The organism is Dysgonomonas sp. ZJ709 (genome assembly GCF_011039195.1).
Lineage (GTDB): Bacteria > Bacteroidota > Bacteroidia > Bacteroidales > Dysgonomonadaceae > Dysgonomonas.
The window spans coordinates 115344-173014 of the sequence record NZ_JAAKEM010000002.1 but is presented as its reverse complement, the minus strand read 5'-3'; the positions used below and the strand labels follow the sequence as shown (position 1 = coordinate 173014).

General features: G+C 38.5%; 40 protein-coding genes (2 of these 40 cut by a window edge). 23 read left to right on the top strand and 17 right to left on the bottom strand.

Annotated elements, in window-relative coordinates; translation table 11 throughout:
- The 5 genes from hflX to G7Y56_RS02935 all read left to right on the top strand — a co-directional run.
- A protein-coding gene (hflX, locus tag G7Y56_RS02955; RefSeq protein ID WP_165040962.1) for a GTPase HflX crosses the window boundary here: on the top strand, positions 1-176 show its 3' portion. The gene continues 1048 nt to the left of window position 1, outside the view; the window shows 176 of its 1224 coding nt (coding positions 1049-1224); its start codon lies off the left edge, out of view; it ends in the stop codon at positions 174-176.
- A 6-nt stretch (positions 177-182) separates the two neighbouring features.
- Positions 183-1031: a peptide chain release factor N(5)-glutamine methyltransferase gene (gene prmC, locus G7Y56_RS02950; protein WP_165040960.1), complete on the top strand. Its 849-nt coding sequence runs from the start codon at positions 183-185 to the stop codon at positions 1029-1031.
- Positions 1032-1103: 72 nt separating this feature from the next.
- A complete protein-coding gene (locus G7Y56_RS02945) occupies positions 1104-1661 on the top strand; it encodes a hypothetical protein (protein WP_165040958.1) in 558 nt (185 codons plus the stop codon).
- A 69-nt stretch (positions 1662-1730) separates the two neighbouring features.
- Positions 1731-2216, top strand: coding sequence for a regulatory protein RecX (locus G7Y56_RS02940; RefSeq protein WP_165040956.1), 486 nt, complete (start codon positions 1731-1733; stop codon positions 2214-2216).
- A complete protein-coding gene (locus G7Y56_RS02935; RefSeq protein ID WP_165040954.1) occupies positions 2197-2886 on the top strand; it encodes a ComF family protein in 690 nt (229 codons plus the stop codon). Before G7Y56_RS02940 ends, G7Y56_RS02935 begins: the two co-directional genes overlap by 20 nt.
- A 3-nt stretch (positions 2887-2889) precedes the next feature.
- Here G7Y56_RS02935 and G7Y56_RS02930 read toward each other — a convergent pair whose 3' ends face one another.
- Entirely contained in the window at positions 2890-3315 is a 426-nt protein-coding gene (locus G7Y56_RS02930) for a GNAT family N-acetyltransferase (RefSeq protein ID WP_165040952.1), read from the bottom strand.
- Between the two features lie 171 nt (positions 3316-3486).
- Here G7Y56_RS02930 and hisS point away from each other — a divergent pair, with 171 nt between their 5' ends.
- From hisS to G7Y56_RS02850, 16 genes are all read left to right on the top strand, one after another.
- Positions 3487-4848, top strand: a complete 1362-nt coding sequence (gene hisS, locus G7Y56_RS02925; RefSeq protein ID WP_165040950.1) for a histidine--tRNA ligase — start codon at positions 3487-3489, stop codon at positions 4846-4848.
- Between the two features lie 219 nt (positions 4849-5067).
- On the top strand, positions 5068-5526 hold the full coding sequence (locus tag G7Y56_RS02920) for a division/cell wall cluster transcriptional repressor MraZ (RefSeq protein ID WP_165040947.1): 459 nt from the start codon (positions 5068-5070) through the stop codon (positions 5524-5526).
- On the top strand, positions 5510-6430 hold the full coding sequence (gene rsmH, locus G7Y56_RS02915) for a 16S rRNA (cytosine(1402)-N(4))-methyltransferase RsmH (RefSeq protein WP_370457669.1): 921 nt from the start codon (positions 5510-5512) through the stop codon (positions 6428-6430). The genes G7Y56_RS02920 and rsmH overlap by 17 nt, the downstream gene beginning before the upstream one ends.
- Positions 6431-6433: 3 nt before the next feature.
- A complete protein-coding gene (locus G7Y56_RS02910) occupies positions 6434-6766 on the top strand; it encodes an FtsL-like putative cell division protein (RefSeq protein WP_255491467.1) in 333 nt (110 codons plus the stop codon).
- Positions 6767-6768: 2 nt separating this feature from the next.
- Entirely contained in the window at positions 6769-8979 is a 2211-nt protein-coding gene (locus tag G7Y56_RS02905; protein WP_165040943.1) for a penicillin-binding protein, read from the top strand.
- A 12-nt stretch (positions 8980-8991) separates the two neighbouring features.
- Positions 8992-10443, top strand: a complete 1452-nt coding sequence (locus G7Y56_RS02900; protein ID WP_165040941.1) for a UDP-N-acetylmuramoyl-L-alanyl-D-glutamate--2,6-diaminopimelate ligase — start codon at positions 8992-8994, stop codon at positions 10441-10443.
- Positions 10444-10458: 15 nt separating this feature from the next.
- A complete protein-coding gene (gene mraY / locus G7Y56_RS02895; RefSeq protein WP_165025501.1) occupies positions 10459-11721 on the top strand; it encodes a phospho-N-acetylmuramoyl-pentapeptide-transferase in 1263 nt (420 codons plus the stop codon).
- 11 nt (positions 11722-11732) lie between these two features.
- Positions 11733-13067: a UDP-N-acetylmuramoyl-L-alanine--D-glutamate ligase gene (gene murD, locus G7Y56_RS02890; protein WP_165040939.1), complete on the top strand. Its 1335-nt coding sequence runs from the start codon at positions 11733-11735 to the stop codon at positions 13065-13067.
- Positions 13068-13075: 8 nt separating this feature from the next.
- A complete protein-coding gene (locus tag G7Y56_RS02885; protein WP_165040937.1) occupies positions 13076-14338 on the top strand; it encodes an FtsW/RodA/SpoVE family cell cycle protein in 1263 nt (420 codons plus the stop codon).
- Positions 14339-14351: 13 nt separating this feature from the next.
- On the top strand, positions 14352-15461 hold the full coding sequence (gene murG / locus G7Y56_RS02880; protein WP_165040935.1) for an undecaprenyldiphospho-muramoylpentapeptide beta-N-acetylglucosaminyltransferase: 1110 nt from the start codon (positions 14352-14354) through the stop codon (positions 15459-15461).
- 3 nt (positions 15462-15464) lie between these two features.
- Complete coding sequence (gene murC / locus G7Y56_RS02875; RefSeq protein WP_165040933.1) at positions 15465-16835, top strand: UDP-N-acetylmuramate--L-alanine ligase; 1371 nt, start codon at positions 15465-15467, stop codon at positions 16833-16835.
- The gene (locus G7Y56_RS02870) at positions 16832-17566 is read left to right on the top strand and encodes a cell division protein FtsQ/DivIB (protein ID WP_165040931.1); all 735 of its coding nucleotides are present in this window, start codon (positions 16832-16834) and stop codon (positions 17564-17566) included. Before murC ends, G7Y56_RS02870 begins: the two co-directional genes overlap by 4 nt.
- 56 nt (positions 17567-17622) lie before the next feature.
- Positions 17623-18960: a cell division protein FtsA gene (ftsA, locus tag G7Y56_RS02865; protein WP_165040929.1), complete on the top strand. Its 1338-nt coding sequence runs from the start codon at positions 17623-17625 to the stop codon at positions 18958-18960.
- A gap of 55 nt (positions 18961-19015) precedes the next feature.
- Positions 19016-20314 carry a cell division protein FtsZ gene (ftsZ, locus tag G7Y56_RS02860; RefSeq protein ID WP_165040927.1) on the top strand — a complete coding sequence of 433 codons (1299 nt, stop codon included), beginning with the start codon at positions 19016-19018 and terminating at the stop codon, positions 20312-20314.
- Positions 20315-20352: 38 nt separating this feature from the next.
- Entirely contained in the window at positions 20353-20805 is a 453-nt protein-coding gene (locus G7Y56_RS02855) for a GatB/YqeY domain-containing protein (RefSeq protein WP_165040924.1), read from the top strand.
- A 126-nt stretch (positions 20806-20931) separates the two neighbouring features.
- Complete coding sequence (locus tag G7Y56_RS02850; protein WP_165040922.1) at positions 20932-22890, top strand: TlpA disulfide reductase family protein; 1959 nt, start codon at positions 20932-20934, stop codon at positions 22888-22890.
- 18 nt (positions 22891-22908) lie between these two features.
- Here G7Y56_RS02850 and mutL read toward each other — a convergent pair whose 3' ends face one another.
- From mutL to guaB, 6 genes are all read right to left on the bottom strand, one after another.
- Positions 22909-24747 carry a DNA mismatch repair endonuclease MutL gene (gene mutL, locus G7Y56_RS02845; protein ID WP_165040920.1) on the bottom strand — a complete coding sequence of 613 codons (1839 nt, stop codon included), beginning with the start codon at positions 24745-24747 and terminating at the stop codon, positions 22909-22911.
- Between the two features lie 39 nt (positions 24748-24786).
- Positions 24787-26691, bottom strand: a complete 1905-nt coding sequence (locus G7Y56_RS02840; protein WP_255498622.1) for an OstA-like protein — start codon at positions 26689-26691, stop codon at positions 24787-24789.
- Between the two features lie 26 nt (positions 26692-26717).
- Positions 26718-28088, bottom strand: a complete 1371-nt coding sequence (locus G7Y56_RS02835; RefSeq protein ID WP_165040918.1) for a peptidylprolyl isomerase — start codon at positions 28086-28088, stop codon at positions 26718-26720.
- Between the two features lie 78 nt (positions 28089-28166).
- The gene (locus tag G7Y56_RS02830; RefSeq protein ID WP_165040916.1) at positions 28167-29033 is read right to left on the bottom strand and encodes a peptidyl-prolyl cis-trans isomerase; all 867 of its coding nucleotides are present in this window, start codon (positions 29031-29033) and stop codon (positions 28167-28169) included.
- Positions 29030-31039 (bottom strand): peptidylprolyl isomerase, encoded by a 2010-nt coding sequence (locus tag G7Y56_RS02825; protein WP_165040914.1) that lies wholly within the window; start codon positions 31037-31039, stop codon positions 29030-29032. The genes G7Y56_RS02830 and G7Y56_RS02825 overlap by 4 nt, the downstream gene beginning before the upstream one ends.
- Before the next feature lie 186 nt (positions 31040-31225).
- Positions 31226-32701 carry an IMP dehydrogenase gene (gene guaB / locus G7Y56_RS02820; protein WP_165025562.1) on the bottom strand — a complete coding sequence of 492 codons (1476 nt, stop codon included), beginning with the start codon at positions 32699-32701 and terminating at the stop codon, positions 31226-31228.
- A gap of 322 nt (positions 32702-33023) precedes the next feature.
- Here guaB and G7Y56_RS02815 point away from each other — a divergent pair, with 322 nt between their 5' ends.
- A complete protein-coding gene (locus G7Y56_RS02815) occupies positions 33024-34805 on the top strand; it encodes a glycoside hydrolase domain-containing protein (protein WP_255498621.1) in 1782 nt (593 codons plus the stop codon).
- A gap of 54 nt (positions 34806-34859) precedes the next feature.
- On the opposite strand, the gene G7Y56_RS02810 is transcribed toward G7Y56_RS02815, so the two are convergent.
- The 10 genes from G7Y56_RS02810 to G7Y56_RS02765 form a co-directional block, all read right to left on the bottom strand.
- Positions 34860-37778: a cation-translocating P-type ATPase gene (locus tag G7Y56_RS02810; protein ID WP_165040912.1), complete on the bottom strand. Its 2919-nt coding sequence runs from the start codon at positions 37776-37778 to the stop codon at positions 34860-34862.
- A gap of 216 nt (positions 37779-37994) precedes the next feature.
- Positions 37995-38720: a GntR family transcriptional regulator gene (locus tag G7Y56_RS02805; protein ID WP_370457668.1), complete on the bottom strand. Its 726-nt coding sequence runs from the start codon at positions 38718-38720 to the stop codon at positions 37995-37997.
- Between the two features lie 102 nt (positions 38721-38822).
- Positions 38823-41177, bottom strand: coding sequence for a GH92 family glycosyl hydrolase (locus tag G7Y56_RS02800; protein WP_165040910.1), 2355 nt, complete (start codon positions 41175-41177; stop codon positions 38823-38825).
- Positions 41178-41302: 125 nt separating this feature from the next.
- Positions 41303-42475: a sugar MFS transporter gene (locus tag G7Y56_RS02795; RefSeq protein WP_165040908.1), complete on the bottom strand. Its 1173-nt coding sequence runs from the start codon at positions 42473-42475 to the stop codon at positions 41303-41305.
- Between the two features lie 28 nt (positions 42476-42503).
- Positions 42504-45632, bottom strand: coding sequence for a GH92 family glycosyl hydrolase (locus tag G7Y56_RS02790; RefSeq protein ID WP_165040906.1), 3129 nt, complete (start codon positions 45630-45632; stop codon positions 42504-42506).
- A gap of 38 nt (positions 45633-45670) precedes the next feature.
- A complete protein-coding gene (locus G7Y56_RS02785; protein ID WP_255498620.1) occupies positions 45671-49129 on the bottom strand; it encodes a polysaccharide lyase family protein in 3459 nt (1152 codons plus the stop codon).
- Positions 49130-49222: 93 nt separating this feature from the next.
- Positions 49223-51910 (bottom strand): ROK family protein, encoded by a 2688-nt coding sequence (locus G7Y56_RS02780; protein ID WP_165040903.1) that lies wholly within the window; start codon positions 51908-51910, stop codon positions 49223-49225.
- A 197-nt stretch (positions 51911-52107) separates the two neighbouring features.
- Positions 52108-53790 (bottom strand): PNGase F N-terminal domain-containing protein, encoded by a 1683-nt coding sequence (locus G7Y56_RS02775; protein WP_255498619.1) that lies wholly within the window; start codon positions 53788-53790, stop codon positions 52108-52110.
- Positions 53791-53794: 4 nt separating this feature from the next.
- A complete protein-coding gene (locus tag G7Y56_RS02770) occupies positions 53795-54919 on the bottom strand; it encodes a Gfo/Idh/MocA family protein (protein ID WP_165040901.1) in 1125 nt (374 codons plus the stop codon).
- Positions 54920-54936: 17 nt separating this feature from the next.
- A complete protein-coding gene (locus G7Y56_RS02765) occupies positions 54937-57108 on the bottom strand; it encodes a helix-turn-helix domain-containing protein (protein ID WP_165040898.1) in 2172 nt (723 codons plus the stop codon).
- 265 nt (positions 57109-57373) lie between these two features.
- Here G7Y56_RS02765 and G7Y56_RS02760 point away from each other — a divergent pair, with 265 nt between their 5' ends.
- Positions 57374-57671: the 5' portion of a TetR/AcrR family transcriptional regulator gene (locus G7Y56_RS02760; protein ID WP_165040896.1), read on the top strand. The gene runs 248 nt beyond the window's last position; only the first 298 of its 546 coding nucleotides appear in the window; the start codon lies at positions 57374-57376; the stop codon falls past the right edge of the window.

Here is a 57671-nt window from a genome sequence, read left to right as displayed (position 1 = left end):
AAAAATCGTGGATGCATAAAATGGCTGACGATTGCATTTTCATTTCAGCAAAAAACAAGATCAATTTTGATAATTTGAAAGAGAAAATATATGGTCGTGTAAAGGATATACATATCGCGCGCTACCCTTACAATGACTTTCTATTTCAAAAATACGATCAGGAAGAAGAGGAATGATCATCTATGCAAACCGCAATTGATTACATACATACATCACTAAAAGAGCTTTATCCCGAAACTGAAATTTCGGGATTTACTCGTATTATAATAGAGTATACAACAGGTCGTGACTATCGTCTAGCCTTAATAGACAAGACCACATTCTCGCAAGAACAAGTAGACAGCATCCACAGAATTGTAGAACGACTAATGAAGTATGAACCCATTCAGTACATTTTGGGCGAAACAGAATTTTTCGGACTGCCCTTTTCAGTAAACAGCGATACGCTTATACCCCGCCCCGAAACAGAGGAACTTGTAGAATTAATTCTCAATGAAAACAAGGAGCCAAATCTTTCCGTTCTAGATATTGGCACAGGCAGCGGATGCATCGCTATCGCATTAGCAAAACATTTAAATAGTGCATCGGTATCTGCGTGGGATTTCTCTCAAGGAGCTTTGGATATGGCAGGAAAGAACGCAAATAAAAATTCGGCCAATGTAGATTTTGCAAGAGTAGACGTTTTATCAGAATATCCCGTTGACAAAAAATTCGACATCATCGTAAGTAATCCACCTTATGTACTCGAAAGTGAAAAAACGGCTATGGATAACAATGTATTAGACTACGAGCCACACACCGCATTATTCGTACCCGACAACAAAGCATTGCTATTCTATGAACGCATTGCTGATATAGCATTAAATATTCTCAAACCAACAGGCAAACTCTATTTTGAGATCAATCAGGCTAAGGGAGAAGAAACTATCGAAATGCTTAAAGCAAAAGGATTTATTAATCTAGCTTTACATAAAGACCTTAGCAAACGTGACCGTATGATAAAAGCGGAATTGAATATCTTAGCTATTTAAGCCAGTTTTTAATCATATTTTTTTTAATTATATTTGCAATAATTACATAAATCAACAAATAAAACTTTACTAATGAAACGACTCTACTACATTTTACTCGCAATTACCCCTTTATTTTCTTTTGGCCAACAGTATGTATTAACCCCTAATGGTTTGGCAGATTCAATGGATATTACTAAAGACTATTTAGTTATTACAGAGGAAGATAAAACAGCGGATGAACTTTATGAGATTTGCAGAAAAAACCTCTATACAATCTCTCAAAATACCAATATTAAGGTAATAGGAGAAATAGCTAATGAATATATTAGATACAGCATGGAAGTCCCTACAATTGCAGTCATCAAGAAGCTGGGTGTAGGACTAATCGCCGAAGCCTATTTTGATGTCGAAATTCGCTTCAAAGATGGCCGTATCAGACACCAAGTGACCAATTTGAGAATGCCTTTTAGAGGTGACGACATGAATCAACTTTCTTTAACCGGTAGCAAATGGGGCGGCTGGGCAGTTTTCGACAAAAAAGGAAACGTCTCATTGAAAGATCAAAAACTACAAATCGAGAATTACTTCAATCAGTCAGTTGCAGATCTTCTTAAACTCACTGAGAATGACAACAACGACGATTGGTAAACTCTAAACGCCATAGTATAGTTATAAGCGTTCAAACACTCACTTGTTAAGACGCTAATTTATAGATAAATGAAACTAACCGAACCCCGAGCTCTCAACCGTGCAGCATCTTATTGTTCTAAAGCAGAAAGATGTGAATTTGATGTGCGAAAAAAACTCGTGTTGTGGGAACTTGAAGAAGATGCGATCAGTCGTGTAATAAAAAGATTGAAAGATGAGAAATTTCTATCCGACGAACGGTTTTGCAATAGCTTTATCAACGATAAAATGCGTTTTAATAAATGGGGAAAAACAAAAATAATATTTGAGCTAAAAAAGCGAAAAATAGCGGAATCTATCTATAAACCCATATTGGAAGAATTATCGAACGATGATTTTGAACAGCAATTGATTCACATTCTATCTGTAAAGATAAAATCTGTGAAAGCAAAAGATGATTATGAAAAAAAAACTAAGCTTATCCGTTTCGCTTTAGGCAGAGGGTTTTCAATGGATTTAGCGATAAAGTGTATTAATAAAATCATGGGAGGTGATTATGAGGAATATATTTCGTGATTTCCTCACCCTTTTCTTTCCCCATCTATGTGTTGTCTGCAACTGTCGATTAAACGAATCGGAAGAACACATCTGCCTGAATTGTTTATCGCTACTACCAAAAACAAACTATCATAATCAGCCCAACAACAGACTGGAAGATTTCTTTGCAGGAAGATTCCCGTTCGAGCATATTACAGCTTTTGCTTATTTTGTAAAAGGAGGAAGTATACAACGTGTCATTCATGAATTGAAATACAGGAATAACCCCAACATAGGATATTTCATCGGCGAATTGTACGGGATAGATATAAAATATAGTTCGTTTATCGCCGACATAGATTATTTAGTACCTGTACCATTACACCCGAAACGCCAAAAACAGCGAGGATATAATCAATCGCTAGAAATAGCCAAAGGTATATCGAAGCAGACCGGAATACCTATCAATTCAGCAACCTTAATCAGAGTAATCAACAATCCTTCGCAAACGAAAAACTCACGTTTTGAACGCTGGAAAAATGTAGAAGATATATTCACAATCAATAATACTGATACCTTCAAGGGTAAGCATGTACTATTAATAGATGATGTTATCACAACAGGCTCTACAATAGAAGCATGTGCCAAAGAGATTCTAAAAAGCGAAGGTGCCAAAATCAGCATACTTGCTATTGGATGTGCAACCTGAAGATTACAGCATTTTCATAAAATACTTCTTATACGACTGATACCCCTGCCTTTCGTAAAAGCGATGCGCATCTACCCTTTTTTCGTTGCTATACAGTTCCATTAAAGCACAACCTCGTTGTTTTGCCAAGTTAGTACAATATTCCTCCATAGCTTTGCCCACACCTTTACTTCGTACATTTTCATCGACAACAAAGAAACCGATGGTGGTAAATTCTCCTTCGTAAGCAATCTGCACAGAGAAATGCAATGTGATAAAAGAGACCACTATCTCATCAATTTCGTAGACAAATACACGATAGGAATTGTCGCCTAACAAACATGCCAGTTTAGTCCTTATAAATTCAACCGTATGCAGATAACCGAGTTGCTCCAACAATTCCCTTATCTTACCTGCATCATCCAAATGTGCATTTCTTATATTATCCATAACTGTAATCATATTTTTCCACAACAAAAGTAAAGAATAATACTTAATATCATATTTCTAAATTAGCACAGATTACCCTATTTATACTTAAGAAAACAACAAATAGGACTACGACCTTAAGCTAAAAGTTTTACCTTTGCAGTCATTAAAATTTACTTGAACAATAAGATTATGGCACAACCCTCTATACCAAAAGGAACAAGAGACTTTTCGCCCGAAGAAATGGCGAAACGCAACTATATTTTTGACACCATACGTGAAGTATATAAACTATATGGTTTTCGTCAAATAGAAACTCCTGCAATGGAGAACCTCTCTACCCTTATGGGCAAATACGGAGAAGAAGGTGATAAGCTATTATTCAAGATATTAAATTCGGGAGATTATCTTAAGGATATTTCAACTGATGAACTATCCGAAAAGAATTCGGTTCGTCTTACCAACAAGATCAGTGAAAAAGGTCTTCGCTACGACCTCACTGTACCTTTTGCCCGCTATGTAGTAATGCACCGTAACGAAATCACATTCCCGTTCAAACGTTATCAGATACAACCGGTTTGGCGTGCCGACAGACCACAGAAAGGGCGCTATCGTGAATTTTTCCAATGCGATGCCGATATAGTAGGTTCAGATTCACTTATCAACGAAGTGGAACTTGTACAAATTATAGATGAGGTATTCAATCGTTTTGGTATCCGTGTAGCCATTAAACTGAACAACCGTAAAATATTATCGGGTATCGCCGAAACGATTGGCGAACTGGATAAGATTGTCGATATAACGGTTGCGATCGACAAGTTAGATAAAATCGGCTTGGAAAAAGTCAATGAAGAATTAGCATCAAAAGGTCTACCTCAAAAAGCTATCGATCAACTGCAACCAATCATTCTGTTACAAGGTAGCAATCAGGAAAAACTAGCTACACTAAAAACTGTTCTGAAAGATTCTGAGACAGGAATAAAAGGAGTCGAAGAGCTCGAGTTTATCCTCAGCAGACTAAACATAGTAGGTGTCCGTTGCGAACTTGATCTTGATCTTACACTCGCTCGCGGACTTAGCTACTACACGGGTGCAATTATAGAAGTAAAAGCATTGGATGTACAAATAGGAAGCATCACGGGTGGTGGTCGCTACGATAACCTCACTGGGATATTCGGACTGCAAGGTGTATCGGGAGTGGGAATATCATTCGGTGCAGACCGTATTTTTGATGTACTTAATCAACTCGAACTTTACCCTAAAGATTCTATACAGAACACGCAAGTTCTATTTGTCAATTTCGGAGAGAAAGAAGAAACGCACATATTACCCCTCATTACAAAAATGAGACAAGCAGGAATCTCGACTGAAATCTATCCCGAAGGAGCGAAGATGAAAAAGCAAATGTCGTATGCCGATTCAAATAAAATTCCATTTGTCGCTATCATTGGTGAAAATGAGATGAATGAAAATAAAATTAATCTCAAAAATATGACGACTGGCGAACAAGAGCTGGTCGATATCAATAAATGCATTGAACTAATTAATAGATAAGCTATTAAGCTACATACTCCATATAAAAAAGCTTGTACAACATTAATGTTATACAAGCTTTTTTTATCCCAAAACACATCTTTTAACATTCTGGTTTACACTACACTTAACTATGTTGAAAACTTTTTCATTTTTTTAAGTGGGGAAAAGTGGGGAGAAGTGTATAATTTCATATCTTTACAACATATATCGGATATACTGTTAAAATTCAAGTTGTTAATGTTGCAATTTTTAGGAAATATTGAAGCTAAAATCGATGCCAAGGCTCGCGTCTTTGTACCGGCTGCATTTCGGAAGATCCTCCAATCCTCCGACCAAAGCGCATTAATACTCAGAAAAGACATTTTTCAAAACTGCCTCGTACTCTATCCGCTTCATGTATGGGAAGAAGAACTTGCAACACTTCGTTCACGCTTAAGCAGATGGGACAAAAACCAGCAACAACTTTTCCGCCAGTTTGTTGTAGACGCCGAACATCTTGAGATGGACACAAATGGACGAATACTCATCCCTAAACGTTATCTACAAATGATGAATATAACGTCGGATGTAACATTCTTAGGAGTAGATAACACAATCGAAATATGGACAAAAGAAGCTTTGGAAAAAACTTTAATTTCTGCCGATAGCTTTAGCGACCAAATACAAAACCTCATGAACAATAAAGAAAATGACTGACGCATACCACATACCAGTATTACTGAAAGAGAGCGTGGATGGAATGAATATCCAACCCGATAGCATTTGTGTAGATGTCACTTTCGGAGGAGGTGGACATTCCAGAGAAATACTATCCCGCCTTGGTAAAAAAGGACATCTTTACTCTTTCGACCAAGACGAGGATGCAATTAAGAATATAGAAAAGAGTGATAATTTTACGTTCGTTCGCAGCAACTTCCGTTTCCTTAAAAACTTTATCAGATATTACGGAGTAGAAGAAGTAGATTCTGTACTTGCCGATCTTGGTGTATCGTCTCATCATTTCGACGATTCGGAGAGAGGTTTCTCATTCCGATTTGAAGAAGGAGATTTAGATATGCGAATGAATCAGCAGGCAAGAAAAACTGCTGCTCAGATATTAAACACTTATTCAGAAGAAGAGCTTGCGGATGTATTCTATCTCTACGGAGAATTAAAACAATCGCGCCGCATAGCTTCTGTCATTGTAAAAACAAGGAAAGAAAAACCCTATAAAAAAACGAGCGATCTGCTGGCAACTCTCGATTCATTTGTGGGAAGAGGCGAAAAGGAAAAAAAGATATTAGCTCAAGCATTCCAAGCTTTGCGTATAGAAGTGAATGAGGAAATGGAGACATTGAAAGAAATGCTTCAACAAACGCTTGATATATTAAAAGTAGGAGGACGAATTTCTGTAATTACCTATCATTCGCTGGAAGATAGAATAGTTAAGAATTTCTTTAAAACAGGTAATTTCGAAGGAAGAGTGGATAAAGATTTTTACGGAAATATAAATACGCCATTCAAACTGATAAACAATAAGGTTATAATACCGTCGAAGGAAGAAGAAGCCAGAAACCCACGTTCACGAAGTGCCAAATTAAGAATCGTTGAAAAGAAATAAGATATGAAACTGAGTGCTAAAGATATCAAAAGAAGGGTCATGTACATACTCGGTGGTACTGTACTGACTGAGGATTTCTTTCTCAAAAATACACGATTCATAATAACTCTTTTCATCATTATCGTTTTATATATCAGCAACAGATACAGCTGCATAGAGAAAACCGCAAAAATAGAGAAATTGCAACGAGAACTAAAAGATGCCAAATACGAGTCGCTTACCATATCGGCAAGATTAATCAGTGTAAGCCGCGAAACAAGAGTACACGAACTGGTAGAGAAAAGTGGATTAGACTTACAGCAAACTAAAGAACCTATATACAAGATTAAAGATTAATTATGGCAAAGAAATCGGAAAGCAATATGAAAAATGTAGCAGTCAGCCGCTATGGCTGGATCGTTCTGCTTATGTCTTTCGTTTTTGTAGCCATCATTATTTGCATCATCAAGATCAAGTATGTGGAGGGCAGTATGTGGCGCGAGCTAGGCAGAATAGAAACTGTAAAAAAAGATAGAGAGATAAGACCTAACCGTGGTAATATATATTCGGACGACGGACGACTTCTAGCTACAAGTGAGCCTCTATACGGGATTTATATCGATTTCATGTCGGAAGGTATCAGACCTGATACACTTATGAAATACGTAACGCCACTATCCGAAGCTCTTGCTAAGAAATTCCCAGACAGAAGTGCAGGACAGTACAAGAAAGTTATTCTCGACGGATGGGACTTAAGCCGTAGAGAATTAGCACAAATAGAAAGAAATAGAAAAGAAGGTTCTAATAAGAAAGTAAACATCAAGAGCCGTTATGTCAGAATTATACGTCCCGATATAAATTATCTTGATTTAAAAGAATTACAGACATTCCCATTCCTCAACCAGCGTAGCAACAGGAGCGGAATGATCTCTGAAGAAAAAACCATGCGCTTAAAACCATTCGGCCGTCTTGCCGGAAGAACGGTAGGTTCTATCTACAAAGATTTCAGCATGGGTGGAACAAGCGGACTAGAGCTTAAATACGATTCTATTATAAAAGGTGTTCCCGGAGTAAGAAGCCGCCAACGTGTGCAAGGACGCTGGATAGATGTAGTAGAAGTAGAGCCACAAGATGGATGGGACATCAAGACAACACTCAATATTGAGATACAGGACATGGCTGAAAAAGCCCTGTACAACAAGCTGGTAGAAACAAGAGCCGAATCGGGTTGTGCCATCGTTATGGAAGTAGCCACGGGCGAAATAAAAGCAATAACCAATCTCGACAGGGTATCGGAAGGTGTATACGCTGAAGGCAACCCGAATGCATTTTCATACATGTCTGAACCCGGATCAACATTCAAAACGGTATCTTTGATGGTAGCCCTCGAAGATGGAGTAGCTACCCCACAAGATTCGATATATGTAGGAAACGGATTATTCCAATACAAAGGAAGGGTTGTGAAAGACCACGACTGGCGTAAAGGAAAAGACAAAGCATATCAAACTGTTGCACAAGGAATGTATTCATCTCTGAATGTTGTAATAGCCAAAATGATACTGAAAGGATATGAGGGTAATCCAACCAAATACGTGCAACACATTCATGATCTGGGTATAACTAAGAAAATAGAATGGGATGTTCCGTTGAAAGGGAAAGAAGGTACTGCAGTTATCCGTTTTCCTAATGATCCATCGAATCCTTGGTCTAAGACCACACTACCTTGGATGTCGTTCGGATATGAGACTCAAATACCTCCTATTTATATGCTTATGTTTTACAATGGGATAGCCAACAACGGCAAAATGATAAAACCATTTATCACAAAAGCATTTATGAAAGATGGTTCCATCGAAAATGAATTCGAAACAGAAGTAATCAATCCTTCATTATGCTCGGAACAAACATTGAAACAAGTGCAAGATATATTAAGAGGCGTTGTAACTGACGGAACAGGTAAGGCTGTTAACTCTGAATTTTTCCCTATAGCAGGAAAAACAGGAACAGCCATGATTGCATCGCAAGGTGGATATAGTGGATATTTCGTATCATTCTGCGGATATTTCCCGGCAGATAAACCACAATACACATGTTTTGTAGGAATACGTCGCCCTGTGGGTTCTCCTTCGGGGGGATTGATGCCCGGAGCTGTATTTAAAAATATAGCAGAAGGAATCTATACTAAGAGCCTAGTCGCACAGCCTATAAATGCACCGAAAGACACAGTTAATTCATTGATACCGGTCGTTAAAAACGGCTCATTCAAAAATACGGAAATTGTACTTGACAAGTTGAAACAAAAATATATAACTCCGACTGAAAAAGCAGAGTGGATTATGGCAAATACTATCGACTCTAGCAGCATGAAGATCAAATTACTTGGCAATATGGATATCAAGCCGGGAGTTGTACCTAATGTAAAAGGAATGGGGGCTCGTGATGCTATATATGTACTCGAAAATGCAGGATTGAGAGTTAACCTGCAAGGAGCAGGAAAAGTGAAAGATCAGTCAATTCCGGCAGGGAATAAACTCGTGAAGGGATCGACAATAACGATACAATTAAATTAAAAAATAAAGGAAATGAAATTACAGGACTTACTTAAAAACATAGATGTTACAGACATCAAAGGTGATAGTAATGCTCAGGTAACCGGTATTTCAACCGATTCGCGAAAAGCAAGTGAGAATTCTATCTTCATCGCCCTTAAAGGTGTGCAAGTAGATGGACATCAATATATAGAAAATGCTATTAGTCTTGGTGCTACCATTATCATATATGAAGAAGATATTGAAACCTTTAAACCGAATATTACTTATGTCAAAGTAAAAGATAGCGCAGACGCAACAGGTAGAATAGCAACCCTTTGGTACGGCGATCCGTCAAGTAAATTGAAACTCGTTGGTGTTACCGGAACTAATGGAAAAACAACTACCGCAACATTGCTATACGATATGTTCCGTCATTTAGGTTATAAAGTAGGTTTGTTATCTACTGTTGCCAACTATATAGACGGTACTGTATTTCATGCCACACATACCACACCCGATCCTTTATCTCTGAATGAGTTATTGGCTAAGATGGTAGATGCCGGATGCGAATACGCATTTATGGAAGTCAGTTCACACGCTATACATCAGAAACGTATCAGCGGATTGAAATATGTGGGAGGAATATTTACAAATATCACCCAAGACCACCTCGATTATCATAAAACTATGGCCGAGTATCTGAAAGCTAAAAAGATGTTCTTCGATAATCTGCCGGAAACCGCTTTTGCTCTTACCAACGTAGATGATAAAAACGGATTGGTTATGCTTCAAAATACAAAAGCAAAGAAGCAAACTTACTCGGTAAGAGGGCTAGCTGATTTCAAAGGAAGAATTATAGAAAAACATTTCGATGGCACAGCTATCGAAATAAACAATAGAGAAGTACAAGTACAGTTTGTCGGTGTATTCAATACCTACAATCTCTTGGCTGTATATGGAGCAAGTATTCTTTTAGGAGAAGATCCCGAAAAAATATTACTGATACTAAGTACCCTGAAACCTGTATCAGGACGCTTCGAAACATTACGCTCACCCGAAGGATATACTGCGATTGTAGATTATGCACATACTCCGGATGCACTGACCAATGTGTTGGAAGCTATACACGAAGTACTGGAAGGTAGTGGTCGCGTAATTACAGTTGTAGGCTGTGGAGGAAACAGAGATAAAACAAAACGACCGATCATGGCTCGCGAAGCTGTAAGATTAAGCGATCAGGTAATATTGACATCCGACAATCCACGCTACGAAGAACCGCAAGCCATCATAAACGATATGGCTGATGGACTAAATAGTCAACAAATGAAGAAGACCCTTTGCATAGTGGAGCGCGAACAAGCTATAAAAACAGCTTGTGCTTTAGCCAAAGAAAGTGATGTTATTCTCATTGCAGGGAAGGGACATGAAGACTATCAAGATGTGAAAGGTATGAAACATCACTTCGATGATCGTGAAGTAGTTCGAAATATTTTTGCAGAATAAATAAAATAAGATAAAATGATATACTACCTATTTAATTTTCTAGATGGACTTGACTTCCCGGGAGCGGGCATGTTCAAGTATGTCTCATTCCGAGCAGCCTTAGCCGTTATTTTCTCATTAGTAATTTCGACCATTATAGGTAGTCGTATTATTGATAAATTGCGAAAATTACAAATTGGCGAAGTTGTCAGAGATCTGGGTCTTGAAGGACAATTAAGCAAAAAGGGAACACCCACAATGGGGGGTATCATCATCATCATCGCCATACTTATCCCTGTACTATTATTTGCACGATTAGACAATATATATATCATTCTTATGATAATAACCACCATCTGGCTTGGAATACTTGGCTTTATGGACGACTATATCAAAGTATTCAAAAAAGATAAAGAAGGACTGCACGGCAAATTTAAAGTAATAGCACAGGTTGGATTAGGTCTGATCGTCGGACTTACTTTATACTTAAGTCCCAATGTTATTATAAAAGAGAACGTCGAATTTCGTAATTCTGAGAATGTAATAGAGCATGTCAGCTTCACCCCCGAAGGCGCAAAATCGACTCAGACATCTATTCCATTTGTCAAAAATAACAATCTCGATTACGAAGAACTTGTTGCATTTATGGGCGACTATGCCGAACCGGCAGCATGGGTATTATTTGTATGTATCGTTATATTTATTGTCACAGCAGTATCTAACGGAGCAAATCTGACAGATGGGCTCGATGGACTTGCCGCAGGAAGTTCCGCCATTATCGGGGTCACCCTCGGAATATTAGCATACGTATCCGGACATATGGAATTTGCATCCTATCTGAATATTATGTTTATTCCCGGGAGTCAGGAACTCGTGATTTTTGCCGCCGCATTTATAGGTGCAACCATCGGATTCCTTTGGTATAATTCATTCCCTGCACAGGTATTTATGGGTGATACCGGCAGTTTAACCCTCGGTGGAATCATCGGTGTATTTGCTGTTATCATTCACAAAGAATTACTTTTGCCTATACTATGTGGAGTATTTATGGTAGAAAGTCTTTCGGTAATGGTACAAGTTGCATATTTTAAATTTACAAAAAAGAAATATGGTGAAGGTCGTCGTGTGTTTAAAATGACACCATTGCATCACCATTTTCAGAAAGCGGGTAATGCAGGAATACAAGCCAGATTTCAAAAACCAATAGGACCAATACCCGAATCTAAAATTGTAGTTCGATTCTGGATTATCGGAATCATTCTTGCAGTATTGACATTGGCTACACTTAAAATGCGATAATAATTTACGACATGAGTAAGATAGTAATATTAGGAGGTGGAGAAAGCGGCGTAGGGTCGGCAATATTAGCACAGGCAAAAGGCTTCGATGTCTTTTTGTCTGATAGTGGTGTGTTGCAAGACAAATACAAAACTGAACTTGAACAGCATGGTATTGCATACGAAGAAAAGCAACACTCCACAGATATAATACTATCTGCCACAGAAATAATAAAAAGTCCGGGAATTCCGAACTATTCCCCTCTGGTAAAACAAGCTATCGAAAAAGGTATTCCCATCCTTTCAGAAATGGAGTTTGCCAAAAGATATACATCTGCCAAAATGATTTGTATAACAGGTAGTAATGGGAAAACTACTACCACCAGTTTGATCTATCACATTCTCAAATCGGCAGGATTAAATGTCGGCCTAGGAGGAAATATAGGCAGAAGTTTTGCCCGTCAGGTAGCAGAAGACGAATTCGATTATTACGTATTGGAATTAAGCAGTTTTCAACTCGAAAACATGTACACCTTCAAAGCTGATATAGCAATTTTACTCAACATTACACCTGATCATCTCGACAGGTACGATCACGATATGCAAAAATATATCGACGCTAAAATGCGTATCGTACAAAATCAAACAGAAGATGATGCTTTCATTTTTTGGGAAGAAGACCCTATTATTAGTAAAGAAATAGAAAAATTAACCTCCGCAGCTAAGCAATATAAATTTGCCGATCACAAAACCGATCATGTAGCCGCATATCTCGAGGATAATAAAATCAGTATAAAAACCCCTAAATCTGTTTTTAATATGGAACAAGATTTACTCGCTCTGACAGGCACGCACAATTTATACAATTCGCTGGCCTCAGGCATTACAGCTAAATTGTTAGATATATCTGACGAGAATCTCCGTCAATCGTTAAGCGATTTTCAAGGGGTGGAACACCGTTTGGAAAAAGTGGCTAAAGTAAGAGGCATTCAGTTTATCAACGACTCGAAAGCAACAAATGTAAATTCGTGTTGGTATGCTTTACAAAGTATGAAAGCGAAAGTAGTACTCATACTTGGCGGAACAGATAAAGGAAATGATTACAGCGAAATAGAAGAACTTGTGAAAAACAAAGTTCATGCTCTCATCTTTCTGGGTGTAGATAATAGTAGACTGCACAAATTCTTTGATGGCAAAGTAGAGAAAATCGAAGATGCCGGTTCAATGAAAGAAGCTGTTGAAAAAGGATACGCATTGGCAAACGAAGGAGATACTGTATTGTTATCACCTTGTTGCGCAAGCTTCGATTTGTTTAAGAACTACGAAGACAGAGGAAATCAGTTTAAAGAGTACGTAAGAAAATTATAATTACTGATATGGATCTAACTTTCTTTGGAAAAGTATTTAGAGGCGATAAAGTTATATGGTGCATATTCATGGCACTATGTATTGTCTCCCTATTGGAAGTGTTTAGTGCTACCAGTACAATTGCATATCGCCAGCAAAGCCATTGGGGCCCGATACTTCGTCATGCCACTTTTTTATTAATTGGTTTTGCTGGAGTAATGTTCTTACAGAGAGTGCCAAGTAGATTTTATTCGCTATTGCTATTAGGACTGCCTATTTCGGTTGTGCTGCTTATTATCACTATGTTTATGGGGGCCGATGTCAATGGAGCGCAGCGTTGGTTAGGTATCGGCGCATTTACTATACAGCCGTCTGAGTTCGCAAAAATATCGGCGATTGGATTTGTCGCATTCTTTCTGAGCAAGATGAGGCCCGAAAACGAAAGCTGGATATTTAAAACACTGATAATAGGAGCCGGGATTCTTTGTCTGCTTATAGCACCCGAAAACCTATCCACAGCCTGTCTCTTATTTGCGGTCTGCTTCCTTATGATGTTTATAGGACAAGTAAGTTTAAAAAGGCTAGGCCTAATTGTTCTGGTTGGAGCAAGCGCAGTTATATTGTTGCTCGGTAGTTTGACTTTCCTCCCCGACAGCGTTCTTCCCGATCGTTTGTCTACATGGAAAAATCGTATTGCAAGACATTCCAACGATAACCAGTTTTCGATTAATGATGTTAACGAAGATGGATCAATGGCATATAAGATAACAGACGAAAACTATCAGGTATCACATGCTAAAATAGCCATTGCAAACAATAATTCCATGAAATTACCGGGCGGCTTTGTTCTTCCGGGGGGTATTATCGGATTACCGGGAAGTAGTATCGAACGTGATTTTCTGCCCCAAGCATATTCCGACTTCATTTTCGCAATTATAGTTGAAGAAACAGGACTAATAGGAGGTATATTTGTATTATTGCTATACGTAGCACTTATGATTCGAGCGGGAGTGCTAGCCTCCAAATGCGAGAAAAAGTTTCCTCGCTATTTAATACTAGGTGCAGCTCTCATGCTCACAATACAGGCACTAGCTAATATGGCCGTAGCTGTTAATTTAATACCTGTAACAGGACAACCCTTACCACTGATAAGCAGGGGGGGGACATCGACCATCATTACCTGTGCTTACTTCGGGATCATTTTAGCCTGCTCTTCAAAGTTGAATGACGAACATGAAGATGTAGACGAAAGTATAGCAAATGTAGATTTCGGAATTGCCGACGGAGAATAAAAACCAGAAAACTATGACACAAATAAAAGTAGTAATAAGTGGAGGTGGAACAGGAGGACATATCTTCCCTGCCATAGCGATTGCCAATGCTATAAAAGCACGCTATCCACAAGCTGAGATACTTTTTGTAGGAGCTCAAGACCGTATGGAAATGAGAAAAGTGCCTGCGGCAGGTTACGAAATTGTTGGACTTGAAATATCAGGATTCAATCGCAAAAAACTACTTAAAAATATATCGGTTCTCTGGAAACTACAAAAAAGTCTTCGCAAAGCAAGAAAACTGCTTAAAGGATTCAATCCTCAGATAGCTATAGGCGTAGGAGGTTATGCAAGTGGCCCCACATTGAAAATGGCTAATTCACTTGGTATACCGACACTTATACAGGAGCAGAATTCGTATGCAGGTGTAACCAATAAACTACTGGCAAAAAAAGCCTCAAAAATATGTGTGGCGTACGAAGGTATGGACAAGTTTTTCCCAAAAGACAAGATTGTATTAACAGGTAATCCTTGCCGACAAGATTTATCTTCTCCTGATATAACAAAAGAGGAGGCATACGATTTCTTCAATCTGAACCCTGCCAAGAAAACAATCCTTGTTGTGGGTGGCAGTTTAGGTGCAAGAACGATTAACAGAAGTATCATTGATAATATAGATGATTTAGCAAAAGCGAATGTGCAAATAGTATGGCAATGCGGAGAGGGCTATTACTTCAAACTTACAGATGCCCTTTTAGACAAGCAAGACACAGAAGATATTCATCTTTACGACTTCATAAGCCGGATGGACTTAGCTTATAAAGCAGCAGATTTAGTTATATCCCGTGCCGGAGCGAGTTCTATTTCGGAACTTAGCTTACTCGGCAAGCCTGTAATATTAGTTCCATCGCCCAATGTGGCCGAAGATCATCAGACAATGAATGCCATGGCTCTCGTTGTAAAAGATGCGGCAATTATGATAACCGATAAAGATGCACAAGAAGAACTGGTCAAAACTGCAATTGCAACAGTAGAGGACGAAAGTCGATTGAAGGCATTATCTACCAATATAGCTCAATTGGCACAACATGACTCTGCAAATAGAATTGTAGACGAGGTGATAAAAATAATAGAACGAAAATAAGATATGAATAACATACAATCAATATATTTTCTCGGGATAGGTGGCATCGGCATGAGCAACCTTGCTCGTTATTTCTTATCGAAAGGCAAGAAAGTCGCAGGCTACGACCGTACCGAAACTCCGTTAACCAAAGAACTTGTAAAAGAAGGAGCAGAAGTACATTATACAGATGATATCAACCTTATTCCTGATTATTGCAAAGAAAGCAATAGCACATTGATTGTATATACACCGGCTATACCAGCCGACAGCAAAGAAAAGGAATATTTCACCAAGAATAATTTCTCCATCCAAAAGCGCGCGCAAGTACTAGGCATTATTACAAAATCGAGCAAAGCTCTATGCTGTGCTGGAACGCATGGTAAAACTACAACATCGAGTATGTTGGCTCATACATTAAAACAATCTCATCTGGATTGTAATGCTTTTCTCGGCGGTATATTGAAAAATTACAATAGCAATCTGATGCTATCCGACAAAAGTGAATTTACAGTTATCGAAGCCGACGAATACGACCGCTCTTTCCATTGGCTACACCCATATATGGCGCTTATCACATCTGTCGATCCTGACCATTTGGATATTTATGGAACAGAAGAGGAGTACCTGAAAAGTTTCGAGAAATTCACAAGCCTTATTCTGCCCGGTGGAGCATTGGTTGTTAAACACAACATCAAGCTATCTCCTAAAACTAATAAAGATGTTCGTGTTTATACTTATTCGATGGACAAAGGTGATTTTCACGCGAAGAATATAAAAATAGAGAATGGGGAGATTTTTTTCGACTTTATTACGCCTAAAGAAACAATCAAAAATATAGAACTAGGTGTCCCCATCAAGATTAATATAGAAAATGCTATCGGATCGATGGCAATAGCTTATTTAAACGGAGCAACAGCGGACGAACTCCGTCATGCAATGGCAACATTCCAAGGGGCAAAGCGCCGTTTCGATTTTCTACTAAAAACAGATAAAATAGTGATGATAGACGATTATGCTCATCATCCACAAGAACTAGCAGCTAGTATCACATCGGTGAAAGAACTATATCCTGACAAAAAATTGACAGGTATATTTCAACCACATTTATATAGTCGTACTAAAGATTTCGCACCCGAGTTCGCACAAAGTCTCTCTCTATTGGATGAACTTATCCTCTTGGATATTTATCCTGCACGAGAAAAACCGATAGAAGGTGTTACCTCTCAAATTATATTTGATAAAGTAACCTGCCCTAAAATACTTTGTAAAAAAGAAGAATTACTATCTTTATTGGAAAAGAAAAATGATATCGAAATATTGCTTACTGTCGGAGCAGGAGACATCGACCAATTGTTACTTCCGATAAAAGGTATATTAGAAGAGAAGATATGAAAAAAGTATTAGTCATCACAGGATTATGTATCCTAATAGGATATCTTGCATTCTCGGCTTTCTACTTCAAAGAGAAGCCCAAAGATGGCTTATGCACTGAATTCGACATTGTTGTAAGCAACAGCGAAAATGGGATGCAATTCATAAATACAAATGATATAGTAAAATATGTAAACGAAAAAGGACTTAATCCTAAAGGTAAGCCACTGAAAGATATCAATACCGATTCGTTGGAGCACGTAATTCTGAACAACCAGCTTATCAAAGCCGCACAAGCTTATGTAACCAATAATGGTGCAATAAGAGTAACAATACAGGAACGTAAACCAATACTCAGAATCATACCCAATACAGGTGAGAGTTACTATATAGATAACGATGGCAACAAAATGCCACTGTCTAAAAATTTCACAGCTTACCTCCCAATTGCAAGTGGAGCAATAAAAGAAGACTTTGCAAAGGGTGATTTATATAATTTTACACTATTTTTACGTAATGATAATTTCTGGAATGCACAGATTGAACAGATAGTTGTCTTACCTAATGATGAAATAAAATTAATCCCTCGTGTAGGTGACCAGCAAATACTTATGGGTCAACTAAATGACTACAAAGAAAAGCTGGATAAATTAATGACTTTTTACAAAAAAGGACTTAATGAGACCGGATGGAACAAATATTCTGTGATAAATTTGAAATACAACAAACAAGTTGTCTGTACAAAACGTTAAACGTAAGATAGAGTTATTCGGAATCATCCGAATCGACAAATAAAGGAAGAAGATATATGGAACAATCAGGTTTTATAGTAGGCATCGACTTAGGTACGTCCAAGATAGTAGGTGTATTGGGGCGCAAAAACGAACAAGGTGTTATTTCGATCCTTGCATCGGAAAGTATTCCTTCCGATTCGTGCGTCAAATACGGTGTCATTTATAATATAGACGAAGCAGCAGGAAAGATAAAAAAGCTTATCAACCTTCTCGAAAACAAAACGGGAAAGAAAATTGGTAAAGTATATGTTTCTGTTGCCGGAAAATCATTGCGTGCTATCGAACATACCGAGACTAAGCTGATGGACAACGAAACTCCTATCACATTTCTCGATATTGATAAGATGGAGCAACAAGCCAAGTTAAACAAACCTGACTTTTTCACAAATTATAGCGTACTTGCTCCCGAATATTATCTGGATGGAAAATATGAGGAAGACCCTATCGGTAAAACAGCCTCGACCATCGAAGGACGTTATCGCCTGGTAATAGGAAGACCCAATATAAAAAATAATCTGACAAAGAGTATTACAGATAAGGCTCAACTAGAAATAGCGAGCTTCATTGTAGGCCCTGTTGCCAGTGGTGCTTTAATACTTGATGAAGCCGACAGACAAGCCGGATGCGCTCTAATCGATTTTGGCGCAGGCACTACGACTCTATCTATTTACAAAAGTGGATTGCTCCGCTATATGGCTGTCGTTCCATTTGGAGGACGCACAATATCAAAAGATGTACAAGAATTAGGCTTTGTTTTCGACTCGGCCGAAACATATAAAATCAGATACGGAAAATTAGGTAAAGACAGATCTAAACCGACTCAAGGCGTTAGCCCCGATGTCGATTTGAGAGAGCTTAATAAAGTTATCCAACTTCGACAAGATGAGATTATTCTGAATGTAATTAATCAGATTAAAGAATCAGGCTACGGTGATCAGCTAGAAGCCGGAATCATCATTATCGGTGGAGCTTCGCAACTAACAGGTTTGGCCGAACACTTAGCCGAAAAATCTCAATTACCGGTAAAAAAAGGTATCGCCAAGCGTGTATATATAAACAATGCTGCCGAGCTTCTTCAAAATCCATTTTATACTCAAGCCTTGGGCTTGTTATTATTCGCCAATGAAAATTGCGAAAAGAAAGAAGTTATAGCACCTCAACCAGTTTATACAGCGCCAATAGTAGAAAAACCAGTTGTAACAGAGCCAGAAGAAGAAGAAGAGGAGGAAGAAGAAACACCTCAACCTAAGAAAAATAAGAAAAACAAAGAAGATAAGAAACAAAAAAGTTTGTTTGATTTCTTTGAGAAAATACAGAATTTCGGTGGAACCATGTTCAAAGAAGAAGATTAATCAACAGGTATTTTCTCCGTTATTCTATTTAATACAAAATAAACATCCTTAAAATATGGACGATAAAATATTAGACTTCCAGTTTCCACGTAGAACTCAAACAATTATAAAAGTAATTGGTGTGGGTGGAGGTGGCGGCAATGCCGTAAACCATATGTACAACGAAGGGATACATGATGTATCGTTTGCACTTTGTAATACCGACAATCAAGCCCTTTGCGAATCTCCTGTCGAAACACGTGTTCAATTAGGAAAACGTACCACCGAAGGTCTGGGCGCGGGTAACCGCCCCGAAGTTGCAGCAGCTGCTGCGTTGGAAAGCAAAGAAGACATTGAACGCTTGCTGAACGATGGTACGCGAATGGCTTTTATCACTGCCGGTATGGGTGGCGGAACAGGTACAGGCGCTGCACCAACTGTAGCTCGTATTGCCAAAGATATGGGCATACTAACGGTAGGCATAGTAACTATTCCGTTTGTATTCGAAGGACGTAAAAAGATTATACAAGCACTGAAAGGTGTTGAAGAAATAGCAAAGAATGTAGATGCACTTCTCGTTATTAATAATGAGCGATTGATAGACATTTATGCAGACCTGACTATCCCTAATGCTTTTGCTAAGGCCGATGACACATTGACTATTGCAGCAAAGGGTATTGCAGAGATCATTACCGTTCACGGACATATCAATCTCGACTTTGCAGATGTGAAAACTATCCTCAAAGACGGAGGTGTAGCCATCATGAGTAGCGGATTCGGTGAAGGTGAAAACAGAGTAGAAGATGCCATACGCAACGCTCTGCATTCTCCATTATTGAATAACAATGACGTATTTGCAGCAAAGAAAATATTATTCAATATTTATTCGGGCGAACAAAATCCGCTTATTGTGGAAGAAATGGAAGCTGTTGCAAATTTCATGAAGCAGTTTGGTCCGGAGATAGAAGTAATCTGGGGTACTGCCACCGAAAAAAATCTTGGAGAAGGAGTAAAGATTACCCTACTTGCCACAGGATTTGGAATGTCGAGCATTCCCGGCATTGACGATCATTTGCGAGAACTTACCGAAGAGGAAGAGCGTGAGGAAGAAGAACGTTTTATGCAGGAAGAAGACGAGAAGCGCCGTATCAATGCTATGATAGAACAACATTATGGTAAAGATGGCGTGAAAACAATGGATGTAAAGACTTCATTCTTTACACCAAAACCGATTGTTCTTTCGAGTGAAGAGCTTGATGACGATAAAATTGTCGAAGCAATAGAAAATACCCCTGTATTTAAACGCGACGATAATTTCAATCCAAGCGAATATAAAGCAGATACTAAACATTCGACAGGGTTATTCGGTGAGTGAAAATAAAGTAATATAATATAAGACTTAAAAATAGAACCATGAACTTATTCGATCAGGTAAGCGAAGACATTAAAGATGCAATGCGTGCAAAAGACAAAATCAGCTTAGAAGCATTGCGTGGTATAAAAAAAGAATTCCTCGAAGCTAAAACAGCTAAAGGAGCAAATGACGAATTGTCTGACGAAGCAGCAATCCAGATCATACAGAAGATGGCTAAGCAACGTCGTGATAGTGCTGAAATATACAATGAGCAATCCCGTCCCGAATTAGCCGAAAAAGAATTAGCCGAACTGGCTGTTCTGGAAAAATATCTTCCGAAGCAATTGTCTCAAGACGAATTAGACGCTAAGATTGCCGAAATCATTGCACAAACAGGAGCCTTATCTCCTGCCGATATGGGCAAGGTTATGGGTGTTGCTACAAAAGCGTTAGCTGGGGTAGCTGCAGGCAAGATGATTTCGGAAACAGTGAAGAAGTTATTGAGCAAATAAAATTGACTTTAAGATATACTATAGTCGAAGCAGAGATAAATATCTCTGCTTTTTTTATAAATTTCAGGGAAATATAGGTTAAGTTGTTAAAATTGTTACATTTGTGTAAACCTAATAACTACAAGTATGAAAAATATCCAATTGCTACTTTCTACGATGATAGCCATGTTGGTTAGCCTCGCTTTGCAGGCTCAAACCAAAGTTATAGAACGCCCTGCCTTCGATATCTGGAATTCGACGGCACTCGAAATTGACAAAATAGAAGTCAGTGACACTGCTACGGTTTTTTATATAGATGCATTTTACCCCCCGAATAGTTGGATTAGGATTGATTCGGAAACATATATAAGGGAAGATGGAAAAAATGATAAACTGAAAATTGTAAAATCAGAAGGTATAGATCTAAATACTGAATTTACCATGCCCGAATCGGGAGAAACTTCTTTCAAACTCACATTCCCACCAATAGACAAAAATACAACTAAGATTGACTTTATCGAAAGCGACTGTGATGTTTGTTTCAAAATATGGGGGATTTATTTGAATGGAGACAAACCTACTCCGATCCAACTTCCTGATTCAGAAGCAAAAACTACTCAAACAGAAGCTAATTTACCTACTCCTGTAATAAAGAAAGGTATTGCAAGATTATCAGGCAAGATATTCGGAAATATACCTGCTGAACTGCTTGCTACTCCACTAAAACTTTATTCTACGAATATAATTACCGGAGAATATCCTGAATACGAAATACCTATTGATAAAAATGGAGAATTTAAACTGGAAATCCCTGTCGCCGGATTCACGATTGCCCGCCTCTATTCGCCGCTGTATTCAGGAAACATTTATCTTCTTCCTGACGAAGAGTTTAAACTATACATCAATCCACAAGCTAAAAGCAGACAAGAGTCACGCTACCAAAAGAAATCAGAAGAATCAGCATCATCGAGCCTCACAATCAACAAATTGAGTCTATCAACAACAGATCTGGACGGTTTGGATAGAAAATACAGTATGATTGACCATACAAAGTTATTAGATGATATTTATAACCTAAGTCCCGAAGCATATAAAGAATATTTATTAAAAAAGACGAATGAAAATATTGCAGCGCTGGAAGAAGACCCAACTCTTTCTGATAACATGCGACAAATAATTATTTACGACACTAAATTATTTATGCTTCAGGAGTTGTTATCATATACGCGGAGACTAAAACTAGCATATCTAGTCAAAAATAAAATGGATTATAGCGAATATGACAAAATGGACTATAAACCGCAAGAATTGGATAAATCATATTATACATTCCTGAATGATTTCAACCTGAACGATGCTTATTATTTATATTCCGGAGCATATCCGTATACAATTTCCGAAATATATACTCTTGATATATTCAATATTCCAAAAGAAAAAACATCTATGGCTGGGTGGCTGTCGGAGGTCGGAAATGAACTGAAAGATTATATAGGAAGCGACAACGGCCTTTTTTATGAAATGGTAGCTCTAAATGAATATAGAAAGCAAATAAGCGAACTAAAACCGTTAACTGCTGATCAGAAAGCAGAGATCGGAAAAATATTCTCAAATCAAACAGTTATAGACGAACTAATTATCGAAAACGACAAAAGCGTAGAGCTTATAGCCCAAAATAGTAAAATGGTAGGTGTCAATGTACATGAAACCCCCGATGTTGCAGACGATAAAGTATTTGATACGATCTTAGAAAAATATAAAGGTAAAGTGGTTTTTGTCGATTTTTGGGCTACATGGTGCGGACCTTGCCGATCGGCTATGAAAACAGCGAAACCGGTAAAGAGCGAGTTTGAAGGAAAAGATGTAGTATTTCTATATTTAACAAACTACTCATCACCTATGAAAACGTGGCAACAAATGATTCCTGATATACATGGAGATCATTATCGAGTAAACGATAAAATATGGGATTCGTGGAGCAAGCAATATGGGATTCAGGGAATACCTGCCTATTTCATATATGACAGAGAAGGAAAGCAGACACAAAAAAGCGTCGGGTTCATGGGTATTGAGAATATGAGGAAATGGATACTGGAAAGTTTATAAAATAATATCAGGATGCTACTATCGAAACATTTTATCGATAGTAGCATCTTCTAACATAGAAATTATTGTTCGCCCATCAGGCGTATGCTTATGCGCAGGAGAGGCAAATAAATGGTCTACTATTTTACCCATTTCTTCACCCTCCATTCTATGACCATACGAAATAGCCGCGGCATTTGCCATCGAAAGAGCTAGTGTTTCGCGTATTTCGTCTTTTACATCACTGCCGCTATCCACACTCTTGGATATCATGCCATGAACAAGCTGCACAGCGTCCACATTCGTAATTTCAGATGGAACACCGTTAATTGCATAGGCGTTATTTCCTAAATGGCTTAAATCGAATCCTACAGCCTCAAGGTCATCCATCAGATAGGGAATCATTGCTGCTTCGGATGGTGACAGCTCTATTATCTCAGGAAACAGTGTCCGCTGTGATATACCTTTTTTCTGTTGAATCTGATTCAGAAATTGATCGAACAATATACGAATATGTGCCCTATGCTGATCGATAAGCATTAATCCCGATTTGACAGATGTAAGAATATATCTGTTCTTGTATTGATAATGCACTACCATTTCTTGCAGAATCTCACTTCCGTTTATCTCCTTGGATTCCGGTTGAAATAAATCGGTTGTAGTATCAGGCAGTACAGAATCAACTTCTGATTCTTTCTCAAAACCCTCATAAAACTTCTCCCAGTCCAGATTCGGACGCTTGTATCCACTACCCCCACCCGACGATGGCGATTTAAATGGATTATAAGATGGATTTACATTTACACGCGGTTGCTCTACAAACTTAGACGGGTCATGGATCGGAATATCGATAGCACCATCCGTATCGAAATCGATAGTAGGAACTTCATTGAACTTACCCAATGCTTCTTTTACGGCTGCAGAGAGTATTTGCCAGATAGGTTGTTCATTTTCGAATTTAATTTCGGTCTTGGTAGGATGTATATTTACATCGATAGTACTTGGATCTACTTCAAGATATATGAAATAATTGGGATTCTCTCCCGATGGAATTAACGGATCGAAGGCATTAGTCACAGCCTTATTAAAATATGGATGACGCATATATCGCCCATTAACAAAGAAATATTGTAAAGCACGGGTTTTTCGAGCCGATTCGGGTTTACCGATAAATCCATATATTTTAGCTAATGTGGTATCAACATCAATTGAGATCAGCTGCTGATTAAAATTCTTTCCTATTACATTAACAATCCGTTGACGTAGACCACAAGCAGGATAGCGAAGCATTTCTACATCATTATCTACAAAAGAGAATTCTATATCGGGATGAACAAGGACAATACGTTCCAATTCCGTGAGAATATTTCTTCGTTCCGTATCATTCGATTTTAAAAACTTACGGCGGGCAGGAACATTAAAAAAGATATTCTTTACAGATAAATTACTTCCCGAAGAGCAAGCCACAGTCTCCTGTAATTCTACTTTCGATCCCGATATTTGCAGCAAAGTACCAACCTCATCGTCCTTCTGCTTAGTTCTTAGTTCAACTTGGGCAATTGCGGCAATAGAAGGAAGTGCTTCTCCACGAAAACCCATGGTACGAAGAGCAAACAAATCATCAGCCACTCTAATCTTAGAAGTAGCATGGCGCTCGAAAGCCATACGGGCATCAGTTCCCGACATTCCCTTTCCGTTATCTATTACCTGAACGAGAGTACGCCCTGCATCTTTAATAATAAGTTGTATACTGTCAGCCCCTGCATCAATAGAATTCTCGACCAACTCTTTCACAACAGAAGCCGGTCGTTGAATAACCTCTCCTGCGGCAATCTGATTGGCTATAGAGTCGGGTAAAAGATGTATTATATCGCTCATGTGGGTATTTTAATTTGGATGAGAAGAGATGCTTCTCAATTATTCTTCCCTATCGAAAACAGCCGATCGCTTTGGTCGCACATCAGTTGCCTTCTTAGATACTTTTCTGAATATATCGTCTTTATCTAAAGGCCGCAGATAGTCGTACCAGTAGAAATCTTTGAGCCGCCGCTGATCTGATGCAACCATCTCTAATGGAGTCATTTTACCGACGGGCGTAGGCCAGACTTTTAGTTTCTCCATTTTTCCATCGTTCATAAAAATTTCGAGATAACTGCCTTCGAGCCAATTGAGTCCAATCATAGCACCGTCTTTTTCCTGCGGATAAAATATAGACTCTGCATTTCCCTCTACAAATATGCGTCTAAGCTTTTTCCCTTCGAAAAATGCTTTGAGGGAACGTCCTTTCAATTGATTATAATTTAAAGAATCTTTCTTTTCGATCGAAAAACTATATCTTTTCACATGAATATAGTCTATCGTACTATCATTCATATACACAACAATCGTATCGCCCGACAGTTGATTTTGCTCATTCCATAATACAGGATCCCGATAGAGGTATAATACCGAGTCTTTCGAATTGAATTGCATAGAATCACAAACACCCTGCATATCAGATCGATAGAAACGAACTCCATGATATGCCTTTATCTCCCTATAATCTACTTTTATAGAATCAGATTTGTCTGGCACGCGAGGAGGAAGAGAAGGCAAACGACGAGCTAAAGCTGTCGAATCGGGAGATATGCTATCGAAAGCCGGTTGCATATCTGTATGGATAGAATCCATTTTTATGAGATCGGTATTAACAGAATCTGTTTGTATTGAATCTGCTTTTACAGAAGGAGCAAGGGTCGAATCAATAGGTGTCTCCCTTAGCTTCATCTCGCTCACAGTGATAAGCTTCAATGTATCGGCATGTATATACAGACTATCTCCTTGAGAATAGTCGATGGCAAAGGCCGAGTCGGTAGCCATTGCATAATTGGTACGTTCGTTATAGAACCCATAATGCCCCCTAAGGATAAAATGTTTCGTAGTGTCTTGCAAAAACATATTGCCAAACACTTCGCCATAACCTTCGGCTTTATTGTAGAAAATAGAGTCACCTCGTAGATACTGATTACCCTCTTTATTCACGACCGTAGACTGATTAAGCAACATAGATTTATCAGTCACTGTGTTATACCAGCCTCTACTTGTATATATGGTTCCACTATCGGATAAGATAGTAGAAGGACTCAATATAGTAGCAATCTTAGTTCCTGTATTATATTTCAATGTATCCGAATAGAGCTTGAAATTAGGATTTAGCAATATTACACTATCGATAAAAGTAGCCATTTTCAAATCGGGTTCGTATTGCCCCCAATAAGAAGTCAATTCGTTAAGCGAATCCACAAGCATTCCACCATCAAAGTAATAACCTAAATTCTGTAAACGATCATAGTTCAGACTATCTGTAAAGAGAGTTACATTTTGAGGCACATTTTCGAGACGAACATTCTCGCGTACCATAACCAACTTTGTATTTCCGTCATAATACATATAATTACCATACAGAAATATTGTATCCCCTTGTTCCATTCGAACATTACTGAATGCCTCGAAAGAATTTAATTTCTCATCATAATGAGCACTATCGCAATACAGATATGCACCGTCATGATAGAAAACAACACTATCGATCAGCACCTGATAATCGAAACCTTGCGCCTTAGTCACAGACTCGGCAGACTCTAACTTGATAAGTTTAGGTGCTGCTTTTGTCGGCTCTTTCTTCTGAGGGGTTTGTGGTTTCTGAGGTACTTGCGTCACAGAATAATCTACCCCCGAATAAAATAGCGTTTGAGCAGAGGCATAAATAGCAAGCAGGCATAGTATACTGACCAGCGGTATTCTATGCCTTTGCTTTATGTATTGTATAAATTGATTAAACACCTAATCGTTTATAATTTAATCTCTTATTATTTAATCCACCCTTCATATTGAAAATCACAGTTCACCCAATCCTTATCAATAGATACATACGTTCCTTTGATTTTAGCCTGCATCCATTTCTTCAATATTTCTTGCTGTTTCTTATCTTCTACTATTCCTTTTAAAGATTGGTAATCGTCCGAGACATTCGCAATATGACCATCTACTTTTTCTTTCAGTTTAACAATTGCAACAACATCTTTACCATTATCCTGTGTCATTTTAAAAGGTGCCGAAATTTCACCGACTTTCATTGTATTAACTACTTTACCCACTTCGGCAGGAAGTTCTTCCATCGTAAAACGAGGTGTTCCATAGTTTGAACTTTCCTGCTTACGGTTTACCATCAGACCATTATTCTTACGAGTTTCCTTATCCGAAGAAAGTGAAGCTGCTTCGTCGAAAGAATATTTATTACTTCTGATTTCTGTAGCCAGTGTGTCCATTACAGCCATTGTTTTTTCCATATCTGCAGCCGGCACTTGAGGACGAAGCAAAATATGACGGAAGTTAGCTCTATCTCCTCTACGCTCTATCAGCTGAATAATATGAAATCCATATTCAGTTTCAACAATATTTGATATTTTCTTAGGGTCATTAAGTGAGAATGCAACATTAGAAAACTCGGTCAATAATTGTGCACGTCCCATAAAACCTAGTTCACCACCTGCCGGTGCGGAACCTTTATCATCGGAGTACATAATCGCCATAGTGGCAAAACTTGTTTCACCTGAGTTTATACGATTTGTGAATTCTCTTAACCGTTCTTTTATCTTATCCGTTTCGGTCAAAGGAATCTTCGGTTCAAATGTAATAATCTGTGCCTCCACAGTTGTTGGCACATAAGGCAAACTATCTTGCGAGAGTTGGCTATAATACCTACGAACCTCCGATGGAGTCAGTGTATTCTTTTTACCTATTATATTTTTCTGTGCTTCCTGCACCAAATAGTTATTTCTAATCTGCTCGCGCCACTCTTCCCGTAATTCGGTCATAGGTGATCCCAAATATTCTTCGGCTTTTTCTTTTGAACCTAAGTTTGCAATTACATTATTTTCATAACGTGTTACACTTCTTGCTATTTCAGATGGAGGTGCCTCTATACTATCGGCTTTCGCCTGATCTAAAAACAATTTTTGAACAGCTAACTGTTCTGGTATCAAGCAGTAAGGATCTCCTTCGATACGCTCCCCACGGGCTTGCATTTCCATACGGGCTTTCTCTACATCCGATTTCAGGATGGCTTCATCTCCTACTACCCAAATTATTTGATCGATAACATTATCCTGAGCCTTAGCTACAAAGCTCACACTCAACAATATAGTTAGAATAATTAGTTTTCCGGCACTTTTTATCATTTCATCTGTTTATTAAAATCGCGTAAATATAGTGATAATGTATTACTTTTCTCTTAACGATAAAAAAGAAGTTATAGTCTATTTGTCATAAAACTTTATTTCATTATTCGATATCGCTTTATCATACAAGTCTTTTTGTATTTCTTCCAAATAGCTGGCACGCCTTTTTTCTTTGAATATATCCGACAATTGTCCCTTTATATATTCGTAAGGAGCTTCACTTCCTGTTAACTTATATTCTTTGATATTGAGCAAGTATACAAAAGAAGAATCACTGACCTCAATACTTTTATTTGTTTTAAGAAATTGCTCCCTATCGGTAACAAGAAGAGGTATATTATCCATAACATCGTCGAAACTAACCCATCTATCGTAAAAATACTCATAATTCACAGCATTCTGCAATGTATTTTTTTCGATATTTTCGATAGCTGCATCTGTTGTTTGTTTATACCATTTCTTAAAGTTATTCAATTGAGGCGACCCCGCAGGTATTTTAAGATAGAGACCTTTTATTATACTACCTTCAAGTTTGAACATTTCTTTATTTTCCTCATAGTAAGCTTTCAGCTCGCTATCGGAACTTATTCTGGAAAAGCGCTCCTTGAACAATTGTTCCTGATAAGAATTTGTTATCAGTGATTTGCGATAGTCTTCAACCAACTCATCTATTGTTGCTTTATTCAGAATATTTTGCTTAGCCTTATCATACATCAACTGATCATTAACCCATGTCTTGATATACGCCTGTGCTGTAGCTGCACTATCCTCTGCCGATAGTTTTTTAGGTAAGGCATCGTCGAGATCGGCCTTATACAATGTATTGTTTTGAACAGTCACAATAGGTTGCTTACTGGCATCGACATCTCCTATACCCGACTGCTTACAAGAGTAGGCAATAAAGAAAATGAATATTATTGTTATATAAATTCTGTTTTTAGTCATCTTATTGTTTTTAAAACAGATTGATCAATATCTACCTTATATTTTTCACGAAGATACGTATTCCACTTCGATTCTAATAGAACTTGATAATCTGATTCGACCAGATTCCTCACATCTTCGAATGTTTCGGGCGAATTAATTTTCTTTCCCACCACAATAAAGAATGGATAACCTTTACGCAAGGTAGGTTCTACATCCCCGAATACTTTATTATCGACAAATGGATTGTCTCCCTTAGCCCACAAACCGGGTTCTAGCAGGGCAACTACCGAATCGTTATTTAATGTAGCGCTAATTTTCTGTGCCAATTCACCTGTATTTTTATATTTGCCAGCTAAAACTTTTACTTGATTCAAGACTGATTCGTCTTTACAGTAAACGACTAAACCCTTATACTTAGCGGCATCCCATTTATATTTTGCTTTATGTTCATTGAAATATTTCGCCAAGCCGATTTCGTCTGTTTCTGACTTTTCCCAAATATTGCGATTTTTCACTCCAAATAATAAAAGTCCATCTGAATAATCAGTCATTAAATTAGCAAATTCAGGAGATCGTTCGTCCAATATAGAATCAGCATACGCAGAAACAGCCAAAGATGAATACACACCGAATAGGTCTTTTAACTTATCGGTAGAGAGATTAAAGTTTACGAACTGCATTGTTTGAATCATATCCAATTCTAAATCCTTCTTAGCTTCCTCTACACCAATCTTAGACGCAAGATATTCTGCAAAATCCGTAACCATATATTTTCTATCTCCTTCTATCGTAAAAAGAAGTTCATTCTGGTTTGTTATTTCACGAATGAATAATGGGTCAAGGGGTTCAAATCTATTTGCAATATTATCCAACTCATTATATGCAGATGGGTTAACTACTAAGTTATATTTTTCTGCCTGTCGTTTTTGCCACATCTGTGTATGATATTCAGATCTTTCTCCATACATTATTTTATGTCGAAGTCCTTTTTCAACCACAGACAATGGGGGTATCGATATTTTATCTTTCAACCGTATTATATGATAGCCATAATCTGTCATTACCGGTTTGCTCATATCACCGACATTCTCCAGAGCGAATGCTGCAGTAATAAAACTGGATGGTAATTGTGCATTTAAATCGTAGGCTCCAAAATCACAACCAGATATTCCTGTTTGATTCACATCATTGTATGCCTGACATAATTTATCAAAATCTGATGATGTTTTTAATGTTTTATATACTTTATCTACAACCTTACCCACACTATCTATCTGCTGTTTTGTGGGAGGTATATGAGAGAAATTGAACGCCACCTGCTCAAGAAAAACTTTTCCTCGCGCAGGTCGCTTACCCAAAACCTGTATTATATGATATCCCCTGTTCGAACGGATAGGCATACTTATTTCGCCAACAGGTAGCGAATAGATTGCATCTTCAACAGGCATGGGCATTGTAAAAGGCGTAGTCCAACCCAAGTAACCGTTTTGCGCTACTCTATCCATTACAATACTTGTCGTCTTTGTATTATCGATGAGACCATCACCCGAAAATCCGTTCTTGAGTAATTTATTTCTAAGGTTTACAGCTTCATTATATAGAGCAAGTGTATCAGCAGGAAATATATTTTGTTTATCAAATGGCAACAGCACATGATTTATTTCAACATCTTCAAGCACCCGATCATAAATCATCCTCACAACCCTGCCTTCTGTTACAGTATCTTTTAAATAAGAGCCCGACAATTGTATTCTGTAAGAAGAATAATCGCGTTTATAACTCGCAGTTGTATCCATTTTTTGAGCCTTAGCCTCCTCAACATTAAGTCTAAAATCGATAAAGGAATCGAGATAAGACTCCAGACTCTCCTGCTCTCTTTCGAGGCTGTTATAATATGATCGCTCGACTTCGGATTTATAAATAGGTTTACCATTTATGGTAATAGCAACCGGATCATTCTGTTGTGCAGAACTATTCAAGCTAATAAATACTATAATGAGTGATAAAAACAACTTTTGTTTCATTTTATTCAAAGCCTTATACCTGTTTAGTTTGTTCGATGAGTAGCACTATTATTAATGACTGGTACCCAATGGGCAAAGATACAAGAAATATAGGTTGGTAAAGTTTTAAAATATTGTAAAATAAAAAACTCTGCACACATTTTATCCATGTATGCAGAGTTTTAAGATATATTTTATCCGAAAAGCTTACTCTCCCCTACTGTAGTTAGGAGCCTCGCTTGTTATAGATACATCATGAGGATGACTTTCGGCCACTCCGGCATTAGTTATACGTGTAAATTTGGCACTGTGCAATGCTTCGATATCTTTAGCACCACAATATCCCATACCGGCACGTAATCCACCGACCATTTGATAAACAACTTCGAACAATGTTCCTTTAAATGGAACACGAGCTGCAATACCTTCGGGAACGAGCTTCTTAATATCGGCTTCCATATCTTGGAAATAACGGTCTTTGGATCCTTTTTCCATAGCTTCCAACGAACCCATACCACGATATGATTTAAACTTACGTCCGTTGAAAATAATAGTTTCGCCCGGAGACTCTTCGACTCCTGCCAACAATGAACCCATCATCACCGATGATCCTCCTGCTGCCAATGCTTTTACAATATCTCCCGAATAACGCAATCCGCCATCGGCTATCAAAGGAACTCCTGTACCTTTCAATGCTTTTGCCACATCGTAAATAGCGGTCAATTGAGGAACACCAACACCTGCAACAACGCGTGTAGTACAAATAGAACCGGGTCCGATACCTACTTTCACACCGTCTGCACCTGCATCTGCAAGATATTTAGCAGCTTCGCCGGTAGCAACATTACCTACCACTACATCTATATCCGAATATTGTTGTTTTACTTTTTTCAGCATTTCGACTACACCATGCGAATGCCCGTGAGCCGTATCTATCACAATTGCATCAACTCCCGCTTCTACCAAAGCAGCTACTCTGATCATTGTATCGTGAGTTACACCAACACCCGCAGCCACACGTAGGCGACCTTGTGCATCTTTGCATGCAAATGGTTTATCTTTAGCTTTTGTAATATCTTTATAGGTAACTAACCCTACAAGCTTATAGTCTCCATCTACAACAGGAAGCTTTTCAATCTTGTAGTGCTGAAGCGTATCTGCTGCCGATTCGAGATCTGTAGATTGACGGGTAGTAATAAGATTTTCCTTCGTCATCACATCATCGATCAACTCATTCATATTACGACGGAAACGCAGGTCGCGGTTCGTCACAATACCAACCAGAACATTATCTTTGTCGACAACAGGTATACCTCCGATTTTATATTCGGCCATCAAGGCTAAAGCCTCACCGACTGTTTTATCACGAAGGATACTTACAGGATTTGAAATCATACCATTTTCGGCACGTTTCACAAATCGAACCTGTCTGGCCTGTTCTTCTATCGGCATATTTTTGTGGATAACACCAATACCTCCTTCACGCGCAATAGCAATAGCCAACTTAGCCTCGGTAACAGTGTCCATAGCTGCCGAAACGATTGGGATATTTAATTTGATATTGCGTGAGAAATTTGTGGATAAATCCACTTCGCGGGGAAGAACTTCTGAATAAGCGGGGATTAACAATACATCATCGAATGTCAATCCGTCCATAACGACTTTATCTGCAATAAAAGACATAAAAAGAGCTTTTAAATTTTATTGCATGCAAAAATACATATTTTTAGCGAATCCAAGCACATGAATAGGTGAAAAAATAATTAAAAGTAAGAGAAATAACAATAATAATTTGAAACGAATTAATATGGCGGTGTAATACTTTTTTAAACAACGACTATTCACTACATTTATAACCTTTTAAGGTCAAAGACCTATTTATTTGTCCATCCGGATATAACAATGAGTGGTAGTTATAACATCAAAATGTGACATTAAATATATTCTATTTGTTTATTGAGATATAGCATACAAAGACACACTATAAAACCAATATTTTATAACTATGAAAAATTACCTGACTTTGGTAAGGAGCCTTATCGCCCTGACCATCTTTTGTGGAGTACTGATAAGTTGTGAACAGAAAAGGCCATTAAAGACTTGCGAGACATTCGCCGAAATGGAAGATCCGACATCCGACACACTATCAGACTGGAGTCAATCGCTCCCCGGACTGAATGCTTCTTTTGTTAGCATAGACACAAAATATCCTAAATCGGTGATGCCGCAACCCGAAAAAAATCAATCGTGTAAACTGACAGGATGGAAAGGCGAAAAGCTCTCCGGCCAACTGTTGCTATGGAGTGCCAAAAATATACAACAGGTAGAATGCGAGTTCGGCGACTTTAAATCATCAGACGGAACAGTTCTTTCCAATATAGCACAAGCCCGGTTTGTACGTTATGTAATGACAGATATATTTGAGCCCGGCTGTGGTTATCGTAAACCTGAAGATTTTCCGGCATCACTGACTGCTGACATGCTCGATAATCTTGAATGCTTCAACATAGATGCGAAGACTGCACGCCCTGTATGGCTCACTGTAAGTATTCCTCAGTCCGCTAAAGCAGGAATATACACAGGTAAACTGAAGGTCTATGCCAGAGATCAGAAAACACAAGAATTTGAAATCAGCCTTGAAGTACAAGACCGCACGCTGCCTACACCATCCGAATGGGCTTATCATTTGGATTTGTGGCAACATCCGTCAGCGGTAGCACGTGTTCAGAATCTGAAAGTGTGGAGTGACGAACATTTCGAAGCGTTAAAACCTCTGATGAAAATGCTCGCTGATGCAGGTCAAAAAGTGATTACTGCAAATATAAATAAAGAACCTTGGAACAATCAATGTTTCGACCCTTATGCAGATATGATTACATGGACTAAAAATGCAGATGGAACATGGTCTTACGACTATACTATATTTGACAGATGGGTACAAATGATGATGGATATAGGGATCAATAAGATGATAAACTGTTATTCGATGATTCCTTGGAATAACGAGATTCACTATACTGATGCTGTCTCTGGAAAGGTAATAGATGTAAAAGCTGATCCCGGCACAAAAATATTTGTCGACATGTGGACTCCATTCTTAACCGATTTCACAAAACACCTGAAAGAAAAGAAATGGTTAGAAATAACAAATATAGCTATGGACGAGCGCTCTCCCGAATCGATGAAGGCTACAGTAGAACTTCTGCAAAAAGTATCTCCTGAATTGGGCATATCATTGGCTGATAATCATCAGAGTTATAAAAAATATCCGTTCATCAAAGATATGTGTGTAGCAGCTGGAGCGAAAGTCGATTCTGCCGATATAACTATGCGCAGAGAAAAAGGGCTTATAACCACTTACTATGTTTGCTGCTCTGACAAATTTCCGAATGTGTTTACATGCTCCGACCCTGCGGAGGCAGTCTATGCCAGCTGGTACGCTATTGCAGCCGACTACGACGGCTTTCTGCGCTGGGCATATAATTCGTGGGTGGAAAATCCATTGACAGATTCACGCTTCAGAACATGGCCCGGAGGTGATACATATATAGTATATCCTGATGCTCGTAGCTCTATTCGTTTCGAACGTCTGATAGAAGGCATACAGGATTTTGAAAAGATTCGTATGCTACGACAAGACCTTGAGAAAGCAAATACAACAGAATCGTTAAGTAAATTGGATAAACTCAACACCGAGGTTGCAAAATTCAATACAATAGAACCTAAAGAACCCTATGTTGATATGCTCAACAAAGCGAAGACAATGATCAATGAATTATCGCGATAAATAAGAAAGAGCCGCTGGAATTCCAGCGGCTCTTTCTTATTATATTCGTAGCAATCATTTCTTTTGGATCAATCTTACGATTTCGCCTATCCATAAAACAAAAGACGTTCCTCCTATTATTATCAGCCAATCCTGTATTGTTAGTGGCATTGTACGGAACACATCGCCACCGAATGTCACAATAAGAATTTGCCCTATAAGTATGATTAATGCAACCAATTCAAAGCCCAAGCTTTTATTCATTCCGGCTAAAGCCGATTTGCCTGTAGCATACGCCTTGGCATTAAACATATTCCAGAATTGAAGCAACACGAATACGGTAAAGAAATACGATAAGAAATAACGCTCTCTATCCTCCGGAGCTATATAATGAAATACTGTATTCAAATGCTCGGGTGTTGCAAAATAATACATCATACTCAATAGTAAAACGACAAACAATATACCTACTATAAATATGCGTTTTGCAATTGGCGGTGTAACAATAAAATCGCTATTCTTACGCGGCTTCACATTCATTACATTAGGATCAGGAGGTAATGAAGCTAATGCTCCTGCGGCAAAAGTATCCATTATCAAATTTACCCAAAGCATCTGTGTAACGGTTAATGGCAGATCATGACCGAATATAGAGCCAAGGAAAACAATTAACAGAGCAGCTACATTTATTGTCAACTGGAACAGGATGAAACGCTGAATATTCTGATAAAGCGAACGCCCCCACATCACAGCAGTAGCAATACTACTAAACGAGTCGTCCAACAACGTAATATCACTCGCTTCTTTTGCTACCGATGTACCCGAGCCCATAGATAGCCCAACATCGGCATAATTAAGGGCTGGTGCATCATTTGTTCCATCACCGGTAACAGCGACAACTTCTCCCCTCTTTTTCAAAAGATTCACCAATCGTTGCTTATCCGTAGGACGGGCACGGCACATTATCTTTAAATCTTTTACCCGATCATAAGCCTCGTCGTCTGATAAAGCCTCAAAATCGATACCAGCTATTATATTCAGATCAGTATCCGATTCGTCTTGCCATATACCGATCTGACGACCTATCTCTTTGGCTGTACCATACGTATCGCCTGTTACAATCTTCACTGCAATACCTGCATTCAAACAACGATCCACAGCCTCAGGCACATCCGAACGAACTGGGTCTGAGATAGCTGCAATACCTAAGAAGACAAGATTGTCTCCGATAAGCTCATCAACGGTGCTATTTCCATTATCATCTACTATTTTATAAGCAAAGCCCAAAGTACGCATTGCCTGATTCTGATATTGAAGCAACTGCTCATTTACCGCATCAACGTAGCCATCAATAGAAACTTGCCCTTCTTCCGTTAATACAGTTTCACTCTTAGCTAAAATAACTTCGGGTGCACCTTTCACATAAAGTATTTTTTTCTTTAGAAACGGAGAATTAGCATAAGTTGCCATATACTTACGTTCGGTAGAAAACGGCAATTGATCTATTACATCTACTTTATCACGTATATTCGTATACTTAATCTTATTGCTGTTCAGCCATAGTAATAAAGCACCTTCGGTAGGATTACCCAGAGCGGTTACTTTATGGGCAACAGAATAATCGAGATACGCAGTAGAATTGGCAGACATATTTTCGACAACTAATTTACTGGCAACATCATCTGTCAATATTTGATCTTTTAATCCATAAAAGTTCGTATTATAAACCTGCATCTGATTCTGTGTAAGAGTTCCCGTTTTATCGGTACAGATAACCGTTGCTGCTCCCATTGTTTCGCACGCATGCATTTTACGCACCAGATTATTCATCTTCAGCATTCTGCGCATACTAAGCGCCAGACTCAGTGTAACACTCATCGGCAGACCTTCGGGTACAGCTACTACGACCAGAGTAACGGCAATCATAAAGTATTGCAGAATCTCGCCTGCAACGTCTGTATCAACCCAAGAATTATGATCGAGAGGATCTACGCCAAAAAGATAACTGATAGCAGCGACTACGCCGAAAGACAGAAAACCTAAAGCTATCCATCTTAACCAGCCTCCTTTTTCTATACTCTTAGGTAACGCTTTCTTTTTACCTGCTAATTCGAATGCATCGTATACAATAGGTACCCATACTTTAGACAGGGCTATAACAGCACCCATAATAGCAGCACCCAATAGCGACAACTGGGTAAATGTCAGAACTTTCTCAGTGTCTAAGATTATATTTTTTATAAAAAGGACGGAAAAGGTTAGCATTGCTAATGACAGACCTATTACTCCGATAAATTGAGCCAGTTTTTCTAATTGCTTATTCAATGGTGTCTGACCTTCGACCTTCTCCGTAGATTTCTCTGCTACTTTTCCAAATTCAGTTGCATCACCTACTTTTGTTACTTGAAAGATTCCATGCCCGTTAATAGCTTTAGTACCTCTCAGCACCCAATTAGAAGGATAAGTAACACCTTCTTCGAAATGATCGGGATTTGTTGTTTTATCAATGCTCAACTCTCCGGTTAGACAAGACTCGTCTATCTGAAGTGAAACAGCCTCAAGCAGTTCACCATCGGCAGCGACTTCATTCCCTATTTCGAGCAATACAATATCGCCCACTACAACATCTTTCTTCGGAACCTGACATACATTGCCGTTACGCATCAGCATCACGAGTTCTTCGTCATTCACTTGGTTAAGAACATCAAATTTTTTGCTTGCATCGCGTTCGAACCAAAAGGCAACACCTGTAGCCAAAAGGATAGCACAGAATATCCCTACTGTTTCGGCATATTCATTATGAATAAAAGATATACCCAAAGATAGAAATGCGGCTATAAGCAGCACACGTATAATCGGGTCTTTGAATTTTTCCAAGAAAAGCTTCCATAAGGGTTCTTTCTTTGGTGGTGTAAGGAGATTCACTCCATATTTTTTCCTGCTCTCTTTTACCTGAGCATCCGTAAGTCCTGAATAATGTTTTTTCTCTTCCATTTTTGGATTTTGAGGTCACAGACCTAATTATTAGTTTAATAAGTAAATACCTACTTTAGTTGTAACAGCTAATTGTAAACACTAAAAGCGCACTTATTGTTGAATATTGTCAACAATAAGAATCGACAAAATTACAATTATTCGGGTAACTCAATAAAATAAAAGAAGAACTTAACCATTTCTTAGCAAGTTCTTCTTTATATTTTTTAGGCCTATTTATTCCTTCCTCTCAGATTCCACTGTATAAACGAAACTGTCGGCACGATAATAACCAACATTCCATTCTACTGCCCGACCTCCCGGATCGTAAACGAAACGTTTCCTTTTCAAGATAGGCTCGCCTTGTTTCAATCCTAATTTATCGGCAAGAAAGCGGTCGGCAAGCATAGCGCTCACCTGTTCTTTCGAGAGCTTGGCTATGACATTGTATTCTTTGAGTATATCATAAAGCATTCTCGAAAAATCCTCAGTTTCTTTTAATCCGATGCGAGGATTGAAATAAGAAACAAAGTAAACAAATGGATTATCCAGGCTACCTCTCAAACGTTCAAGCTTCATAACCTTAGTTTCACCAGTAATATGAAAAAAATTGCATAGATCTTCATCAGGATGAATCCAGCTGACATGCAGATCGTAATTTTTCACCTCAAGACCCATCATCTTCATCTCCTGCGAAAAACTAAGCCAATTATTAGCATTAGAAGTAATAGCCGTATTGGCAACTACTGTTCCAACCCCTTTCTTCCGAATCAACAAACCATCATAGACTAATTTGTTGATAGCCTGACGCAATGTACTTCGCGAAATGCCAAGCTGTTGAGAAAGATCGACTTCGTTAGGAAGCATTTTTCCACTCTTATACTCGGGTTTCAAAATTTCCTTTCTTATCTGATTCTCAATCTGGATATATAAAGGAACAGGACTGTTGTAATCTAATACTATTTTCATTCTTTCTCCTCCTATTTTTCTAAATCACTAAAAGAGATTCAGAAACCATAACCTTCAATAAATAAAGGCTCCGGATTAATGGTGACACTATGTCTGTTATTTGTTTTTCACATACAACTTAGTCTTACCGGGTTCGGAGATAGAAGGAGCCACAGAATCATCCGCAGTACCCCATGATTCGTTTGGCTTATTGCCCAACACGAATTTAATCTCTGCACCGTTTCTTATATCGTTATATGTGATATATGTTTTATTATATTCTTTTCCATTAAGATACATCGCTTGGATATACACGTTTTCTTTACTGTAATTCTCAGTTGTCATTAGTACTTTATTACCGTTTTCCAACGTCATTTCTACTGATTCCAAGCCCGGCGATCCGATAGCATATATATTGCTTGACGGACATGTAGGATAGAAGCCCATCGAGTTGAAAATATACCAAGCCGACATTTGTCCGCAATCGTCATTACCACTCAACGATTCGGGAGTATTTCCGTATAAGTTATCTAATACATAACGAATCTTCTCCTGACCTTTCCACGGTTGTTTCACGTAATTGTACAAATAAAGAATCTGATGACAAGGCTCATTACCATGCCAGTAAGCACCTATGCGCCCTTGAATATCGTGAGCACCCGGAATATCTTCGGGAAGCACCATCGTAAACATCGAATCTAAACGCTGTGTAAAAATCTGATTGCCACCCATTTCGTTGATGTATCCCTGAACATCTTGCGGCACATACCATGTATATTGATATGTAAATCCTTCGGTAATATCTCCCCAGCCATGTATCGATCCCGGTCCTGTGTAAGCAATCGGGTCGAATGGTGTACGCCAGTTGCCTTCAGAATCGCGACCGCGCATAAATTTAGATTCGGGATCTATAATATTCTGATATGATAACGCACGATTCAGGAAATAATTATAATCATCTTCTTTTCCCAGTTTTTTAGCTGCCATGGCGATACAATAATCGTCGTAAGCATATTCCAAGGTTTTCGATACGGATTCAGGCTCTTTATCGAAAGGTACCCATCCTATTGTTCTATATTCGGGTAAACGGTCATAATTAGGATTCATGGCTGTCGTTTTCATTGCTTCGTAAGCACGCTCGTAGTTAAAGCCTTGTATATCTTTAACAATAGCATCAGCAATAACAGATACGGCATGGTAGCCAATCATGCACCATGTCTCATTTCCATAGAACGACCAGATAGGCAACATACTTTCCACACTTTGATCGTAATGTGCCAGCATCGAATTAATCATATCGGCATTACGAGACGGATTAATCAGATTAAGTAAAGGGTGATGAGCTCTATATGTATCCCAAAGAGAAAACACAGTATAATTTGTAAAATTTTCAGAAGTATGAATATTTGAATCGTGACCTCTGTATTTTTTATCTAAATCTTCGTAAATAAACGGATGAAGCGAAGCATGGTAAACAGATGTATAGAAAGTTTCCATTTGCTCTTTAGTGCCCTTCACCTTGAACTTACTCAGCTCTTTAGCCCATGCCAGTTCTCCTTTTTCTTTTAGTGTACCGAAGTTTTCATTTTTCAGTTCTTTCATATTCCCGAAAGCCCCCGCTGTTCCAGTAGACGAAATAGCGACTTTAACTTCTATTTCTGCACCATCTTTAGCATCGAAATCCATCCATGCCATCAGTTTAGTGCCATAAGCTACACGGTCGCTACGGAAACGTTTTGTATTATAAATTACAGGTTTGCCATCTTGCATAATACCTGAATTGAGGAACGGTTTAGAAAAAGTTGCCGCAAAATAGACATAGCGCTCAGGACCCCAACCATTCACCAGTTTGAAACCGCAAATAGTCGAATCATTTTCTATTCTCACTTGCGACCATGTTGTTTTAAACATCAACACATGCTCAAGATCAATCATAACAAAAGCACTGTCTGTCTTAGGAAATGTAAATTTGAAGATACCGGAGTGTTCGCCTGATGTCATTTCGGCTTTTACACCATAATCCAATAAGTCTACTCCATAATAGTTAGGAGAAGCCCATTCTTGATCGTGACTGTAACGTGAACGATAGCCATCATCCGGTTTGTCATGTGTTCCCGGTTCAAATTTCTTAGTACCTGTTCCCGGTATGAATAAGAAGTCACCAAGATCGGGAATACCTGTTCCACTCAAATGAGTGAGACTGAATCCCAATATTGTCATGTGATTATATTTATAACCCGATGCTGCATCGTAGTAATCTCTATCTGTATCGGGACTGATCTGTATACCGCCAAAAGGTAATTGAGTACCCGGATATACGTTACCAAAGCCCGATGTTCCTACAAAGGGATTAACATAGGCATTGAGTGACAAGTCAGCCGACTTTTCTTCAAAAACTTCCTTGTTTTTACAAGAAAAAAAGAGTAGAGTAGTTAAAACTAAAAATGCAATTTGGAGTAACCTTTTGTTCATAGTTGTTTTTAAATTTGAAATAAAGACAATTATATCTTTCACAAAAAGCGGGAGTAATAGTAATCTACCACTTTCCCCGCTTATCTTGTGTAAAAATAAACAATAAAATCTAAAAATTGCAACGTTTACTCTTTAACCTTAATCTTTATTCCATATGCACAATAAAGTAAGTAGATCATACATATTGTGATAATTAGCAACGAACCTCTCTGGCTACCGAATGCATCTGCACAAATACCCATAATAGGTGGGATAATTGCGCCACCGGCCACACCGGTAATCATCAATCCCGATACCTCATTCGCTTTCTTTGGATAATGTTGCATAGCCATCGAATATATAACAGCAAATATACTGGAAGATGCAAATGCGATGAGACAGACCATAGCCAGTATGAATGGTTGTGAATCGGCGACAAACAATCCGCACATTGCAAACAAAGCAATTATCATATTTATACGAAAGTATGCTTTCTCAGGTACTTTACTTAATAAGAATGCGCCAATAAGTGTACCTATGGTACGTGCTGCAAAATACCAACTTGTGCCATAACCCGCTGCTTCTTTTTCCATACCTAAACGTTCGATCAAAAGTTTAGGTGTTGCAATATTCATCCCTACATCGAGACCAACGATCGCAAGTATTCCAAAAAACAGAAGTAAAATCTTCTTATCGCCAAGTAATGCCAACGTCTGACCAAGTGTAGATGGTTTTTCCTCCGATTTTTCTTCATCTATCTTTATAAAGAATAACCATACAGTCGAAACCAAGGTTACCCCTGCAAAAATAGGGAACATCATCTCCCAACTACCTAAATGCAAAGAGCATGCCCCGGCAATAATAGGCCCAAGAAAAGAAGAAATTGCTTTGATAAACTGACCGGCAGTTAGGCTGCTCGTTAATTTATCTCCTTTTACCACATTCGTCAATAACGGATTCAGCGATACCTGAAGTATTGTATTACCTATCCCCAACAGAGCAAATGCGAGATAGCAAGTCACTTCACTAAAATCTATTACAGGAAGAATCATTCCCATAAAAGTAAACAGCATACTGATCAGCACCGTATTCTTACGCCCTATCTTATTCGTTAACAATGCCGTAGGAACTGACAAAATAAAGAACCAGATAAATACCATCGAAGGTAAAAAGCCCGCTTGCGTTTCCGTCCATCCGAAGTGTTCCTTCGCGTAAGTTACCGAGACTCCGATCAAGTCGCAGAACCCCATGATGAAGAATCCGAAAAGAACAGGCAGTACTTTAGCGTACGATATTTTCTGTGTTTGTTGTATTTCCATAGTATTAGATTTGAATCTTATTATTAGATTATTTAGCTATTCCCCAATTCTTGTTTGGCTCTGCTCCCATTTGTAATTCGAGAATACCACCATTCAATAAATCCTTTGCAGGAAATTTGAATGAATTTAATGTCTCGCCATTCAGTTTGGCAGATTGGATATACTTATTGTTGCGTGAAGCATCTTTTGCTTTTATTACAAACTGTTTTCCACGTCCAAATCTTTCACCCAGATCAATTACTGTTTCTTCGAATAATGGGCTGGCTATCTCGTATACAGGCTCTACGTTTGTACCTCCATCAGTTTGAAACAAGCCAATGGCAGCCATTATAAACCAGGCGCTCATCTGACCTTGATCTTCGTCTCCCAAATAAGCATTTGCAAAATCGTGACCATAGTAACGATCCATAATAGAGCGACTCCAACGCTGTGTTTGCCAAGGTTGATCTACCCAGTTAAACAAGAATGCAAAGTGCATGGATTGCTGATTACCTTGCACTACCGGGAAATCCCAATATTGGTCGCCCGGTGCATTGTAACGCCAAGGCTCACTTGCTTCGAATCCCCAAGTCAAGCGGTCTATAAAGTTTTTCTTGCCAATTACATCCGCTAATGCGGGAACATCTTGCGGAATAAAGAACGTTAACTGCCACGCATTACCTTCTACATAATGATGATTGGCTCCCGATTTGAACGGATCGAAATCTTTCACCCAATTACCATCGCTATTGCGCAAACGGGCATAACCTGTCTCCGGATCAATCGCATTTCGCCACCAGCTACCTCTATCGACAAATACTTTATAATCTGCATCTTTACCCAATGCTTTAGCTAATTGAGAAACAGTCCAGTCGTCGAACGAATATTCCAATGTATTAGAAAAACGTCCTTTGTCGGCAGGCACAAATTTATATTTAAGATAGACTTCCAAATCTCTGTTTCCGGCAAATCCGCCGCCTACGCTTTGAGGTAATGTTGTCTGCATTTTTTTCACCGCTTCGAACATCTTCTCTGCATCATAATTGCGGATTCCCATTTGATATGTACTAACCAGCAATGGGATTTCATGCTCACCTACCATTACAGGAATATACTCCATACCCGCAGGACCTTTAGCCAACCAGCCATTAGCATCGTACATCGCCAATTGAGATTTAACCCAACGGGACGACCATTCGGGCGTTACCAGATTCCAAAGTTGATTCAGATTCCAGAATGTATTCCAAAATGCATCACAACCTAAAGCAACAGCATCAGGATCAGTAAACTTTTGTATTTTCTCCGTAGCATCCACCCATCTGCCATCTACATCGCTAAATGTATTACGGCAATAGGCACGATACATATTTGTATAGAAACGCATCTTTTCGCGCTGATCATTACTTTTTACCGATATTCTAGTCAGAAGATCATTCCATACATTGCGCTGATTATTGCGGACTGCTTCGAAATCCCATCCGAACGGATCGGCAACTTCTTCTTTTAGATTCTTTCTCGCTCCATCTAAATCGACATACGAAATAGCTGCGCGTGATTGAACAACAGAATTGGTACGTGTATCAAATTCTACATATGAACCTACACGCTCAGGATTTTGAGCGATTATCGGTTGATTTTCGGTTAGTTTATCGTTAATCCATCCTCCGAACTTCTTAATATCCTGATCGAATTCGATTACAAAAAATACGATGTAATCCTGATCAGCATCTTCAGACCAAACATTTTTAGATTGTTGTTTACTAAATCCTTCTACTTTACGAGGTCCAACCTGACGAATTTCCGCTTCCAGAATATTGAAATTGTATTCGCATGGTATCTGCAAATCAATCATTATACGAGAATCGGTAGCTTTAGGATACGTATAGCGTTGAAAACTACAACGGTTTGTAGCAGTGAGTTCTGCTTTTATTTTAGAATCGATCAGATCAACTTTATAATAACCTACAGGTGCTTCTTCTGTCGTTTTATCGAATGCCGAACGGTAACCATCGTTTTTCACGAGGCTCGACTGATCTCCTATCTTTGTTTTCAATGGTCCGTTAGTAGGCATTATACCTAATCCGCCCATTGTCCACTCATGAATATGGCTGAATGTACCAATACTTTCGAATGAAGGATCATACCCCGCTTGCCATCCCGCTTTTTGATTGTCAGGACTTAGCTTCACCATACTAAATGGCATCCATGGACCGGGAGCGATCATCCAACGTGAATGCGCTGTTCCCATACGTGTATCTATATAATCGGCAGGAGTTATTGCTCTTTGAGGAGCTCGCTGAACGGTACCACTTTCGATAGGGCGTTTATCTATCAAAACAACGTATTTGCTATCTGTTTTCGATTTAACAGCAGGCATAGGAGCTTCAAGAATGTAGCGCCCTTTCTCCAGTTTTTGTTCTAGAATACTTTTACCATCCAATAGCACACTTACAGTAGGGTTTCCTTCAAGATGTTCTATATCGATCAATAAGGGTTGAGCTTTCACATCCGTTAATTCATAATCAGCAGTTTTTATACTGCGAACATAAGCCGAGTTGTCCACTGCTTGCACTTTTGCGTTAGCAGGTCCTTCCAAGCGTATATCATCAAATGTCAGCCAAGAGCCTTCTAAATTTGTTAGAGTGATTTCATTTCCGCCTTTACGAATAAGATCGGCAGGAAGCGGAATTTCGATCGTATGATTCAGATGCTTATCCGATTTTCCAATCAAAGCTGCTTCACCGTTTCCTTTAGGCAATGCATATTTCCACGATTTACCATTTACCCCTACTCTAAACAATGGCGGTTTTTGGTCACTTGTATCAAGAATATCAATAACTAGTTTCCAATCTCCTTTCGTTGCATTCTCCATTCTAAATAGAATATTTAATACATGGGTACGAATACCGGCTGTACCACTTGTTCCACCCCATTTATCATCAGGTCCGGGTAAAACATAAGGCCAGTCTTTAGCCGGAGTCGATTTGCCGATAAGGAAAAAACGATCTTCCCAACCGAAATCATGAGCCAAGAAGTCTTTATAGGCGTCGGGAGATAAGGTAAATTCGTTCGAACTACCGTCTTTTACTCCCATTTGCCAAACAACATTCGATTTCTGTGCATAGCACATCTGTATGGTAAATGCGAAAAGAAGCAAACTAAGTTTTATGATTTTCATGATAAATACACATTTAGTACAATTATTCTTATCTGATATTACAGTTTCAATCTGATAAATTTATTCTCAAACGGCTTGAATTTAAACTCTTTCAATCCGCTTTGTTCAACTTCTTCTATAGCATTAACAATAGAAAATGTCAGTGGATTTCCATTGCGATCCAAGATACTAAAATTACTTTCCACTCCATCCAACTCCCTAACATTTATCAGAATATATCCATCCTCGATAGAAGGTGTAGAAGATGTCATCAAGAAGTTTTCTTTGTTGATATGGAATGCAGAATAGTCTGCCGCCTTACCATTATCTTTACCCACAGGCATCACTCGTGCATATAGTGGAACACGTGAACTCCATCCAAACTTTGTAGCTTTAGTATTCGACGTATCATCAGAAGAAGTCAAATAATAACTCCAACGGAATTCGCCTTCTTGCGATGCACGGAAATTTGTAGTCCAATAGTTATTCATCACATACGAGAATACGTGAGGTTTTTCATATTCTTTTTTATATTGAAACGGTCCGGTTAAAATAGAACCTAATTGAACCAGTGGAACAATATCGCTACCTACTATAAACTGCGCTTTATCATTTCGGGCAGTCACAAAGTTCTGAACAGTGTTCCAACTTGTAGACGTTCCAGTCAATTGATTTTCGCCAGCAGTCAAGATGCCACCCTGCACATCAAATGCCAATTTAGAATTATCCAGTTTGAATGGGAAAGCAACATAAATAGCTGTAGGATCTGTCTCGGGTAGTCTTTTCATTGCATAAGCCAACTCGATACGTTTTGTATTATGGAACAGACGAACTTCAATTTTCACTCCGAATTTTTCTTCACAGCATCCCGATTTTCCTTCAATATTAATCGTTTGATAAATTGAACCACCAGAGCCTGTATTCACACGGCAATTGGTCAATCCATTGCGTTGATAGTCGGTCACAACATAGCGCTCCATCTGCTGACGGTTATCGAGTTTCTCATATATAAACTCACCTAAACCCCATTCGGAATCAGTGTCAACCATTTCCTTATTAAGCTGCTTATCATACAGGCTTACAATAGCTCCTTTATCAGAATTGACAACCAATCTATAGAATTCATTTTCCAATACACCTATTGCAATATCTTCTATAACAGATGGTTTTTTAGCTGCAGATAACTTAGGTGCTACAGTTTTATCTTCTATAATCTCATACGTGTTATAGCCCATCGCAGGAATATTTTCAGCATAAATAGCATAATATGTTCCTTCGTTACGCGAACGGATAGGTTGCGTTTTTATCGCCTTACCGTCTTTATCTATCAATTTAAAAGGTTTATCGCGAGGAATAACTTCATGATCGATATACATAACAATCATCTCCGAACGCACCCAGCTAAGTGTATTGAAGAACGTAATAGTAGGGTTCTTACCTCTCATCAAATCACCTTGAAGTATACCTCCTGATGTTTCATAAAGCATCTGCGTATTTTTCAAAGCATCCCATACGTAAGCCGATTTTTCGGCCCATTGTATCTGACTATTTTCAGCCATCGGATCGCTAATACTTTCCGCTGCACCAAATGTATGCTCATCATAGAACAGTATATTTTCGTGAATGCGACGAATCTTCTCATGTGTTTGGGCAGGCAATAATAATCCTTTAAGACGAGCCATGGACAATAAGCCTTCTACTGCGATTAAATCAGAATGAGTTTTGCGGGAGGCACCTGTTTCTCTGGCTGCCGAACCGAAACCATCCGTCCACCAGTCGGGATATGCAACACGTTGAGTTTCTATTTTATCTTTATAATTTTCCGTTACATAATCCATAAATTCATGAGCTAAAGAACTTCTGAGTTTAGGGTATGCGTATTTTTCATTCCAATCACGGATCAATCGGCTTTCTACCATCGAAGGAGGCGAATTGTCTGTAAAGTATCCCGAATATTGAACACCGACCGCATCGAACGGATAATCACGATTATCTAAATTCTGCAAATAATAAAATACACGCGGAGCGATCTTGTCGGCATCGCCATGTTCTATACCGAAGAAGTTACCTGTATTATAATGATCGGCACGATAGGTATAAATCGGTTTTCCCGATGGTGATTCCCAACGGAATACAGTTGGTTTATCGAATGGGATCAATGCCCTGTGACCATGCTCTCCCATCCATACATATTTCACACCAAGATCGGGAAGGTAGTCAGCCAAACACCATGCAATACCGTTCACATCGTTTTGCATCGCTGTATATACAGGAATATCGCGTTTCTTAAATTCACGAATAGGTTCTAAGAATGTCTTGAAAGAGTTCTCATCAACAATCTCCGACATGTTGAAAAACATCGCGGCAACCTCAATCTGCCCGTTATCTATGTATTTCTTTAGCTTATTAATCTGTTCCTGCGGACGATTATGCAAATATTCACGCACAGCCCAAGCGGCTTCGCATGTCCAACGGAATTTAGCATCATCGGGATAATTCTCTGTAAGTTCACAATATTCGATAGCATAATCTATATAACGGAGATGCTCCGTTAATATTTCTGTTTGAGGCTTGGTATAACCTATATCGGTATGTGTATGTTGAACAAGATACATTGTCCACTTCTTAACAGGGGCCAGTTTTATTGTGGTAGCATCTACAACTTTCGATTTAGATACAATTTCTGCCAACACATTTTTATCAGCTGTTGCTTCCGGAACTGTCATTTCCAATGTATTTACACCTTTATTCAGTTTGTAGTTAGCGGTAGGAACACCTTCCATTTTGACACTTACAGTCTGAGGTTTATTATCCCAATTAACTACATAAAGTTTTAAAGGTTGACGGAGTTCTTTATTCTTACCATATATCAAAGCAGGAATAGCTGTTGTACCGAAAAGAGTAACACTCTTCGTTGGTTTTGCTAAAACTACTGATTTGTCGGCTGACAATTCAATATTATCGAAAGCAAGCCAACTACCGTATTCGTTACGGATAACGAGTGTATTATCGCCTTGCTTCAAGACATTAGCAGGGATTGCGACTTCGACAAACAGGTCTTTTGAATTGATCTTCTTATCAGACAAAAAGCCATTATTATTCCCTTTAGGGCTCTGAACCTTTACTGAATAACCATTTACATTTACCTCTAACAACGGTGATAATGTATGTGTTTCTAATATATTAATCCGAAGCTTTGCTGTAGTATTTCCCTGCACTTCTCCGAGACCAAAGCGAATAAAAACCTGATTGGTGTTTCCAGCCCACGAATCGTTAAGACCCGGAAGAAAAAACGGAAAATCCGAATCCTTATTTGTTCCCACTTCATAGATTATTGCTCCATCTTTGTAGGTGGTTGCAAAATCTCTATACTTAGCATCATACAGCGCAAATTCTTGTGCGCTCTTATCATTTTTCCCTATCTGCCAGACAGAACGATAAGCATTTTGTCCCTTAACCTCGTTTACGAAAACGAGGCTAAGGAACAGAATAATACAAAAACTCATTTTATTTCTCATAGTTTTTGATTTAAGGCCAAACAATTAAGGTTGGAAAATCCAATTAATTGCAAGCAAATAATATAATATTAAAAACACTTGTATTACGAATATTTATCGGACCAAAGACATAACCATCATGGCTTTCTCTTTTCCATTATTCTTTATTCTATAGCTTTCTGCAGCAGCAGGGATCACAAATGTTTCGGCATAATTGAAATTATGAACCATTCCATTTTTAGTCTCTATTGTTACAGAATTACCCTCCACCATCATCCATACATGACATTTATTATTATTTTCCATCGTAATTTCTTCATCAAAAGAATATCGATATATATCGTAAAAATGCTCTGCATGTGTAGGCAGCTTCTCTAGGGTATAATCTTGTGTTTGTTGTATTATGGTTGGGTGCGATATTAATTCTTCTTCTACTAATTTACCCTTACGTTCGAAATTCACATTCTTCATGCCATGATCGATATTGATAGGACGTGGACGACCATCGAGGTCTAAACGTACCCAATCATACATTTTGAAGGTGAATATATATGGTGCACTGCTTATTTCGAGCACAAAGTTATCTTTTCCCGAGGCATGGATTGTTCCGTTAGGGATAAGATATAGGTCATGCTTCTTCGCATCAAATTTCTGAACATATTTCTCGATATCAATCTCCTTAGCTGTTGCTTCACTTGTTTTAAGTGCGTTGTGAAATTCTTCGGGGTCGATATCCTCTTGGAATCCAAGATAAACATGAGGCTCATTTTTGCAATCAAGAATATAATACGTTTCATCCTGAGTGAAAGGCATACCAAATTCTTCTTTTATATACTCGGGTCTTGGATGGCATTGAACAGATAGATTTCCGCCGTCGAATGTATCGAGAAAATCGAATCTGATAGGAAAATCATATTTAAATCTCTCGGCGCAGTCACCAAGAACATCTTTATAACTATTGAACATAAGGAAGTCGAATGAAACTTCGAGACGGTAACCGTCACTATCGAAGAGTAAGCCATTTTCGAGCACCATCAGTTCGAAAGACCATGCCAGATTAGGAACATCTTTATTCAATCCTTCGATTTTCTCTTTCATCAACGATCCGCCCCATGCTCCCGGCTCGAACCAAGGACGAACGCGGAACAGATTTTGCCCCATAGATGATAATCCTTTTCGCAAATCATCTCCCGACATATATAAATAATCATCCGGACGTTGCTCATCTACAATCAAGTCGATAGATGGCAAAACACTACACTTATGATGATTAAGTACAATCCAATCTGCAAAATAGAAGCGTTTGTACATTATTCTATTGTCTTCCGTCTTATCAGCTCCGAGGTTGAACGCCTTTCCTGCTCTCATTCTGAATTGCAATTCATTCTTAGGAAGGTCTACATAAATCAAAGGCCCATTCCATCCTGCGAGTGTGGCTCCGCAACCAATAATAATGTTAATATCTGAATCCTTATCGGGTTTTATCTCTTTTAGCTTATCAGCATCAAACCAATCGATCAGACTTTTATCTGTTACCTTACCAAAGATAGAATCCTCTTCGCCCATGTAAGGTTTCAGCATTTCTGCGATATATTCCGGGCTGTGCATGGCAGCTTCGACATGAAACCATGATGCTTTTTTTCCTGCTTTACGGAGTTCTGCATCTATATTTTTCACAAAATCATTCCAAAATACACCGACATAGCCATCTATTACCACAGTTTTGTGTAGCATTATCCAAGATGCAAGGCCTTCACTACCTTGTTTTATCTTCCCGTTTCCAATCGGAAATCCCGGATATATATCATATGTACCTTGTGTTGTAGGTGTAGCCTTTTCAGGCATCAAAAATTGTGTTGTCTTTCTTTTCACGTCCGCTTTCTCTTTTATAATATTATCTGTTTGTTGTTTTATAGCCATGGCTGCACCAACAATTGGCGCTTTATCTTCAAGCTGAGCTATTTTAATTTCAATATGTTTAAATCCTTTATTCGCTAAGTTTGTTTTCAATTTATCCAGAAACAGATCTTCTGATTTAGCAATATTCCCTCCAATGATAAGTACATCAGGTTGAAAATCGAAAAACCAAGGAGTCATAAAATCGGCTAAATTATTAGCAAATTCATCGAATATGGCGAGTGCATGTTTATCGTTATTACGGGCAGATACTGCAACTTCCTTTACACCTTTCACTTCTATTCCTGACTTCTGATTATAAGCAGAAGCAAACCAACGAGTCGAAAAGCAATCGTCTGCTATTTTATCCCCAAATGGTATATTATATAAATATCCATTCTCGGGAATACCATTACCTGCAACTGTTTGAGGAATACCACCTATTAAAAATGTAGAACCAAAACCTGTACCTAAAGCTAACAATATTGTTTTCTTACTATTCTTGGCTGCACCCGAAAAATATTCACCCAAAGCAAAACCTGTGGCATCGTTGTTGAATATTATCGGTTTACTTTCATCGGGGAAGACCTTTCTGAAAGCTTGCTTTACATTAAGACCAAATATCGATTCAAATTTCTGAACCCCTTCTATTTTAGAAATACCATTTTGATAATCGAATGGACCGGGAATAGCAACTCCGATACCGAGCACTGCATCTTCGGATACTGTATTTAGCATATCCTGTATAGCTGATTGCCAACCGGAAATAATTTCATCGGCTGTGCCTTTCGAATCTATTTTACGATCATATATATTGTCGTCCGCAATCTGTCCTGTTATATTATCAACAAATGCAGCAGAAATATGTGATCCTCCAATATCAAGTCCCAGATAATATTTTTTCATTCTTATAACTAATAAAATACACAATCAATATGTACATACATATATACATTAACAAAGAAAGTAATATTATTCGGAATACCCAAAATATAATCGCATTTTTTAATTAACAAATCAGATCAAAAGAAAAATAGCCTTGGGTAGCATATCAACCCAAGGCTATTTATTATATAATAGAATACAAATTACATATCACTGAATCATTTGGCTCTATCTCCGACCAAAACACCGGAAGTGCACCAATAGCTAATGCTCGAACCTGACGGATCTCCCACAGGAATTGCAACTCGAACTTGGTGTTCACCTGCTTTCACACTTCCCAAATGAATAAAAACAGGACAACTCACAGCTCCGGGACACCAACCAGAACGGCTCAAGTCGGAAGATGATAAACCATTAGCAAAATTGCCGGATGCCGGACTTAGACCACGATAACTTGCGCAATCTTCGCGCCATGGTGTATAAGCCATAATACGTGTACCATCCATAAATATCTCGTTTAGTTTAGGATTGAACTCATCGCCACCACTCCAGCCACCATGCCCTGTCGATATATAGCGGATATAAGCATTCTCTAAATCGACATCGGTTTTGAAATTAACTGTAAGAGAATCATTCCTAAACATTCCCCCGGGATATGCCTGACCTCCCATCTCCAATATATTAACAGTCGTAAAAAGAGGATAAATCTCTTTCTCTGCCTCTCCTTTGCCTATAGGATAATATTTTATTTTTAAAGACACATTATGTCCGTTTTCCGAATAATTACCAATCCATGCACCAACCCATACTTCACCTTTCAATTGCTTAGCATAGTCTGTCACTTCTTGCTTAAAAACAATTGAATCGGGCCAATTAAAATCGGCAACCTCAATATGATTAAAACCTCTTACACCAAATGAGGTATAAAACCGCATTAATTCCAATGGAGGAAGATAATCCGATGTAGCAACCATTCCTTCATAGGTATCACCATGCTTATCTGCATACTTAGGCAATGCGTCTTTCCCTTTCAGCAAACCATCTAAAAATGATTGTTTACGATCAGTCGGAATCACAAATACTGTACCCGTACGGTCATATGCATCACCTTCGGAATGTTGTGCCAGTTCTGTAAAGATGGAGTAGGTAGAATTATCTTCGAGTAATTTTACCTTTTTCAATACAATAGACCCATTGGCAAATTGCATTACTTCTGTATCATTTAATACCTGAAGTTTAGGAATATCTCTAAAATAAATACTTTGATTACTAAACACATCAACCGATATAACCCCACTTTGCTGTATCTTATAATTGAATGCAGATGCTTTCAGGTCTTCCCCTTCTAATACAGGCAGCAAGCTCACTTCATTTTTAAGTAATTCTACCTTAGATGCTTTTTCAATACTTTGACCATTACGAACGACCTTTAGCACCACACCGTCGGGAATAGCAACCCCCGGTTGCATAGAGCCTTTAACCCCTAATTCGGTAGTATACCATACTTCCAATGTATTCGAATTGATAATGGTCTTTACTTTTTTACAATTATAGCCTGCAATCACTTCGGTTTCAGACTGGGGTGTCAACTTATCATTCAAAACAAAGGTGCGGGTTGTAAATATCTCCTCCCCATTCAGTTGGGCGACCTTAATCTCTTTATTCAAATTGAAATCGAGATAAGTCTGCTGAACAGGCGCATTTGCATTCCTGCGTCCCCCTTGAGTTAATATTTTCGCAACATTATTAGATATTTCCATCACAGTATGAAAGGAGGTATCTATCTGATTGTTGAAACTTCTCTCATAAGTAATGCGTACAGTTTTAAAATCTTTTTTAGATACTGCCTGCATATACGACACAAGGCAGAATAGTAGAGCCAAAAATATACTTCTTTTCATCAGTTTAATATGCTTTATTTGGTTTTAAATTTACTATAGTTCCTGTTTTTGCACTTTCACGTGCGGCATCCAATATTTCAACGACAATCAGGTTATTCTCCAGTGACGACAAATCATATGCACTAACCTTTATGTCTCCTCTAATTACTGCTGCAAAATATTGAAAAGGATCATTGTATGGTGCCGGCAAAGCAGATAGTTTTTCAGATGTTGTTTTTCCCTTAGGTAAACGAAATGAGATATTATCAGCATCGAGAGCCTTCACATATCCTGTCGCCCCATACACTTCCATATCTTTACGACCAAAAGGCCAATTCCACGAACCTTGTATAATTGCCTGCGATTTTGGATATGCAACAACAATAGTCGCTTCGTCATCCACCTTCGGATAAATATCCGGTTTTATCTGTTGTAGTGTAGCCGATACAGAAAGAGGACGCTCGTTTTTCATCAACCATGTCATAAGGTTAGCTCCATAGCAACCAAAGTCTACCACTGCACCTCCACCATTTAAGACAGGATCGGTCAGCCAATCGAGAAACTCTATATTACAACCAATTTCTTTAGGTCCTTCGTGCCCATCGCAAATAATTACTTTGCGAATATCACCAACCGCATGTTGCTTATTAACCATATCATAAACCTTATGATTGCTTGCATACCATGTAGTTTCATAATTTGTCAGTACTGCTGTTTTATATTTATCTGACAGTTTTGCCATTTTCTCGGCGTGTTCCATATTAACAGCCAAAGGCTTTTCGACCATAACGGGAATACCTTTTGGCAAACATGCTTCTACTGTACTTAAGTGCTCATAAATGGAGTTAAATGCCATTACACCTTCGGGCTTGGTTTTTGCAATCATTTCTTCAACAGTGCTATAAACAATACTCATATCGAAACCGTATTGTTTAGAATATCGCTGAGCTAAATCCAGATTACTTTCGGCAATACCTACTATTTGTACAGGAGCATTCACCTTATTTATATTCTGTAGAAGACCATGCACATGTGCATGAGTTAAGCCATCTATACCTATATGGACTGGCTTATTTTGAGCGGAAGTAGAAATTGAAATAACACCTATTAAGAAGACGAGAGAGAATAATTTTTGAAGTATTTTTTTCATGGCAAATATATTTTCGGTTATTTTAGCGCATTGTTATTCAAAAATTTAAGATAGTTCAACATCGCTTTTATGTCGAAATAAGAATATTCTTTAGGCAAACTTTCTTTTATCGGACCAAGTGGTGAATTTAAAGAAAACTCTTTTAATCGAGGCTCTAAATATTGTTTTTTTTCTTCCGAAATCAATTGAGTAATTTCGACCTCTCCTGTCAGGATAAAACTAACCAAATGATTTTCTATAGTCACAACTGTCAGGTTACGTTCCGCAGCAACGTCTTTTATCGATTTACCATCAATAAACATAGACAAAGTTAAGCGTTGACTATCCCCTTTCTGTGGTTTTGTTTTCGATTCTTTCTCCGGTAATTTGGGGGCTTCTGGTAATTCCGATTTAGGAAATACAAGATCAGCCGTCAGATTAATATCGCCATAATAGACATTTTCGAGTTTTGCAAGAAAGTTTGTTATAGTTATCTGAATATCTGTTGCTTTACGCAAGTACAGCTTCACTTTAGAAGCATTCTTTAGTCCGCTTAAATGTTCTTCGAGAGGAAGAATTATTTTGTTCTGTATATCATTATGGAAATAAAGTACTGCCTTCTGAACACGGTCTTTCAATCTGGTTACATCAGGATTCGGCATAGACAGCATCTTATCTAACTCTTTACGAAAGTTACGGGCTATATCTTCCTGTTCTATCACTTTATTGCACAATTGTGATATCATAGTCCGCACTTCCTCCTGATTCGGAATCTTCTTTTCTGATGCCAATTCGTAAAATGCCCGAAGGCTTCGCACCATTGGCGACCAGTCGAATGTTTTCTTTAGTCGTTGAGCTGTGTATCGAGGTTTTTCGTCATCAAGAATACTTTCCAAGAAGTCGAGATTTTTCTCCTCATTAGTAAAAGCCAGAGCCTCTTTGTCTGTTTGGATGCTGCTACTCGTAATACGTGAATAAAACACAATGCCATCAAGAGTAGTACAGCGACTGAGAGCCACATACACCTGTCCTGCGGCAAAGGCTTGCCCTGCATCTATTACGACCCGATCGAAAGTCAATCCCTGACTCTTATGTATGGTAATCGCCCATGCCAGACGAATTGGATATTGAGAAAATGCTCCTAATTCCTCTTCCTCTATTTCACCCGACTCGTTATTGAGCGAGTAACGGACGTTACGCCATGTTTCTTGCTCCAGTTCCATTTCGGAGTCGTCATTGAAACGAACGAATATTTTATCTTTTGCCAGATAACTGACCGTCGCCAGTTTACCATTGTAATAACGTCTGCTTTCTCCTGCATCGTTACGTATAAACATTATTTGTGCACCGAGTTTCAGGGTAAGATTCATTTCTGCCGGAAAAGCATTTTCTGCAAAATCGCCACTCACGTGCCCTTTAAAAACGAAAGTCTCATCGGTTAAGCGAACTAATTCTTCATTGTTTATCTTATCGGCTTTATAATTATGGGTACAAAGCGTAACATATTTATCATCTTCCGACGGTCTGAAAGTCGGATTGTAGCGTTGATTGAGAATATCTAAATCCTGACTGGTAGTACAGTTGTTGCGAATACGGTTCAGTATACCGATAAATTGCTGATCGCTCTGTCTGTATATCGTTTTCAGTTCGATATACAAAGGCATATTATCGTTCAGCACCTGTGCATGAAAGAAAAACGGAGAGGCGTAATATTCTTTCAACTGTTCCCATTCAGCTTGTTGAACAACGGGCGGTAATTGAAACATATCGCCGATAAATAACATTTGCACTCCGCCAAAAGGTTCCTGACGGTTACGATAGCGACGCAACAAATGATCTATCGCATCCAGCATATCGGCACGGAGCATACTCACTTCGTCGATGATAAGCAAATCGAGCTCGCGCAACATCTCAATTTTCGACTTTCGCAATTTGAAATGATATTCGAGTTTCTTTTTCCCTTCGAAGTTTGGTATAAACGGTTCGAAAGGGAGTTGTAACAGAGAATGTAATGTCACCCCTCCTGCATTAATTGCAGCGACTCCCGTAGGTGCGGCCACAATTACATTTTTATCTACATTCTTGCGAATATGATGGAGAAAGGTGGTCTTCCCTGTACCAGCTTTACCTGTCAGAAAAACAGATTGCGAAGTATTGCTAACAATATCGGCTGCGAGTGTGAATATTTTGTTCGGTGTGTCAAATTCCATTTTGCTCTTTTCTTTCTACAAAATTAGCCAAAAAATACAAGATTAAGGTCACAGACCTGTTTATTATCCATCCATGCACGCAGCCCTTTTTAATCTCCACAAGGAAAACCTCTTACTTAGGTCGATCGGAGAGGGTAAACATGCGGTATTCAATATGTTATTTTACTAAGATATAACTTTTCCGCAAACTGAATAGGTAGATTGCAGGTATAATTATTATCACAAATTATACTTACTACTAAGTAAATAATTATATATTTGCAGAATGAAAGATACCAGAAGTGAAATAGTGCGCCTAGCAAGTGAATTGATACGATCTGTCGGTTACAATGCCTTTAGCTATACAGACATATCGAAGCAGCTCAATATAAAAAATGCTGCAATACACTATTACTTTCCTGCAAAATCGGATCTTGGCATCGAAGTCATCAAACAAAACTCATCTTATTTCACCAAAAGAATAGAACGGTGGAAAAATTTAAGTAACAGGAAACAGTACGTAAATTATATTACGATGCACGATGGTTTTATAGATACTTACTGGACATGCATTGTCGGCTCGC

Bases quoted from the DNA above. Each gene is read 5' to 3' on its own strand.
- prmC (WP_165040960.1), top strand. From the start codon at position 183: ATGCAAACCGCAATTGATTACATACATACATCACTAAAAGAGCTTTAT.
- G7Y56_RS02945 (WP_165040958.1), top strand. From the start codon at position 1,104: ATGAAACGACTCTACTACATTTTACTCGCAATTACCCCTTTATTTTCT.
- G7Y56_RS02940 (WP_165040956.1), top strand. From the start codon at position 1,731: ATGAAACTAACCGAACCCCGAGCTCTCAACCGTGCAGCATCTTATTGT.
- G7Y56_RS02935 (WP_165040954.1), top strand. From the start codon at position 2,197: ATGAGGAATATATTTCGTGATTTCCTCACCCTTTTCTTTCCCCATCTA.
- G7Y56_RS02930 (WP_165040952.1), bottom strand. From the start codon at position 3,315: ATGGATAATATAAGAAATGCACATTTGGATGATGCAGGTAAGATAAGG.
- hisS (WP_165040950.1), top strand. From the start codon at position 3,487: ATGGCACAACCCTCTATACCAAAAGGAACAAGAGACTTTTCGCCCGAA.
- G7Y56_RS02920 (WP_165040947.1), top strand. From the start codon at position 5,068: ATGTTGCAATTTTTAGGAAATATTGAAGCTAAAATCGATGCCAAGGCT.
- G7Y56_RS02910 (WP_255491467.1), top strand. From the start codon at position 6,434: ATGAAACTGAGTGCTAAAGATATCAAAAGAAGGGTCATGTACATACTC.
- G7Y56_RS02905 (WP_165040943.1), top strand. From the start codon at position 6,769: ATGGCAAAGAAATCGGAAAGCAATATGAAAAATGTAGCAGTCAGCCGC.
- G7Y56_RS02900 (WP_165040941.1), top strand. From the start codon at position 8,992: ATGAAATTACAGGACTTACTTAAAAACATAGATGTTACAGACATCAAA.
- mraY (WP_165025501.1), top strand. From the start codon at position 10,459: ATGATATACTACCTATTTAATTTTCTAGATGGACTTGACTTCCCGGGA.
- murD (WP_165040939.1), top strand. From the start codon at position 11,733: ATGAGTAAGATAGTAATATTAGGAGGTGGAGAAAGCGGCGTAGGGTCG.
- G7Y56_RS02885 (WP_165040937.1), top strand. From the start codon at position 13,076: ATGGATCTAACTTTCTTTGGAAAAGTATTTAGAGGCGATAAAGTTATA.
- murG (WP_165040935.1), top strand. From the start codon at position 14,352: ATGACACAAATAAAAGTAGTAATAAGTGGAGGTGGAACAGGAGGACAT.
- murC (WP_165040933.1), top strand. From the start codon at position 15,465: ATGAATAACATACAATCAATATATTTTCTCGGGATAGGTGGCATCGGC.
- G7Y56_RS02870 (WP_165040931.1), top strand. From the start codon at position 16,832: ATGAAAAAAGTATTAGTCATCACAGGATTATGTATCCTAATAGGATAT.
- ftsA (WP_165040929.1), top strand. From the start codon at position 17,623: ATGGAACAATCAGGTTTTATAGTAGGCATCGACTTAGGTACGTCCAAG.
- ftsZ (WP_165040927.1), top strand. From the start codon at position 19,016: ATGGACGATAAAATATTAGACTTCCAGTTTCCACGTAGAACTCAAACA.
- G7Y56_RS02855 (WP_165040924.1), top strand. From the start codon at position 20,353: ATGAACTTATTCGATCAGGTAAGCGAAGACATTAAAGATGCAATGCGT.
- G7Y56_RS02850 (WP_165040922.1), top strand. From the start codon at position 20,932: ATGAAAAATATCCAATTGCTACTTTCTACGATGATAGCCATGTTGGTT.
- mutL (WP_165040920.1), bottom strand. From the start codon at position 24,747: ATGAGCGATATAATACATCTTTTACCCGACTCTATAGCCAATCAGATT.
- G7Y56_RS02835 (WP_165040918.1), bottom strand. From the start codon at position 28,088: ATGATAAAAAGTGCCGGAAAACTAATTATTCTAACTATATTGTTGAGT.
- G7Y56_RS02830 (WP_165040916.1), bottom strand. From the start codon at position 29,033: ATGACTAAAAACAGAATTTATATAACAATAATATTCATTTTCTTTATT.
- G7Y56_RS02825 (WP_165040914.1), bottom strand. From the start codon at position 31,039: ATGAAACAAAAGTTGTTTTTATCACTCATTATAGTATTTATTAGCTTG.
- guaB (WP_165025562.1), bottom strand. From the start codon at position 32,701: ATGTCTTTTATTGCAGATAAAGTCGTTATGGACGGATTGACATTCGAT.
- G7Y56_RS02815 (WP_255498621.1), top strand. From the start codon at position 33,024: ATGAAAAATTACCTGACTTTGGTAAGGAGCCTTATCGCCCTGACCATC.
- G7Y56_RS02810 (WP_165040912.1), bottom strand. From the start codon at position 37,778: ATGGAAGAGAAAAAACATTATTCAGGACTTACGGATGCTCAGGTAAAA.
- G7Y56_RS02800 (WP_165040910.1), bottom strand. From the start codon at position 41,177: ATGAACAAAAGGTTACTCCAAATTGCATTTTTAGTTTTAACTACTCTA.
- G7Y56_RS02795 (WP_165040908.1), bottom strand. From the start codon at position 42,475: ATGGAAATACAACAAACACAGAAAATATCGTACGCTAAAGTACTGCCT.
- G7Y56_RS02790 (WP_165040906.1), bottom strand. From the start codon at position 45,632: ATGAAAATCATAAAACTTAGTTTGCTTCTTTTCGCATTTACCATACAG.
- G7Y56_RS02785 (WP_255498620.1), bottom strand. From the start codon at position 49,129: ATGAGAAATAAAATGAGTTTTTGTATTATTCTGTTCCTTAGCCTCGTT.
- G7Y56_RS02780 (WP_165040903.1), bottom strand. From the start codon at position 51,910: ATGAAAAAATATTATCTGGGACTTGATATTGGAGGATCACATATTTCT.
- G7Y56_RS02775 (WP_255498619.1), bottom strand. From the start codon at position 53,790: ATGAAAAGAAGTATATTTTTGGCTCTACTATTCTGCCTTGTGTCGTAT.
- G7Y56_RS02770 (WP_165040901.1), bottom strand. From the start codon at position 54,919: ATGAAAAAAATACTTCAAAAATTATTCTCTCTCGTCTTCTTAATAGGT.
- G7Y56_RS02765 (WP_165040898.1), bottom strand. From the start codon at position 57,108: ATGGAATTTGACACACCGAACAAAATATTCACACTCGCAGCCGATATT.